We start from the raw sequence: 49,481 nt of genomic DNA, 5'->3' as shown, positions 1-49,481 counted from the left end.
CAAGACCACGACGACGTCGATGCTGCAGGCCATGCTGACGGCGGCGGGGCGGCGCAGCCTGCTGTGCGGCAACATCGGCAGCCCGGTGCTGGACCTGCTCGCCCAGCCCGCCGAGCTGCTGGCCGTCGAGCTGTCCAGCTTCCAGCTGCACTGGGCGCCGTCGCTGCGGCCCGAGGCCGGCGCGGTGCTCAACATCGCCGAAGACCACCTGGACTGGCATTCCACGCTGGCCCACTACACCGCGGCCAAGGCCCGGGTGCTGGGCGGCCGGGTCGCGATCGTCGGGCTGGACGACCGCCGGGCCGCCGCGCTGCTGGACACCGCGGCGGCGCCGGTGCGGGTCGGCTTTCGGCTGGGCGAACCCGCGCCCGGCGAGCTCGGCGTGCGCGCCGGGCAGCTGGTCGACCGCGCCTTCGCCGACGACCTGACGCTGTTGCCGGCCGAGTCGATACCGGTGCCGGGCCCGGTCGGCGTCCTCGACGCCCTGGCCGCGGCGGCGCTGGCCCGCAGCGTCGGGGTGCCCGGCGAGGCGATCGCGGCCGCGATCGCCTCGTTCCGGGTGGGCCGGCATCGCGCCGAGGTGGTGGCCGTCGCCGACGGGATCACCTACGTCGACGACTCCAAGGCCACCAATCCGCACGCCGCCGAGGCGTCCGTGCTGGCCTACCCGCGGGTGGTGTGGGTGGCCGGTGGCCTGCTGAAGGGCGCGTCCGTCGACGCCGAGGTCGCCAGGATCGCATCGCGGCTGGTCGGGGCGGTGCTCATCGGCCGCGATCGCCACAAGGTTGCAGAGGCGTTATCGCGACACGCGCCGGATGTCCCCGTCGTCCAGGTTGTTACAGGCGAGGATGCTGATATGCATGCGACTGCTGTGATTCCTGGGGCAAATGTGACAGAAGTGAGACATTCGGGCGAAGGTCTCGGCAATCGCGTCATGACCGCGGCGGTGGCCGCGGCCCGCGACTTGGCAAAGCCCGGCGACACGGTGCTGCTGGCGCCGGCCGGAGCGTCGTTCGACCAGTTCACCGGTTACGCCGACCGTGGCGACGCCTTCGCGGCCGCCGTGCGCGCGGCGATCCGGTAGGCGGGTATGCGTAACGCGCTGACCCGGCTCCTGCGTCAGGACAAGCGCCGGGGACAGGACGAAACTCCGGCCGCGCAGGGCGAGGCCGAAGAACCGGATGCCGCGACGGACGCCGACGCGCCCGGCGACGCCGCCACCGACAAACCCAAGAACAAGCACAAGGTCACGGCCCCGGACGGCGGCCGTCGCACCTGGTTCGGCAACCGGTTCGGCGCCTGGCTGGGCCGGCCGATGACCTCGTTTCATCTGATCATCGCGGTCGCCGGGTTGCTGACGACGCTCGGGCTGATCATGGTGCTGTCCGCGTCCGGGGTGCGGTCCTACGGCGCCGACGGGTCGGCCTGGGTGATCTTCGGCAAGCAGGTTTTGTGGACGGTCATCGGGGTCGTCGGGGCGTATGTGGCGATGCGGATGTCGGTGCGCTTCCTGCGCAGCGTCGCGTTCACCGGCTATCTCGTCACCATCATCTTGCTGGTGCTGGTGCTCGTGCCGGGAATCGGCAACCTGGCCAACGGTTCTCGCAAGTGGTTCGTGGTCGCAGGCTTTTCCATGCAGCCGTCCGAGCTGGCGAAGATCGCGTTTGCGATCTGGGGCGCGCACCTGCTGGCGGCCCGCCGGCTGGAGCGGGCGTCGTTGCGGGAGATGCTGATCCCGTTGGTGCCCGCGGCGGTCATCGCGCTGGCGCTGATCGTGGCCCAGCCCGACCTCGGCCAGACGGTGTCGCTGGGCATCATCCTGCTGGCCCTGCTGTGGTACGTCGGGCTGCCGCTGCGGGTCTTCGTCACGTCGCTGGCCGCCGTCTTTGTCGCCGGCGCGATCCTGGCGATGTCCGCCGGCTATCGCTCCGAGCGGGTGCGGTCCTGGATCAACCCCGAAACCGACCCGCAGGACACCGGCTATCAGGCCCGGCAGGCGAAGTTCGCGCTGGCCCACGGCGGCGTCTTCGGCGACGGCCTGGGCCAGGGCGTCGCGAAGTGGAACTACCTGCCCAACGCGCACAACGACTTCATTTTCGCCATCATCGGCGAGGAACTCGGCTTCGTCGGGGCGTTCGCGCTGCTGGCGCTGTTCGGGCTGTTCGCCTATACGGGAATGCGGATCGCGCGCCGCTCGGCCGACCCGTTCCTGCGGCTGCTGACCGCCACCACGACCATGTGGATCATCGGCCAGGCGTTCATCAACATCGGCTATGTGATCGGGATACTGCCCGTCACCGGCATTCAGCTGCCGCTCATATCCGCCGGTGGAACATCCACGGCCGCAACGCTTTTCATGATCGGCATCATGGCCAACGCGGCGCGGCACGAACCGGAGGCGGTCGCCGCGCTGCGCGCCGGCCGCGACGACAAGATGAACCGGCTGCTGCGCTTGCCGCTGCCTCAGCCGTATGTGCCCAGCCGCATCGAGGCGTTCCGCGACCGCAAGCGGACCCGTCCGCAGCCGGGCCCCGCGGGCCGCAAGCCCGCCCCGGCGCCCGCGCGCAAGGCCTCCCGCAACGCCGAGCCGCCGCTGCGGCCGGCGTTCCCGCGCACGGCCGCCCGCCCTGCCCGCGGCGCAGGGCATCATGGATCTGGCCAGCGCACCAGTCGGGGCGCCGGCCAGCGTCAACCGCGGCGCGCTCGCGCATTGGAAGGTCAGCGTTACGGGTGAACCACACGGTCAGGAGGGCGACCGGCGGGCGGGGGGAAAATTCCTCGCCCGCCGGCGCCGCTTTGTCGGTGGTGCTGGCCGGCGGTGGCACCGCGGGGCATGTCGAGCCCGCGATGGCCGTCGCCGACGCGCTGTCCGCGCTGGATCCCCAGGTCCGGATCACCGCGCTGGGCACGGCGCGCGGCCTGGAGACCAGGCTGGTGCCCCAGCGCGGCTACCACCTGGAGCTGATCACGCCGGTGCCGCTGCCGCGCAAGCCGACGGGCGACCTGGCGCGGCTGCCGACGCGGGTGTGGCGCGCCGTCCGGGAGACCCGCGCGGTGCTCGACGCCGTCGACGCCGACGTCGTGGTCGGCTTCGGCGGCTACGTGGCGCTGCCGGCCTACCTCGCCGCCCGCGGCGTGCCCGGGCTGCGGCGCCGCATCCCGGTGGTGATCCACGAGGCCAACGCCCGCGCCGGGCTGGCCAATCGCGTCGGCGTGCGCGGCGCCGACCGGGTGCTGTCCGCGGTGCCAGACTCCGGCCTGCGCCGCGCCGAGGTGGTGGGCGTGCCGGTCCGCGCGGCGATCACCGCGTTGGATCGCGCGGCGCTGCGGGCGGAGGCGCGCGAGCACTTCGGCTTCGCCGACGACGCGCGGGTGCTGCTGGTGTTCGGCGGATCCCAGGGCGCGGTCTCGCTCAACCGGGCGGTCTCCGGCGCCGCCGCGGAGCTGGCCGCGGCGGGCGTATCGGTGCTGCACGCGCACGGCCCGAAGAACACCCTCGAGCTGCGCACGCCCGAGCCGGGCGATCCGCCCTACGTGGCGGTGCCGTACCTGGACCGGATGGACCTGGCCTACTCCGCCGCCGACCTGGTGATCTGCCGGTCCGGGGCGATGACCGTCGCCGAGGTGTCGGCGGTGGGCCTGCCGGCCATCTACGTGCCGCTGCCGATCGGCAACGGCGAGCAGCGGCTCAACGCGCTGCCGGTGGTCGACGCCGGCGGCGGCCTGGTGGTCGCCGACGCGGACCTCACGCCGGCCCTGGTCGCCCGGGAGGTGACCGGGCTGCTCACCGACCCGCCGCGGTTGGCGGCGATGACCGCGGCGGCCGCCCGGGTGGGGCATCCGGATGCGGCGCTGCGGGTGGCCCGGGCCGCGCTGGACGTCGCGCGGCAAGCCCGCCGCGCGCCGGGAGGCCGGCGGTGAGCACGCCGCAGTCGCCGCCGCAGTTGCCGCCCGAGCTGCAGCGGGTGCACATGGTGGGCATCGGGGGCGCGGGAATGTCCGGCGTCGCCCGCATCCTGCTGGACCGGGGCGGGCTGGTATCCGGGTCCGACGCCAAGGAATCGCGCGGCATCCACGCGCTGCGGGCCCGCGGCGCGCTGATCCGGATCGGCCACGACGCGTCGTCGCTGGATCTGCTGCCCGGCGGCGCCACCGCGGTGATCACCACCCACGCCGCCATCCCGAAGACCAACCCCGAGCTCGTCGAGGCCCGGCGCCGCGGCATTCCGGTGGTGCTGCGGCCGGCGGTGCTGGCCAGGCTGATGGACGGGCGCACCACGCTGATGGTCACCGGCACCCACGGCAAGACCACGACAACCTCGATGCTGATCGTGGTCCTGCAGCACTGCGGGCTCGACCCGTCGTTCGCGGTCGGCGGGGACCTCGGCGAGGCCGGCACCAACGCCCACCACGGCAGCGGCGACTTCTTCGTCGCCGAGGCCGACGAGAGCGACGGCTCGCTGCTGGAGTACACGCCCAACGTCGCGGTGGTCACCAACATCGAGACCGACCACCTGGACTTCTACGGCAGCGCCGACGCCTACGTCGGGGTGTTCGACGCCTTCGTGGAGCGGCTCGCCCCCGGGGGAGCGCTGGTGGTGTGCACCGACGACCCCGGGGCGGCGGCGCTGGCCGAGCGCACCGCCGAGCTGGGGATTCGGGTGCTGCGCTACGGGTCTCAAGGGTCGCCAGGGCAGCCGGACCGCGACCTGGCCGGCACGCTGCTGTCGTGGGAACAGCAGGGCACCGGGGCCGTCGCGCACATCCAGTTGGCCGGCGAACCGCACCCGCGCGTGATGCGGCTGCTGGTGCCGGGCAGGCACATGGCGCTCAACGCGCTGGGCGCGCTGCTGGCGGCGATCGAGATCGGCGCCCCCGCCGACGACGTGCTCGACGGGCTGGCCGGCTTCGAGGGCGTGCGCCGCCGGTTCGAACTGGTCGGCACTTCCGGGGTCGGCGCGGGATCGGTGCGGGTGTTCGACGACTACGCCCACCATCCGACGGAGATCAGCGCGACGCTGGCGGCGGTCCGGACCGTCCTCGAGCAGAGCGGCGACGGTCGCTCGCTGGTGGTGTTTCAGCCCCACTTGTATTCGCGGACAAAGGCTTTCGCCGCGGAGTTCGGTCGCGCGCTGGATGCCGCCGACGAGGTGTTCGTCCTCGACGTCTACGGGGCACGCGAACAACCGCTCGCCGGTGTCAGCGGGGCCAGCGTCGCCGAGCACGTCAGCGCGCCGGTGCGCTACCTCGCCGACTTCTCGGCGGTGGCCCGGGAGGTCGCCGAGGCCGCCGGCCCGGGCGACGTCATCGTCACGATGGGCGCCGGCGACGTGACCCTGCTCGGGCCGGAGATCGTCACCGCGCTGCGGGCGCGGGCCAACCGCGCCACGCCCGGGCATCCGGAGGAGTTGCGATGAGCGACCCCAACGACGCCCCGCCGGCCGACCTGGACGCCGAACCCGCCGGCCCCGCCGACAGCGCCATCACCGAACCGCTGCCGGCGCAAGACGGTCAATCCCGGCCGGACGAACCCGAATTCGAGGGGCCGCGCCGGCGTGCCCGCCGCGAACGGGCCGAGCGCCGCGCCGCGCAGGCCCGCGCCCGCGCGATCGAGGAGGCCCGCCGGGAGGCCAAGCGCCGGGCCAGCGGGCGCCTCGTCAACCAGCCCAAACCCGTTGCGCGGGGCGTCGTTCGGGGCCTGAAGATGCTGTTGGCGACGGTGGTGATAGCGATCGTCGGCGTCGGGCTCGGGCTGATCCTCTATTTCACGCCCGCCATGTCGGCGCGCAACATCGTCGTCACCGGGCTTTCGGTGGTGACCCGCGAGGAGGTCCTGGACGCCGCGCGGGTGCGGCCGGGGACGCCGCTGCTGCAGATCAACACCAACCAGGTCGCCGACCGGGTCGCGGCGATCCGCCGGGTGGCCAGCGCGCGGGTGCAGCGCCAGTACCCGTCGGCGCTGCGGATCACCATCGTCGAGCGAGTTCCCGTGGCGGTGAAGGATTTTCCGGACGGCCCGCACCTGTTCGACCGCGACGGCGTGGACTTCGCGACCGGCCCGCCACCGCCGGCGCTGCCCTACCTCGACGTCGCCGACCCCGGGCCCGCCGACCCGGCGACCAAGGCCGCGCTGCAGGTGCTGCTGGCGCTGCGCCCCGAGGTCGCGGGCCAGGTCGGCCGGATCGCGGCGCCCTCGGTGGCCTCGATCACCCTGACGCTGGGCGACGGGCGAGTGGTGATCTGGGGGACCACCGACCGCACCGACGAGAAGGCCGAGAAGCTGGCCGCGCTGCTGACCCAGCCCGGAAAGACCTACGACGTGTCCAGCCCCGACCTGCCGACGGTCAAATAGGGCGCCAGAAAAATTTGCGCGCCGCGCATCGGCGCGCCTGCGAGATTAGGGCCCGTCGTACCCATACCGTTCTGGTTGCGCGGAACTACTTGACATAACTCTAACTCTCTGGTTGAGGTTGAGAGTTTGCCAGGCAGGACCGCCCCCACCACCGGGGAACGAGCCCACCAGGGAGGAAGACGAATGATGACCCCCCCGCACAACTACCTGGCCGTCATCAAGGTCGTGGGTATCGGTGGCGGCGGCGTCAACGCCGTCAACCGGATGATCGAACAGGGCCTCAAGGGCGTGGAATTCATCGCGATCAACACCGACGCGCAGGCGCTGTTGATGAGCGATGCCGATGTCAAGCTCGACGTCGGCCGCGACTCCACCCGCGGGCTGGGCGCCGGCGCGGATCCCGAGGTGGGGCGCAGGGCCGCCGAGGACGCCAAGGACGAGATCGAGGAGCTGCTGCGCGGGGCGGACATGGTGTTCGTCACCGCCGGCGAGGGCGGCGGCACCGGCACCGGCGGGGCGCCCGTCGTCGCCAGCATCGCCCGCAAGCTGGGCGCGCTGACCGTCGGCGTGGTCACCCGGCCGTTCTCGTTCGAGGGCAAACGGCGCGGCAACCAGGCCGAAAGCGGCATCAACGCGCTGCGGGAGTGCTGCGACACCCTCATCGTGATCCCCAACGACCGGCTGCTGCAGATGGGCGACGCCGCGGTGTCCCTGATGGACGCGTTCCGCAGCGCCGACGAGGTGCTGCTCAACGGCGTACAGGGCATCACCGACCTGATCACCACGCCGGGGCTGATCAACGTCGACTTCGCCGACGTCAAGGGCATCATGTCCGGTGCGGGAACGGCGCTGATGGGCATCGGATCGGCCCGGGGCGAAGGCCGTTCGCTCAAGGCCGCCGAGATCGCCATCAACTCGCCGCTGCTGGAGGCGTCGATGGAGGGCGCGCAGGGCGTGCTGATGTCGATCGCCGGCGGCAGCGACCTGGGCCTGTTCGAGATCAACGAGGCGGCCTCGCTGGTGCAGGACGCCGCCCACCAGGACGCCAACATCATCTTCGGCACGGTCATCGACGACTCGCTGGGCGACGAGGTGCGCGTCACCGTCATCGCGGCCGGCTTCGACGCGGCCGGCCCCGGCCGCAAGCCCCTCCTCGGCGGCGCCGCGGGGGAGAAGGGCGGCGCGCACCGGATCGAGTCGGCCAAGTCCGGCAAGCTCAGCTCGACGCTGTTCGAGCCCGTCGACGCCGTCAGCGTGCCGGTGCATACCAACGGCTCGACGCTGAGCATCGGCGGCGATGACGACGACGTCGACGTGCCGCCCTTCATGCGCCGCTGAGGGTCTCGATTTGCTTGCCAGTCCGCGACAAACTGGCCGCGGCCGAACGTCGCTGGCGCCTGGCGGGCAACGGCATCCGGATACTGGACTGCGTGAGCGTTCGCATCCGGCGGGTGACCACCACCCGCGCGGGTGGTGTCTCGGTGGCGCCGTTCGACACCTTCAACCTCGGCGACCATGTCGGTGACGACCCGGCGGCGGTGGCCGCCAACCGCAAGCGACTGGCCGCCGCCATCGGACTCGATGCCGACCGGGTGGTGTGGATGAACCAGGTGCACGGGGATCGGGTCGAGGTGGTCGACGGGCCGCAGAGAGCCGCCGTCGGCGGCGGGGTGGGCACGGACGCGTTGGTGACCGGCACGCGCCGGCTGGCGCTGGCGGTGGTGACCGCCGACTGCGTGCCGGTGTTGCTCGCCGACGCGCGCGCCGGCGTCGTCGCCGCGGTGCACGCCGGTCGCGTCGGCGCCCAGCGGGGGGTGGTTACCCGCGCGGTGGAGACCATGCGGCGCCTCGGCGCGCACCCGGGCGACACCTCGGCCCTGCTCGGTCCGGCGGTCAGCGGCCGCAACTACGAGGTGCCCGCGGGGATGGCCGACGAGGTCGAGGCCGCGCTGCCGGGCAGCCGCACCACGACCGCGGCCGGAACCCCCGGGCTCGACCTTCGGGCCGGAATCGCTTGCCAGCTGCGGGATTTGGGTGTCACGTCGATCGACATCGATCCGCGCTGCACGGTGGACGACCCGACCCTGTTCAGCCATCGCCGGGGCGCACCGACCGGGCGGCTGGCGTCGCTGGTCTGGATGGACTGACCGCCATGGCGGTGGACGTGCCAGTCGAGGGGAGTCGGGGAAACCGCGAATCGGAATTGACTCATGCGTTGGCGGCGGTGCGTTCGCGACTTGCCGCGGCCGCGGAAGCGGTGGGTCGCAATGTCGGCGAAATTGAACTTCTTCCGATTACCAAATTCTTTCCAGCAACCGATGTTGCGATTTTGTCTCGATTGGGTTGTCGCTCAGTCGGCGAATCGCGGGAACAGGAAGCCGCGGCAAAGGTGGCCGAACTCGCGCGGTTGTCACAGGCGTCCCCACGCGCGGATTGGCGGGAAGTGAACTGGCACATGGTCGGCCAGATTCAGCGGAAGAAGGCCCGCGCGCTGGCCCGCTGGGCGCACACCGCCCACTCGGTGGACAGCGTGCGGCTGGTGAGCGCCCTGGACCGGGCGGTGGCGGCCGCCCTGGCCGCGGGAGAGCGCGCGAACCCGCTGCGCGTCTACGTTCAGGTCAGCCTCGACGGCGACCCGTCCCGCGGCGGCGTCGACGTGGCAAAGCCCGGGGCCGTCGAGGAGGTTTGCGCCAAGGTTGCGGACGCGAAATCCCTGCAGCTGCTCGGGTTGATGGGCATTCCGCCGCTGGACTGGGACCCCGACGACGCCTTTGACCGGCTGCGATCGGAGCACCGCCGGGTGCTCGAATCGCACCCCGACGCGGTCGGACTGTCGGCCGGCATGTCCGCGGATCTGGAAATTGCCGTCAAACATGGTTCGACGTGTGTGCGTGTCGGTACCGCGCTATTGGGTCCGCGGAGGCTACCGTCACCGTGAGTAGTCACTGTAGTCACATCTTCATCACGGACACCAATACTCCCAGGGGCTAGAAGGGGTCACACGCAATGAGCACACTGCACAAAGTCAAGGCCTACTTCGGTATGGCCCCGATGGACGACTACGACGACGAGTACTACGACGACCGCGCCCCGTCCCGCGGCTTCCCGCGCCCCCGCTTCGACGACGGCTACGGCCGTTTGGAAGGCCGCTACGACGGGCGCGACTACGACGACCCGCGCGGCGAGGCGGACTACCCGCCGCCCGGCGGGTATCGCGGCGGCTACGGCGACGAGCCGCGCTACAGCCCGGTCCACCCCCGTGATTTCGAGCGGCCCGAGATGAGCAGGCCGCGGCTTGGGTCGTGGCTGCGCAGCTCCACCCGCGGCGCGCTGGCGATGGACCCCCGCCGCATGGCGATGATGTTCGAAGAGGGCCACCCGCTGTCGAAGATCACCACGCTGCGTCCCAAGGACTACAGCGAGGCCCGCACCATCGGCGAGCGGTTCCGGGACGGCACCCCGGTCATCATGGACCTGGTGTCGATGGACAACGCCGACGCCAAGCGGCTGGTCGACTTCGCGGCCGGCCTGGCCTTCGCGCTGCGGGGCTCGTTCGACAAGGTCGCGACCAAGGTGTTCCTGCTGTCGCCCGCCGACGTCGACGTGACCCCCGAGGAGCGTCGCCGGATCGCCGAAACCGGCTTCTACGCTTACCAATAGCGTCGTTTGGCCTCGCTTGGCCCGCCGGGATGGCGGGCCGGGCGCCGACCCCCACGCTGCGATGCGGCCCACACTTGATGTGTGGCCGCGCGCGCAGTCGGTACGCTGGCGATTGCCGCGCTAGCGTGCGGCGATTGACTCTTCGGTTAGGTTCCTCGGTAAGGTCGGGCTCTCGTTGGTGCTGTTCTTTCAGATCCTTGGGTTTGCGCTGTTCATCTTCTGGCTGCTGCTCATCGCGCGGGTCGTCGTCGAGTTCATCCGCTCGTTCAGCCGCGACTGGCGTCCCACCGGCATCACCGTGGTGATCCTGGAGATCATCATGTCGATCACCGATCCGCCGGTGAAGCTGCTGCGCAGGCTGATCCCGCAGCTCACCATCGGGGCGGTGCGCTTCGATCTGTCCATCATGGTGCTGCTGCTGGTCGCGTTCATCGGCATGCAACTGGCGTTCAGTGCGGCGGCGTGAGCCTCGGCGACGGTTCGGCCACGGTTCGGCGTCGGTTTGATGCGCGCAATTCAAAAACTTTAAGGATTGGGATTTTGTAGCTCTTAGTGTTTGAAATTGGTTCTTATTTATTGGCCTAATCGGCAACCGCCGGTTCTGGTGTGACAGGATGGACGGCAGTTGCACAACGGCTACCACTCCGTTCTACACTTTCCAGAACGTTTGACAGGAACTTGAGGGGACAACAATGCCGCTTACACCAGCCGACGTTCACAATGTGGCGTTCAGTAAGCCGCCAATCGGCAAGCGCGGTTACAACGAGGACGAGGTCGACGCCTTCCTCGACCTGGTGGAGAACGAGCTGACGCGGCTCATCGAAGAGAACTCCGATCTGCGCCAGCGGATCGAGGAGCTCGACCGGGAACTGGCCGCCGCAGGCGGTGCCGGCCCCTCCGTCGCTGCTCAGGCCACTCAGGCGATTCCTGTCCCCGAACCCGAGCCCGCCAAGCCGGCGCCCGCGGCAGCGTCGGCGGGAACCAACGAGGAGCAGGCCATCAAGGCCGCTCGGGTGCTGAGCCTGGCCCAGGACACCGCGGACCGGCTCACCAGCACCGCCAAGGCCGAGTCGGACAAGATGCTGGCCGACGCCCGCGCCAACGCCGACCAGATCCTCAGCGAGGCCCGCAGCACCGCCGAGTCCACGGTCGCCGAGGCCCGGCAGCGCGCCGACGCCATGCTGGCCGACGCCCAGACCCGCTCCGAGGCGCAGTTGCGCCAGGCCCAGGAGAAGGCCGACGCCCTGCAGGCCGACGCGGAGCGCAAGCACTCCGAGATCATGGGCACCATCAACCAGCAGCGCACGGTGCTGGAAGGCCGGCTCGAGCAGCTGCGCACGTTCGAACGCGAATACCGCACCCGACTCAAGACCTACCTGGAATCCCAGCTCGAGGAGCTCGGCCAGCGCGGGTCGGCGGCGCCCGTCGACTCCAGCGCGGACGCCGGGGGGTTCGACCAGTTCAATCGGGGTAGTAACTAGCCCATCAACCGCGCCGGGCGGTCTCGCCCGTTGCCGAAGGATTACCGATGCTGATCATTGCGCTGGTACTGGCCCTGATCGGGCTCGTTGCGCTGGTGTTCGCCGTGGTCACCAGCAACGAGCTGGTGGCCTGGGTGTGCATCGCCGCCAGCGTCGTGGGCGTGGTGCTGCTGATCATCGACGCGTTGCGAGAGCGCCAGCACCGTGACGCGGGCGAGGAAGCCAGCGCCGAAGCCGAGACCGCCGAGACCGGCGAGTACGTCGACTACCCGGAGGAAGCCGCCGACGAGTCGGCGGAGGATGCCGTCACCAAGGCGAACGACGAATCGGCCCAGTAGGAGTCAGCCCGTCGGCGTCGCGAGCAGCTCGCGCACCTCGTCGTCGCTGACCTGATGAAAGTCGCTGTAGACCTGCCCGACGGCCTCGAACGCGGGCGGCATCGTCGCGCACACCACGTCGTCGGCCTCGCGCGCCAGCTCCTGGCAGACCGACTCCGGCCCCACCGGGACCGCGACGACGATCGATCGCGGCTTGGCGGCCCGTATCGCCCGGACCGCCGCCATCATGCTGGCGCCGGTGGCGATGCCGTCGTCCACCAGGATCACGATCTTGCCCTCCGGATCGGCCAGCGGGCGTCCACCCCGGTACGCCTGCTCGCGGCGGGTGAGCTCGGCCGTCTCGCTGTCGATCACCTCGCGCACCTGCTCGTCGGTGATGTGCAGGCTGGAAATCACGTTGTCGTTCATCACCACGCCGCCGCCGCTGGCCAACGCGCCCATCGCCAGCTCGGACCAGCGCGGCACCCCGAGCTTGCGGACCAGGAACACGTCCAGCTCGGCCCCCAGCGCCGAAGCGATCTCCCAGGCGACCGGGACGCCGCCGCGCGCCAGCCCCAGGACCAGCACGTTGTCCTTGCCGCGGTAGGCCGTCAGCTCCGCGGCGAGCGCGCGGCCGGCTTCGCGGCGGTCGCGGAAAATCCGCGTCGTTGTCCGCCGGAGAAAGCCACCAGGTGGGTTCATCGTCTGCACTCCCGGCTGTCGGCCTGCACCCAGCCTACGTGTGCCCGCAAGCTCGAAGAAGTGGTCGCTGGATCGCGTTGTGCGCGAACGAGACCGGGTGCCCGCGACACGGGCTAGGGGTCGAGGTGGGCGGGGGCGACTTGGCACCCGGCGGCTTGGGCTCCGGCGTGCAGGCGCCGGTCCCAAACGGCGACGATCAGGCCGGAGTCACCGACTGCCAACGCGCTGGCCAGATGGACTGCGTCGGCTCCGGGTAAGGCATGGGCTCGGGCGAGGTGGCCGGCGTGCCGTTCAACCGTCGCCGTGAGTTCGACTGGGCGGGTCGCGGCCCAGAAGTCCTCCCAGTCACGCTCGGCTTCGGTGAGCTGGGATTCAGTTAGATCGTGATTGCGGGCTGCCGCGGCGAGCGCGGCGCGGACTTCGGGGTAGGCAAGGCGGCTGGACAACGCGGCGTCGCAGCCGTCCCATAGCGCGGATGCCAGCGAGCTCCCTGTCTCGGTGGTGAGAAGTTTGACGAAGGCGCTGGCGTCGAAGTAGACGAGCGGCACCGGTCAGCGCCGCTGGTCGCTGATCCGGTCAGACACCGGCCGCCGCGGTCGGGGCCGGGACCGTCCCGCAGCGACGGGCCGCTGCGCGGTGGCCTTGCCAATCACGCCTTGGGCTGTGAGACGCTCCAAGGTGCCTGCGCTGTCCAGCGCAGTGAGTCGCGCGACCGGAATCCCGCGGTCGGTGATGACGACGTCACCACCGGCCCGGGCTCGATCGAGCCAATCGCTGAGGTGTGCGCGCAACTCGGTCACGGATACTTCCACATCCTGAAATGTACATTCACTGAATCGCGATTTGTACATGTCAGTACTGAGTGTGGCAATGACGACCTGAGAGATTGACCTGCGCAAGCTGGAGGCGACGGGGCCGGTACACCGATTCGTCCGCGGTGCTGGCGACGCCCGAGCCGGTCGATGTCATTGTGGCTGGTCGCCTTTCGTCCAAGCTGCATCCGAAGGTGTTGCAGCGGAAGGTGTTTGCCGTCGCCGGTGATGAACGCGTTGAAATAGGGCGCCCAGCTACCCCCTCGTTACGGCCGTGCGCAGTCAAGCCGCCGGTGTCATCCATAGCGCGCTTACCGGTAGGGCGAGCAATTTTGATCCAAACGGAAGCGCCTGCGGACCAGTGTGTAGGACGATGCCAGCCCGGAAGTTGTCGCCGACCCGCTGGGCGAGGTGCCGTAGGCCGCGGAAGTCGTCGGGTCCGACGGTGGAAGCTGCCTTGACCTCGATTCCCACGACATCGCCACGTCGATTCTCGAGCACGGCGTCGACCTCCACCTGATCTCTGGTCCGGTAATGGAAGAGCGCGACCTCCTCTTCGGACCAGGTCAGCTGGCGTGCCAGTTCCATCAGGACGAATCCCTCGAGGAGCGGTCCGAACTGACCAGTTGGCCGCAGGATACTGCGAGTGTCCGCGCCGATTTGGTGTGCGGCGATACCTGAATCGACGAACGCGAGCTTGGGAGTTGTGGTAGCTCGGGTACTGATGTTGCGCGACCATGCAGGTACTCGCTTGACGAGAAAGACCTCTTCGAGCAGTGCGAGATACTTTCTTACGGTAGTGGCTCCGAGGCCGAGTTCGTTGCTCAACGCGGCGATGGACACTAACTGCCCCGATCGAGCGGCCAGCATTTGGACAAGCGCGCGCAACTCGGTTGTTCGTTCGATCTCTGACAATTGCTGTACGTCGCGCGCGATGAGGTCGCCGACGTAGGAGTCGAAGAAGCTGCGTCGGCGGCGGTCGGTGGTTCGTGCGACTGCCTCCGGAAAGCCCCCTCGGACAACCCGTTCGGCGTATTCCGCCCGTGAAACCGTGGAACTGTGACGCAGCTGATCACCCTGGGTGAACACGGCGTCGATGAATCCGTCAGGGGCCCGGTCGATCTCGCCTTGGGAAAACGGCCAGAGCTCGATAGTCTCCATTCGACCCACCAGAGTGTCGGGTAGGGATCGCATGCCGAGCACGCGTGCCGATCCGGTCAGCAGGAAGCGTCCGGGGGTGGGGTCGGCATCCACCCGCGCCTTAATCGCTAGCAGCAGACCGGGTGCTCGTTGAACCTCGTCGATTACCATCGAACCGGGCTGATCGACAAAGCCGTCCGGGTCCTCAAGGGCCGCGTTCCGAGCCAAGGCGGTATCGAGGTCACGCCATTCGGCGTTGCGGTCCTTCGCGACAAGGCGAACCAGGGTGCTCTTGCCGCTTTGGCGTGCACCATTGACGAGCACCACTCGGGTGTCCTCCAGCGCCGCGCACACTGCGGCCTGGGCATGTCTGGGCAATGCCGGGCCCAATATGGTCTGCACCTACGCTCCCCGCTGTCGTGTCCCTGCCGCGCGTGGATCTGCCGCTATCTTACGCGTGGATCTGCCGCTATCTTACGCGTGGATCTGCCGCAGAGTAGCGCGCGGATCTGCCGCAGAGTAGCGCGTGGATCTGCCGGCTGCCGATCGTCGATTGAGTGCGCACTTGGACGACAGCTCGGCCGGCTCAAGCCGGCCAACGGTTAGTCGATCAAACTAGAGTGTCCGAGGGGGGACTTGAACCCCCACGCCCATTAGTAGGGCACTAGCACCTCAAGCTAGCGCGTCTGCCATTCCGCCACTCGGACAAGACCAAACCGCATGGGCTGGCAGCTAAGGCTATCGGATTCGTCGACGCGCGCCCAACCCAGCTCCGGGCCTCGCGCCGCGCCCGTGGGCCGGGGCAGTGGTAGGAAAGGGGGTTGTGACCGGTGACGCCAGCGACGCCAGCGACGATGTCGTCGAAGTCGTGAGCAGGTTGATCCGGTTCGACACCACCAACACCGGCGACCCGGAGACCACGCGGGGCGAGGCGGAATGCGCGCGGTGGGTCGCCGAGCAGCTCGCGGATGCCGGCTACCAGACCGAATACCTCGAATCCGGGGCGCCCGGCCGGGGCAACGTGTTCACCCGCCTCGAGGGCGCCGACCGCTCCCGTGGCGCGCTGCTGATCCACGGGCATCTCGACGTGGTGCCGGCCGAACCGGCCGAATGGAGCGTGCACCCGTTCTCGGGGGCGGTCGAGGACGGCTATGTCTGGGGCCGCGGCGCGGTCGACATGAAGGACATGGTCGGCATGATGATCGTGGTCGCCCGCCACCTGAAGCGGGCCGGCATCGTGCCGCCGCGCGACCTGGTGTTCGCGTTCGTCGCCGACGAAGAGCACGGCGGTCAGTACGGCGCGCGGTGGCTGGTCGACAACCGGCCCGACCTGTTCGACGGCGTCACCGAGGCGATCGGCGAGGTCGGCGGGTTTTCCCTGACGGTGCCGCGGGCCGGCGGCGGTGATCGGCGCCTGTACCTGATCGAGACGGCCGAGAAGGGCATCCAATGGATGCGGCTCACCGCCCGGGGCAAGGCGGGACACGGCTCGATGGTGAACGACCAGAACGCGGTCACCACCCTGGCCGAGGCGGTCGCGCGGGTGGGCCGCCACCGGTTTCCGCTCGTGCTCACCGAGCCGGTGGTCGAGTTCCTGACCGCGCTCGCCGAGGAAACCGGCCTCACGTTCGACACCGATTCGCCCGACCTGGAAGGAACGGTGGAAAAGCTCGGCCCGATGGCCCGCATGCTCAATGCGGTGCTGCGCGACACCGCCAACCCGACGATGCTCAAGGCCGGGTACAAGGCCAACGTCGTCCCGGCGACGGCCGAAGCGGTCGTCGACTGTCGCGTGCTGCCCGGCCGGCAGGCGGCGTTCGAGGCGGAAATCGACGAGTTGATCGGCCCCGACGTGACCCGCGAGTGGATCAGGGACCTGCCGGCGTATCAGACCGGCTTCGACGGGGACCTGGTCGACGCCATGAACGCGGCGGTGCTGGCCGTCGATCCGGACGGCCGGACGGTGCCCTACATGCTGTCGGGTGGCACCGACGCGAAATCCTTCGCGCGCTTGGGCATTCGCTGTTTCGGCTTCAGCCCGCTGCGCCTGCCGCCGGATTTAGACTTCTCTTCGTTGTTCCACGGCGTCGACGAGCGGGTACCCATCGACGCGTTGCGGTTCGGCACCGACGTGCTGGCCCGCTTCCTGACACATTGCTAGAAGTCACGAATAGCTAGAAGTCACGAGAGGATCGTCCATGAGCTCGCCGACCGACCCGTACGACGCCCTGCCCAAGCTGCCGCTGTTCACCCTGAAGTCGAATTCGATCACCAACGGCCAGCCCCTCGGCACGCCGCAGATCAGCGGGATCATGGGCGCCGGGGGACAAGACGTCAGCCCGCAGCTGAGCTGGTCGGGGTTCCCCGACGAGACCCGCAGCTTCGCGGTCACCGTCTACGACCCCGACGCCCCGACGCTGTCCGGGTTCTGGCACTGGGCGGTGGCCAACCTGCCCGCCGACGTCACCGAGCTGCCCGAGGACGCGGGTAACGGCGGCGAACTGCCCGGCGGCGCGCTGCAATTGGTCAACGACGCGGGAATGCGTCGCTACGTCGGTGCGGCGCCGCCTCCCGGCCACGGGGCGCACCGCTACTACGTTGCCGTGCACGCCGTCGACGTCGACAAGCTCGACCTCCGCGAGGACGCCAGCCCGGCCTTCCTGGGGTTCAACCTGTTCCAGCACGCCATCGCGCGGGCCTACATCTACGGCACCTACGAACAGGCATAAGGATCCACCGCCCGGGAGCCCAATATCGCTACCGGCCGATAGGCCGAAGTGAAGTCAACGAAGCCGGTTGACTTCACTTAGCGCAGCCGTGCCGACACGTGCTGGCGAAGGTCGACCACTCCTACGACGAAGAAGGGGCGGCTTGAGACCTAGCCCGGCGACCCGTCGGGTTTGGCCGCCGCCGAGCCGACCGCATCGGCGAGCGAGGCGAACCCGCCGTCGTGCAGCCGTCGGGCGATGCCGTCGTGAATGTGCTTGGGCCACAAGCCCCCGCCGTAGATGAAGCCGGTATAGCCCTGCAGCAGCGACGCGCCCGCGGTGATCCGCTCCCACGCGTCGTCGGCGGTCTCGATGCCGCCGACGCTGATCAGCGCCAGGCGGTCGCCGACGCGCGCGTAGAGCCGGCACAGCACCTCGACCGCGCGGCGCGCGAGCGGCGGGCCCGAGATGCCGCCGGGGCCCAGCTCGTCGACGCCCGGGGTGAGCAGGCCGTCGCGCGACACCGTGGTGTTGGTGGCCACGATGCCGGCCAGGCCCAATTCGACTGCCAGGTCGGCGATCTCATCGATGTCGGAATCGGAGACGTCGGGTGCGATCTTCACCAGCACCGGGGTCGACGTCTCGGCGAGGACGCCCGCCAGGATGGGCCGCAGCGACACGACGGCCTGCAGGTCGCGCAGCCCCGGCGTGTTCGGTGAGCTGACATTGACCACCAGATACGACGCCAGCGGGCCGACCAGCCGGGCGCTCGTCCGGTAGTCCTCGACGGCGACGGCGGCCGGGGTCGCCCTGGTCTTGCCGATGTTGACCCCGATCGGCACCTCGGGGCGGTGCCGGGCCAGCCGCATCGCCAGCGGCCCGGCGCCGAGGTTGTTGAACCCCATCCGGTTCAGCAGCGCCCGGTCGGCGGGCAGCCGGAACAGGCGCGGGGCCGGGTTGCCGGGCTGCGGGTGGGCGGTGACGGTGCCGACCTCGGCGTACCCGAAGCCCATCGCACCCCAGGTCTGCAGACCCCGGCCGTCCTTGTCGAACCCGGCGGCCAGGCCGAGCGGGCCGGGAAAGCGAACCCCGAACACCGTGCTGGCCAGCACCGGGTCGGTCGGCCCCAGCAGCCGGCGCAGCAAGTGCCGCATCAAGCCGACTGCCGTGCCGGCGCGCAGTGCGGCGAAGACCAGCGTGTGGATGCGCTCGGGGGGGAACAGGAACAACAGCCGGCGGGTGAGCCGGTACATCACAGTTCCGGCTGGTCGGGCCGCCGGCCCGCGGAGCCGGCGCCGTCCAGACGAGACTTCTTGCGGCGCAACAGAACTCGCCTACTGCCGTCGGTATAGAGCCGCACCCGGGTCAGCTCCCAGCCGCGATATTCGGCCTCGATGGACAACCGGGTGGACGCGCTGAGCCGGGTCACCTCGGGCGGCAGACGTAACGGTATCCACTCGTACTCGTCGGACATCTCCGTGTCCCAGCCCGCCGGCAGCCGGCCCCACCGTTGCGCGCGCGTCACGCGGCCCCCGCGCGCTCGATGATCTGCACGCCCGCACCCGACCCCGATACCACGTACAGGGTGTCCGACGCTTCGTCAAAGGCCAGCGAGTTGGGTTGCTGCACGGTGGGGTATCGCACCCTTTCGACGGGGATTCCGGTTGACAGATCGTAACCAATGACCATGTTGGACGCGGTTTGGGACACCCAGGCCAGCGCACCCGATCCGGCCAGGCCGTAGGGGGACTGCCGCACCGGGTAGGCCTGACGCAGGATCAGCGGGTCGACACCGTAGACCAGCAGTTCGCCGCCGCGAGTGTCGGCGACCAGGACGCGGCCCAGCCGATCGGCGGCGAGGGTCGTCGCGCCCTGGCCGGCCCGCAGCGCCTGTTCGGGATGGCCGTCGGCGCCGATCGTGGTCACCGAGGTCTGCCCCCGGTCGAGAACCACCGTCGTATTGCCCTGTGTCACAAGGGAATCGACGCGAGCGAAAATCTTGTCCCGGCCCTCGACCGTCGCGGTGTCCCCGCCGCCCGGGGCGGCCAGGATGTAGACGGCGCCGTCGGCGCTGCCCAACACCAGCTTGCCGTCGGCGCGGCGCGCGATCGCGGTGAATTCGGCCCGCTGCGCCGCGGCGACGTTCACCCGTGCGGTGCGCCCGGCGGTCAGATCGACCACGAAGTAGCCGCCGCGGGTCGCCAGGTAGACGGTGCCGTGGCCGTCGCCGGTCAGGGCGGTCGCCGGGCCCGGCAGCGCGATCGCGCGCGGCGGGAGCTGTGCCGCGCCGATCACCGTGACGACGGCGGGCGCCGCCGGATCGCCGCCGGGGGCCAGCACCGCCAGCAGGTGAGTGTCGCCGTCGACGACGGCGGCCTGGGCCTGACCGGCCAGCGCCCGCACCACACCGGCCGGATTCGTCGACGCCGGCGGCGACGCGGCGGCCCGGGCCGGCTCGATCGTCGGCGGGTTTCCGGATGAAAGCGGGTTCGACGAGCAACCGGCGACCAGTACCAGCAAAAGCGTGAGGCCAAAAAAATAGTGCTGACCTGATCGTTTCAAGCAGCTACGCCGTGACAGCAACAATCAACCTTCGGAGGGTGTAGGGAGCCCAAATTTTAGGAAACGGTTTCGCATCCAATATGGCCATGTTGCACACATCGCGTCGTTCTGGAGAGGTATGGTCGCGATATGACCGTCATCGTCGACCGGCATACCGCAGACAAAACGTTTGCTGTCGAAGACATTTCGACAGGAATTTTTGCCAGCGGGTACGGACAAGTTGGTGATGGGCGCAGTTTCTCCTTCCATATCGAGCACCGTTCGCTCGTCGTAGAAGTTTACCGGCCGCGGCTTTCCGGGCCGGTTCCGCTGGCCGAGGACGTGGTCGCGAGGGCGGTCCGCAGCCTGTTCGACATCGACCTCACCGACGAGCGGAGCCTGACCGCGGCGGTGCGCGACTCGGTCGCGCACGCGGTGCCGGTCGCGCGCTAGTCGCATCCGGTCGCGGTCAAGCGCACCGGGTACGGTCGTCCTGACATGACCGTCATCCTGTTACGCCATGGCCGTTCCACCTCGAACACCGCCGGCATTCTGGCGGGCCGGTCCGAGGGCGTCGACCTCGACGACAAGGGCCGCGAGCAAGCCGCCGGGCTGATCGACCGCCTCGGCGACCTGCCGATCCGGGCGGTGCTGACGTCGCCGCTGCTGCGCTGCCGGCGCACCGTCGAGCCGCTGGCCGAATCGTTGTGCCTCGAGCCGCTCGTCGAGGAGCGGCTCGCCGAGGTGGACTACGGGGAATGGACGGGCCGCAAAATCGGCGACCTGACGAAGGAGACGTTGTGGGGGGTGGTTCAGGCCCACCCCAGCGCGGCGGTGTTCCCCGGCGGTGAGGGGCTGGCCCAGGTGCAGGCGCGGGCGGTGGCCGCCGTTCGCGAGCACGACAAGCGGCTTGCCGATCAGCACGGCGGCGATGCGCTGTGGGTGGCGTGCACCCACGGCGACGTCATCAAGGCGGTGATCGCCGACGCCTACGGCATGCACCTGGACGGGTTCCAGCGCGTCACCGCCGACCCGGGTTCGGTGAGCGTGGTGTGTTACACGCCGCTGCGCCCGTTCGTCTTGCACGTCAACCACACTGGGGCGCGGTTGGCCGCCGCGTTGCGCGCCGCGCCGCCCCAGAAGGATCAATCCCAGCACGATGAGTCCCAGGGCGATGGTGCCGGCGAAGTGCCGTCGAGCGACGCGGTGGTCGGCGGCTCCACCGACTAGTTCGGTTGCGACTGCCGAATCGGGATCGCATCGCGGCGGCAACTGCCGGTATTTTAGAAGTGCCATGGCCCGCGCAATTCACGTCTTCCGCACGCCCGACCGCTTCGTGGCCGGGACCGTTGGCCAGCCCGGAAACCGCACCTTCTACATCCAGGCGGTGGGCGATTCGCGGGTCGTGTCGGTGGTGTTGGAGAAGCAACAGGTGGCGGTGCTCGCCGAGCGCATCGGAGCGCTGCTGCTGGAGGTGAATCGCCGGTTCGGCACGCCGGTTCCGCCGGAGCCCGCCGAGGTCGACGACCTCAACCCGCTGATCACTCCCGTCGATGCCGAATTTCGGGTCGGGACCATGGGCTTGGGCTGGGATTCGGAGGCGCAGACCGTGGTGGTCGAGCTGCTTGCCGTCACCGACGCCGAGTTCGACGCCTCGGTGGTGCTCGACGACACCGAAGAGGGGCCCGACGCCGTCCGGGTGTTCCTGACGCCGGAGTCGGCGCGGCAGTTCGCGACCCGCTCCAATCGGGTGATCTCGGCGGGACGTCCGCCGTGCCCGCTGTGCGACGAGCCGTTGGACCCGGACGGCCACATCTGCGCGCGCACCAACGGCTATAAGCGCAGCGCGCTGCTCGGGCCTGACGATGAACCCGCGGAATAGCGAGCATGACGAACGTGAGGCGTTGCGGGACGGCGAGCTGACGGTCCTCGGACGCATCCGCTCGGCCAGCAACGCCACCTTCCTGTGCGAGTCGACGCTGGGTGAGCGCAGCGTGCACTGCGTCTACAAGCCGATCGCCGGTGAGGCGCCGCTCTGGGATTTCCCGGACGGGACGCTGGCCGGCCGCGAACTCGCCGCGTACCTGATAGCCACGCAACTGGGCTGGAACATCGTGCCCTACACCATCATTCGGCACGGGCCGGCGGGCCCGGGCATGCTGCAGCTGTGGGTCGAGCAGGCCGGCGACGCGGTGGACTCGCCCCCCGCGCCCCGGCACGACCTGGTCGACTTGTTCCCCGCCGACAGACTCGAGCCGGGTTACCTGCCGGTGCTGCGCGCCTACGACTACGCCGGCGACGAGGTCATCCTGATGCACGCCGACGACATCCGGTTGTGGCGGATGGCGGTGTTCGACGTGCTGATCAACAACGCGGACCGCAAGGGCGGCCACGTCCTGCGCGACCTCGAGGGCCACGTCTACGGGGTGGACCACGGCGTGTGCCTGCACGTCGAGAACAAGCTGCGCACCGTGTTGTGGGGCTGGGCGGGCAAGCCGCTGGACCAGGAGACGCTGGAGGCGGTGGCCGGGCTCGACGAGGCCCTGTGCGGCTCGTTCGGCGACGAGCTGAGCGAACAGATCACCCGGACCGAGATCGCGGCGCTGCGCAGGCGCATCCACGCGCTGCTGGAAAACCCGGTGATGCCCGAACCGAACCGGCATCGCCCCATTCCCTGGCCGGCGTTCTGAGGCGGGCGCCGCCGTCGGCATACTGAGTCGGTGACCCTGACGGATGCCGCACTGGCCGCCGAGCTGGCCGCGGACGCGGGGGAGCTGCTGCTGAAAGTGCGCGAGGAGATCGGCTTCGGTCATCCCTGGGCGCTCGGCGACGCGGGCGACAGCCTGGCCAACGCGCTGATCCTGCGGCGGCTGCGGGACGAGCGGCCCGACGACGCGGTGCTCAGCGAGGAAGCGCACGACGACCTGGCCCGGCTGAACCGCGACCGGGTGTGGATCGTCGACCCGTTGGACGGCACTCGCGAGTTCTCCACGCCGGGGCGCGACGACTGGGCGGTGCACATCGCGCTGTGGCAGCGCCCCACCGATGACCCCGCCGACGGTCACCGCGAAATCACCGACGCGGCAGTGGCTTTGCCCGCCCGCGGAAACATGGTGTACCGCAGCGACACCGTGACCGACGACGGCGCGCGCACCGGCATTCCGCATACCTTCCGGATCGCCGTCAGCGCCACCCGGCCGCCCGCCGTCGTGCACCGCATGCACCAGATGCTGGCCATCCAGCCCGTCGCGATCGGCTCGGCGGGCGCCAAGGCGATGGCGCTGATCGACGGCGACGTCGACGCCTACCTGCATGCCGGCGGCCAATGGGAATGGGACTCGGCGGCCCCGGCCGGGGTCGTGATGGCCGCCGGCATGCACGCGTCGCGGCTGGACGGCTCGCCGCTGCGCTACAACCAGCTCGACCCGTACCTGCCCGACTTCGTGATGTGTCGCGCCGAGGTGGCCCCGATCCTGCTCGGCGCCATCCGCGATTCGTGGCGTTAGCAGGCCGTTATGCGGGCTGCATCGTCGCCGGGCTTAGCTGGATTGCCCGGCTCCTCCTCAGCCCGCTCCGCGGGCTGCATCGTCGCCGGGCTTAGGCTCGAGGGCATGCAGTCGTGGACTTCCGCACAGGTTCCGGTGTTGCCGGGACGCGGCCCGGAACTACGGCTCTACGACACCTCTGACCGGCAGGTCCGCCCGGCGGCGACCGGGGCGACCGCGTCCATGTACGTCTGCGGGATCACGCCGTACGACGCCACCCATCTGGGCCACGCGGCCACCTACCTGGCGTTCGACCTGATCCATCGCGTCTGGCTGGACCTCGGCCACGACGTGCACTACGTGCAGAACGTCACCGACGTCGACGACCCGCTGTTCGAGCGCGCCGAGCGTGACGGCGTGGATTGGCGCGAGCTCGGCGACCGGGAGGTCGCCCGGTTCCGCGAGGACATGGCGGCGCTGCAAATTCTGCCACCACGCGAATACGTCGCGGCGACCGAGGCGATTCCGGAGGTGGTCGAGCTCGTCGAGAAGATGGTCGCCTCCGGGGCGGCGTACGTCGTCGACTCGGAGACGGGTTCGGAGTTCCCGGACATCTACTACCGCGCCGACGCCACGCCGCAGTTCGGCTACGAGTCCGGCTACGACCGCGAAACCATGCTCCGGCTGTTCGCCGAGCGCGGTGGCGACCCGGAACGGCCGGGCAAGACCGACGAACTGGATGCGCTGCTGTGGCGGGCCGCGCGCCCCGGGGAACCCAGTTGGCCCGCGCCCTTCGGCGCCGGCCGGCCGGGCTGGCATGTCGAATGCGCGGCCATCGCGCTCAGCCGGATCGGCAGCGGCCTGGACATCCAGGGCGGCGGCAGCGACCTGATCTTTCCGCATCACGAATTCACCGCCGCGCACGCCGAATGTGTCAGGGGCGAAAGGCGTTTCGCGCGGCACTACGTGCACGCCGGGATGATCGGCTGGGACGGGGAGAAGATGTCCAAGAGCCGCGGCAACCTGGTGCTGGTGTCGGCGCTGCGCGCGCAGGGCGTCGAGCCGTCGGCCGTTCGGCTCAGCCTGCTGGCCGGGCACTACCGTGCCGATCGGTTCTGGAGCCGGCAGGTGCTCGACGACGCGACCGCGCGGCTGCATCGGTGGCGCGCCGCGACCGCGCTGCCCGCCGGGCCGGATGCCGCCGACGCCGTCGCCCGGGTTCGTCGCTACCTGGCCGATGACCTAGACACCCCCAAAGCGATTGCCGCCCTTGATGGTTGGGCCACCGACGCGCTGGAATACGGCGGGCACGACGCGGACGCGCCGCGGTTGGTGGCGACCGCGATCGACGCGCTGCTCGGGGTGCGCCTGTAGGAATCGAAAGTCACCAAACGGCAACTCCTCGGTGTCGATTCGCACAACAATCTGGGTGAACGGCGTGTCGTAGGTCACCATCGACGGAGCAACGCGTACGGCGCGTCAACCGCAAAGGTGATTGCTTGATGCTCGGTCGTTTTCGCCGTGTCGCCGGCGGGGTGGGCGCCGTCACGATGCTCACCCTTGCGCTGAACACGGTGCCCGCGTTGGCCGACCCGTTTCAGAACCCGAACGCGATGGTCGCTCCCGGTCCCAACCTGCTGGTCAATCCCGGCGCCGAGTTCGGCGACCCGTCATTGTCGGCATACAGTTCGGTGTCGATCCCGGGCTGGGCCGTGACGGGCACGCCGACCGTGATCAGGTACGGCACCCTGCGCCGTCTGCCGGTGCCCCTGGGGAGCCCGGGGCCGACTCTGCCGGCGGCCTTTGGGTTTACCCGATCGGAGAACGGCCCCCCGGACGGCGGCGCGCAGTTCTTCGGCGGCGGAAACGTGGCCACGGCCACGCTCACCCAAACCGTCGATCTGTCCGGCGCGGCCGCCCAGATCGACTCCGGCACGGTGCCTTACACGCTCAGCGGCTGGCTCGGCGGATTCCTGGAGGACCCGTCCGCCGCATCGGTCACCGTCACCTTCTTGGCGGCCGATCAGCAGTCGGCGCTGGGCGCCGGCAGGATCGGACCGGTCACGGTGTTGCAGCGCCGGTTGAGGACCGCGCTCCTGCCGCGCCAGACCACCGGGACGATTCCTGAGGGCAGCCGCAGCGCACGCGTGGTCGTGACCCTCAAGGACAGCAACCCGGTGATCGGCAACTACAACAACGCCTACGCCGACAACATCTCGTTCAACGTCGGCGCCCCGCTGCCGCCCCCGCCGCCCCCCACGCCACCGGCGTCGAAAGTCGGTCCCCTGGACCACGTTTTCATGATCTATCTGGAGAACCACGGCGCGAAGGACATCGTCGGCAGCCGGAACGCGCCATACATCAACGGGCTGATCGACAACAACGGATACGGCGCAAACTACTACGCACAGGCCCACCCCAGCCTGCCGAACTACTACCCGATTCTGGGCGGATCCGACTTCGGCTTCAACTACAACTGCGAGCTGGACTGCTTCGACCAACCCAACCTGGTCGACAACATCGAGCGGGCGGGCAAGGGGTGGGCCTCCTACGAGCAATCCATGCCCGAGCCGTGCTTCACGCGCTCCGCCGGGCCCTACAGCCCCGGCGAACTACCGTTTCTCGCGTTCCACGACATCGTCTCGAACACCGCTCGCTGCCGGTCACACGTGCTCCCGCTGGAGCGGATGGCCACGGATCTCGCCTCCACCGCCACCACCCCGAACTACGTGTGGTGGGCCGCGGACGAAAACCACAACATGGAAGGCCCCATCAACCTCCAGTTCATCCTCAGCCTGCTCACGAATCATCAATACAACATCAAGGCCGGTGACCAGTTCCTCGCGAGCACGTTGCCCACGATCCTGAACTCACCCGCGTTCCAGACGCAGCGCTCCGCCGTTTTCATCACGTGGGACGAGGATTACAACAACCTGTCACTGGGCATCGGCAACAACGGGAACCACATTCCGATGATCGTCATCACGTCACCGAATTCCGGTATGCGGCAAGGCCACTTCGTCGCCGTCAACTACAACAACCACTACAGCCTGCTGCGCACCATAGAAGATGCCTTCGGACTTCCCCGGCTCACCAACAACGACAAGTTCGCCCAACCGATGAACGAGTGCTGGCCATAAGCACTTCCGCGCAGGGTACCTTGTCGGCCATGACATCACTGCAGGGCAAGGTCGTCTTCATCACGGGCGGCGCCAGGGGAATCGGGGCCGAGGTCGCCCGCCGGCTGCACGACAGGGGCGCCAACCTCGTGCTGACCGATCTCGACAGGGCCGCGCTGGACTCGCTGGCCGCCGGCCTCGGCGGCGACGAGCGGGTGCTGACGGCGGTGGCCGACGTGCGCGACCTGTCCGCCCTGCAGAAAACGGTCGCCGCGGCCGTCGAACGCTTCGGCGGCATCGACGTCGTCGTGGCCAACGCCGGCATCGCCAGCTACGGCTCGGTGCTGCAGGTGGATCCCGAGGCGGCCAAGCGGGTGCTGGACGTCAACCTGCTCGGCGTCTTTTACACCGTGCGCGCGGCGCTGCCCGCGCTGATCGACCGGCGCGGCTATGTGCTGATCGTCTCGTCGCTGGCCGCGTTCACCGCCGCGCCGGGAATGGCGCCGTACGACATGTCGAAGGCCGGCAACGAGCACCTCGCCCACGCGCTGCGCCTCGAGGTCGGCCGGCTGGGCGTCGACGTCGGCGTGGCGCACATGTCGTGGATCGACACCGCGCTGGTCCGCGACAGCAAGGCCGACATGCCCGCGTTCGCCGACCTGCTCGCCGAGCTGCCCTGGCCGCTGAACAAGACCACCTCGGTGGACAAGTGCGCGACGGCCTTCGTCAAAGGCATCGCGGGCCGCAAGAAGCGCGTGTACTGCCCGCGCTGGGTGGGTGTGTTCCGCTGGGTCAAGCCGGTGCTGTCCACGCGGATCGGCGAACTTCCCGTCCGCAAGGCGAGCGCCCTGATGCCCCGGATGGACGCCGAGGTCGCGGCACTGGGCCGCTCCATGAGCGCCTACAACGAGGAATTGGGTGATACCTAGCGCGCCGCTGGGAGTCAGCGCCCGAATCCCGGGCGGCGGCGGCGCAGATAGCGCTCGAACTCGGCGGCCAGCGCGTCGCCGTCGATCTTGCCCAGCGCCTCGTTCATGTCCACCTCGGCGTCGCCCCGCTGCTCCAGCGACGCCACGTATTCGGACAGGTCCTCGTCCTCGGCGGTCATCTCGGTGACCGCCTGCTCCCACTCCTCGGCCTGCGCCGGCAGGTCGGCCAGCGGGACCTCGATGTCCAGCACGTCCTCGACGCGGCGCAGCAGCGCCACCGTCGCCTTCGGGTTCGGCGGCTGCGACACGTAGTGCGGCACGGCCGCCCAGAACGTCACCGCCGGGATGCCCGCGGCCACGCAGGCGTCCTGGAACACGCCCGCGATCCCGGTCGGTCCCTCGTAGCGGGTTTCCTCCAACCCGAAGCGCTTCGCCGACTCGGGGGAGTAGGCCGCTCCCGAGACCGGCACCGGCCGGGTGTGCGGAGTGTCGGCCAGCAGCGCCCCGAGGATCACGACGGTGTCCACGTTGAGCTTGTCGGCGATGGCCACCAATTCGGCGCAGAAGGTGCGCCAGCGCATGTTCGGCTCCACGCCGTGCATCAGGACGACGTCGCGTTCGCTGCCCGGCGGCCGGCAGTGGGTGATCCGCATCGCGGGCCACACCAGCTCGCGGGTGACCCCGTCGACCTGCCGGATGACCGGCCGATTCACCTGGTAGTCGTAGTAGGCCTCGTCGTCGATCTCCACGATCGGGTCGGCTTCCCAGATGGCATCCAGGTGCTCCAGCGCGTCGCTGGCCGCGTCGCCGGCGTCGTTCCAGCCCTCGAACGCCGCCACGACGATCGTGTTGTGCAGTTCGGGCAGCGAACCGCCATCCGGCCGAGTCACAGAATCAGCCTACGGCGTGCCGTCACCCCGGGGGCGGTTGCATAGCACCACTATTCTTGTGGGGTGACTGCCACGAACGACCTCACGCTTGACGACGAAATACGTTCGGCTGCGATTTCGTTAACGTTGGTTACTATCGCGTCGCCGGCAGGATCCACGAGCTGTCGATAGCGGCGATGAGTTGGGCGTCCAGACGTCGATCGGGTGACGACGTAGACTTCTCTGGTCGAGAGGCGTTGCAACGGATATTTTGGGGGTCCGGGTCTCCCCCGGGTATCCGCCACGCTCGGCAGAGTCAAGGACGCCTTCCGCTACGGAAGGAACGTACGTGAACGCCGTTGAGCCAAACACCTTCGCGCCGAACATCCGCCCCGACTGCACCGACGAGCTGACGGCAGCTCTGCGCCGGCGGATCATGGTGATCGACGGCGCGATGGGCACGGCGATCCAGCGGGACCGGCCGGACGAGGCCGGCTACCGCGGCGACCGGTTCACGGAGTGGCCGACCGCCCTTCAGGGCAACAACGACCTGCTCACCCTGACGCAGCCGCAGATCATCGAGGGGATCCACCGCGAGTACCTCGAGGCGGGCGCCGACATCCTGGAGACCAACACGTTCAACGCGAACGCGATCTCGCTCTCCGATTACGACATGGCGGATCTGAGCTACGAGTTGAACTACGCGGGCGCCGCCCTGGCCCGCAAGGCCGCCGACGAATTCAGCACCCCCGAGAAGCCCCGCTACGTCGCCGGCGCGATCGGGCCGACGACGCGGACCGCGTCGATCTCGCCGGACGTCAACGACCCCGGGGCCCGCAACGTCTCATACGGCCAGCTGGTCGCCGCCTACCTGGAATCCGCCAACGGCCTGGTCGACGGTGGTGCCGACCTGCTCATCATCGAGACGATCTTCGACTCGCTGAACGCCAAGGCGGCGGTGTTCGCCGTCGAGACGCTGTTCGAGGAGCGCGGACGCCGCTGGCCGGTCATCATCTCGGGCACCATCACGGATGCCTCCGGGCGGACGTTGTCCGGTCAGGTCACCGAGGCGTTCTGGAACGCGATCAGGCACGCGAAGCCGATCGCGGTCGGCCTCAACTGCGCCCTGGGCGCGCCGGAGATGAGGCCCTACATTGCCGAGATGGCGCGGATCGCCGACACTTTCGTCTCCTGCTACCCGAATGCCGGTCTGCCCAACGCCTTTGGCGAGTACGACGAGACCCCCGAGCGCCAGGCCGGCTACATCGCCGACTTCGCCGAGGCCGGCCTGGTCAACATCGTCGGTGGCTGCTGCGGAACCGCGCCGCCGCACATCGCCGAGATCGCCAAGGTCGTCGAGGGCAAGCCGCCGCGCGAGGTGCCGAAGATCCCGGTCGCAACGCGTCTCTCGGGCCTGGAGCCGCTCAACATCACCGACGACTCCCTGTTCGTGAACATCGGTGAGCGCACCAACATCACCGGTTCCGCCCGGTTCCGCAACCTGATCAAGGCCGAGGACTACGACACCGCGCTGTCGGTCGCCCTGCAGCAGGTCGAGGTCGGTGCGCAAATCATCGACATCAACATGGACGAGGGCATGATCGACGGCGTCGCCGCGATGGACCGGTTCACCAAGCTGATCGCGGCCGAGCCGGACATCAGCCGCGTCCCGGTGATGATCGACTCGTCCAAGTGGGAGGTCATCGAGGCGGGCCTGAAGAACGTGCAGGGCAAGCCGATCGTCAACTCGATCTCCATGAAGGAGGGCGAGGAGAAGTTCGTCCGCGAGGCCCGGCTGTGCCGCAAGTACGGCGCGGCCGTCGTGGTGATGGCATTCGACGAGCAGGGGCAGGCCGACAACCTCGAGCGCCGCAAGGAGATCTGCGCGCGCGCCTACCGGATCCTGACCGAAGAGGTCGGCTTCCCGCCCGAGGACATCATCTTCGACCCGAACTGCTTCGCGCTGGCGACCGGCATCGAGGAGCATGCGACCTACGGGATCGACTTCATCGAGGCCTGCGCCTGGATCAAGGAAAACCTGCCGGGGGTGCACATCTCGGGCGGCATCTCCAACGTGTCGTTCTCGTTCCGGGGCAACAACCCGGTTCGCGAGGCGATCCACTCGGTGTTCCTGTTCCACGCCATCAAGGCCGGCCTGGACATGGGCATCGTCAACGCCGGCGCGCTGGTGCCCTACGACTCGATCGACCCCGAGCTGCGGGACCGCATCGAGGACGTCGTGCTGAATCGTCGCCCGGATGCGGCCGAACGGCTGCTGGAGATCGCCGAGCGGTTCAACAAGTCGGAGAAGGCCGACGACGCGGCGGCGGCCGAGTGGCGCGGCCTGCCGGTCCGCGAGCGGATCACGCACGCCCTGGTCAAGGGCATCGACGCCCACGTCGACGAGGACACCGAGGAGTTGCGGGCCGAGATCGCCGCCGCGGGCGGTCGCCCGATCGAGGTGATCGAGGGTCCGCTGATGGACGGCATGAACGTCGTCGGCGACCTCTTCGGCTCCGGCAAGATGTTCCTGCCCCAGGTCGTGAAGTCGGCCCGGGTGATGAAGAAGGCCGTGGCCTACCTGCTGCCGTTCATCGAAGCGGAGAAGGAGGAGAACGGCACGGCCGATTCCAAGGACACCAACGGCACGATCGTGATGGCGACCGTGAAGGGCGACGTCCACGACATCGGCAAGAACATCGTCGGGGTTGTGTTGCAGTGCAACAACTTCGAGGTGATCGACCTCGGCGTGATGGTGCCCGCCGAGAAGATCCTGGCCGCGGCGCAGGAGCACGACGCGGACATCATCGGGCTGTCCGGGCTGATCACCCCGTCGCTGGACGAGATGGTCAGCTTCGCCGCCGAGATGGAACGCCAGGGCCTGGAGATTCCCCTGCTGATCGGTGGCGCCACCACCTCGCGCGCCCACACCGCCGTGAAGGTGGCGCCCCGTCGCAACGGTCCGGTGGTCTGGGTGAAGGACGCCTCCCGCTCGGTGCCGGTCGCCGCGGCGCTGCTCGACGACAAGCAGCGGCCGGCCCTGCTGGAGGCCACCGAAAAGGACTACGCATCCCTGCGCGAACGGCACGCCCAGAAGAGCGAGCGGCCGATGCTGACCCTCGAGAAGGCCCGCGCGAACCGGACACCGATCGACTGGGACGGCTACACGCCGCCGGCGCCCGCCCAGGGCCTCGGTGTGCGGGAGTTTCACGACTACGACCTCGCCGAGCTGCGCGAGTACATCGACTGGCAGCCGTTCTTCAACGCCTGGGAGATGAAGGGCCGCTTCCCCGACATCCTCAACAACCCGTCCACCGGCGAGGCTGCCCGCAAGCTGTACGACGACGCCCAGGAGATGCTCGACACCCTGATCAAGGAGAAGTGGCTGAGGGCCAACGGGGTGATCGGGTTCTTCCCGGCGAACACGGTCGGCCCCGGCTTCGAAGACATCGAGGTCTACACCGACGAGACCCGCACCGAGGTGCGGACCACGCTGCACAACCTGCGCCAGCAGGGTGAGCACCGGGAAGGCATCCCCAACCGCTCGCTGGGGGATTACATCGCCCCCAAAGAAACGGGTCACCGGGACTACGTCGGCGCCTTCGCCGTCACCGCGGGGCTCGGCAGCCAGGAGAAGATCGCGGAGTTCAAGGCGGCGCTCGACGATTACAGCGCGATCCTGCTGGAATCGGTCGCCGACCGGCTGGCGGAGGCGTTCGCCGAACGGATGCACCAACGGGTCCGCAAGGAGTTCTGGGGATATCAGCCCGACGAGCAGCTTGACAACGACGCGCTCATCGACGAGAAGTACCGGGGAATCCGTCCCGCCCCCGGGTATCCGGCCTGCCCGGAGCACACCGAGAAGGCGACGCTGTGGAAGTTGATGGACGTCCGGGAGCGGACCGGCATCGAGCTGACCGAGTCGATGGCGATGTGGCCCGGTGCGGCCGTCAGCGGCTGGTATTTCTCGCACCCGCAGTCGCAGTACTTCGTGATCGGCCGGCTGGCGCAGGACCAGGTCGCCGACTACGCGAGGCGCAAGGGCTGGACCCTGGCCGAAGCCGAGCGCTGGCTGTCCTCCAACCTCGGCTACAACCCGGAGGACTGAGCCGCTTCCACCCGCGAGCGACCGCAAATGTACAGCGACACGCCGTGTATCGCGTACAAATGGGGACGCTCGCGGCCGAAACCAGAGTGACTTTGCTGGCGGACCCGTGAAACAATCGCTGGCCGTGAAGACCTTCGAGGATCTGTTCGCCGAACTCGGCGATCGTGCCCGCACCCGGCCCGCCGGCAGCGCGACCGTTGCCGCGTTGGACGGCGGGATACACGGGCTGGGCAAAAAGATCCTCGAGGAGGCCGGCGAGGTGTGGCTGGCGGCCGAACACGAACCCGACGACGCGCTGGCCGGGGAGATCAGCCAGTTGCTGTACTGGACGCAGGTGCTGATGATCGCGCGCGGGCTGTCCCTCGACGACGTCTACCGGAAGCTGTGAGCGTGTTACGGGTCGCGGTTCCCAACAAGGGCGCGCTCAGCGAGCCGGCCGTCGAGATCCTCGCCGAGGCCGGCTACCGGCGCCGCACCGACCCCAAGGACCTGACCGTCATCGACCCCGTCAACCAGGTCGAGTTCTTCTTTCTGCGCCCCAAAGACATTGCCGTTTATGTCGGTTCGGGGGAGCTGGACTTCGGGATCACCGGCCGCGACCTGGTGCTCGATTCCGACGCGCCGGTCACCGAGCGCCTCGCGCTGGGCTTCGGCTCGTCCAGCTTCCGCTACGCCGCCCCCGCCGGACGCAACTGGACGACGGCGGATCTGGCGGGCAAGCGCATCGCCACCGCATACCCGAACCTGGTCCGAAAAGACTTGGCCAAGAACGGGATTGAGGCCACCGTCATCAGACTCGACGGGGCCGTCGAGATCTCGGTGCAACTCGGCGTTGCCGACGCCATCGCCGACGTGGTGGGCTCCGGCCGCACCCTGGGCCTGCACGATCTGGTGGCCTTCGGCGAGCCGCTGTGTGATTCGGAGGCGGTGCTGATCGAGCGCATCAGTTACGGCGGCCATCCCCAGAGCAGGAAAACAGCGGCGCGCGACCAGATGGTGGCGCGGGTGCAGGGCGTCGTGTTCGGTCAGCAATACCTGATGCTCGACTACGACTGCCCGCGTGCGGTGCTGGACAAGGCCACCGCGATCACACCGGGATTGGAGTCGCCGACGATCGCCCCGCTGGCCGACCCTGACTGGGTGGCGATCCGGGCGCTGGTGCCGCGCCGCGGTGTCAACGAGATCATGGACGAGCTCGCAACCATCGGGGCCAAGGCGATCCTGGCCTCCGATATCAGATTCTGCCGATTCTGATCGCCCTGTCGGCGGGTCAGGCCCCGCTGTGTTAGCGTCCGGTCGCCGGGCTGTTCGTCCACCGGGAGGGTCTCTGTGACACACGCACTCATACTTCTGATGGCGCTGTTGATCGGTGTGGTCGCCGGGTTGCGTTCCCTGACCGCGCCCGCCGTGGTGGCGTGGGCCGGCTTCCTCGGCTGGATCGACCTGCACGGTACCTGGGCGTCCTGGGTGGCCAACATCGTCACGGTCGTCGTCCTGACCGTTCTGGCCGTCGCCGAACTGGTCGGTGACAAGCTCCCCAAGACCCCGGCCCGCACCGCGCCGCCGGCGTTCGCAGGGCGGATCGTCCTTGGCGGGTTTGCCGGCGCGGTGATCGGCGCCTGGCCGCATTGGACGTTCAGCTCGCTGGGCGCCGGCGTGATCGGCGCGGTGCTCGGCACCCTGGGCGGCTATCACGGCCGGCGACTGCTGGTGCGCGGCGGACGCGACTTGCCGGTGGCGCTGCTCGAGGATGCGATTGCGATCGGCGGCGGGTTCGCAATCCTCGCGACGACGAGTCACGTGCTGATCACGTATATCCTGACGGCGGTTAGGTGACAACGCATTTCGATGCGATCATCGTGGGCGCCGGCCAGGCCGGGCCGCCGCTGGCGGGACGGCTGACGGCCGCCGGGCAGCGCGTCGCGATCGTCGAACGCAAGCTGATCGGCGGCACCTGCGTCAACAACGGATGCATCCCGACCAAGACGCTGGTGGCCAGCGCGCACGCCGCGCAGCTGGCCCGTCGCGGCGCGGAATACGGCGTCGGGACCGGGCCGGTCACCGTGGACATGGCCAAAGTCAAGGCGCGCAAGGACGACATCATGCTCGCCGACCGCAAGGGCGTCGAGGACTGGCTACAGGGCATGAACGGCTGCACCATTTTTCGCGGTCACGCCCGTTTCGAAGACCCGCACACCGTGCGCGTCGACGACGACGTGCTGCACGCCGACCGGATCTTCCTCAACGTCGGTGGCCGCGCGGTGGTGCCGGACATTCCGGGGCTGTCCGACGTCGAGTTCCTCACCAACGTGTCGATCCTCGAACTCGACACGCTGCCAGCCCATCTCGTCATCGTCGGCGGCAGCTACATCGCGCTCGAGTTCGCGCAGATGTACCGCCGGTTCGGGGCCCCGGTCACCGTCGTCGAACGGGGCCCGCGGCTGGCGTCCCGGGAGGACGAGGATGTCTCGGCCTCAATCAGGCAGATCCTGGAGGCCGAGGGGATCGACGTGATCCTCGGCGCCGACGATGTGCGAATCGCCAAGAACGGCAACGGATTCGAACTCACTCCCCGCGCCGGCGCGGCGCCCGTCCATGGCAGTCACCTGCTGCTGGCGGTGGGGCGCCGGCCCAACACCGACGACCTGGGCCTGGACGCGGCCGGCGTGCACACCGACGCCCGCGACTACATCGTGGTGGACGACCAGCTCAAGACCAACGTCGAGCACATCTGGGCGATGGGCGACTGCAACGGCAAGGGCGCGTTCACCCACACGTCGTACAACGATTTCGAGATCGTGGCCGCCAACCTCCTCGACAGCGACTCGCGCCGGGTGAGCGACCGCGTCCCCACCTATGCGCTCTACATCGATCCCCCGCTCGGGCGGGCGGGTATGACGGTCGGCCAGGTCCGCGCGTCGGGCCGCAGGGCGCTGGTGGGCAAGCGGCCCATGAACAGGGTCGGCCGGGCGGTGGAAAAGGGTGAGACACAAGGGTTTATGAAGGTCGTGGTGGACGCCGACACCCGCGAGATCCTGGGAGCGGCGATCCTGGGCGTCGGCGGCGACGAGGCGATCCACGCCATCCTGGACGTCATGTCCGCCAAGGCGCCCTACACCGCGCTGTCGCGCACCATGCACATCCATCCCACGGTCAGCGAGCTCATTCCCACGATGCTGCAGGAGATGGCACCGCTCGACTAACCGAACATGCCGTTCGACCCCGCGAGGCGCCGCGGTGCCTTAGTCTTGGATGCTCGGTTGGGAACGCAAGGGGACAAACATGATTCGACTGCCGTCAGCACCCTCGACGCTCGCACCGGCCGCGCTGGCCGGCGGGCTGATCGTTTCGCTCGCGCTCGCCGGTTGCTCCGGCAAGCAGACGGCCACCGGCTCGTCCACCCCGTCCACCGCGGCGAACCCGCCCGCAGCGGTCAAGGTGACGCTCGACGGGCAAGCCCAGGACGTCAAGGGCCCCGTCACGTGCGACACCTCGGGCGGCTTCGTCAAGATCGCCATCGGCGAAAAGGTGGGCGGAACCGACCTCACCCCGTATGACGCGACCATGACCGATACCGACCCGCCCGATGTCCGTTCGGTCGGCCTCGGCGAACACGACGGCCACGGCCTCGCCTATTTGAAGGGGCTCTACAACGACACCGCAACGGCGACCAAGAGCGGCAAGTCCTACAAGATCACCGGGACCGCCAGCGGCGGGCTAGGCAACAAGCCCAAGCAGTTCGAGATGGACGTCACCTGTCCCTGACGGTCGGTCACGCGGCCGGTTCGGCGGTCTGTTGCGGCCACCCGGGGTAGGGCGGCGGCGTCCCGCCGAAGACCGGGCAGTGCGCCTGATGCGGGCACCACTCGCACAACCGCGACGGGCTGGGACGGAAATCGCCCGTCGGCGCCGCGGACTGGATGGCCCGCCAGATCGCCATCAGCGTCTTCTCGAAGCGCAGCAGCTCGTCGTGCTCCGGCGCGTAGTCCAACACCTGCCCGTCGGCCAGGTAGATCAGCCGCAGCCGGGAGGGCAGCACCCCGCGCGAACGCAGCAATGCCACCGCGTAGAACTTCATCTGGAACATCGCCTTGAACTCGGCCAGTGCGCGCGCGGCCGGCGGTGACTTGCCCGTCTTGTAGTCGACCACGCGAAGCTCGCCGGTGACGGCGACGTCGATCCGATCGATGAAGCCGCGCAGCAGCGTGCCGTCGGCGAGCTCGACCTCCACGCGCTGTTCGCAGCATTGCGGGTCGAATCGCGTCGGGTCCTCCAGCCGGTAATAGCCGGACAGTAACGCGCGGGCCTCCTCGAGCAGCTGGGTTCGCTGTTCGGGGTCGAGCCCGGCGGCCAGCTCGGGGTCGGCGGCGGTCACGCGTTCCCACGCGGGCTCCACGAGCGAGTGCGCGGTGCCCACGACGCGCGAGGCTGCGGGCAGGCCGTAGAGCTGCTCCAGCGCGGCGTGCACCACCGACCCCCGCAGCTGGGCCAGCGACGGCGCCTCGGGCAGGCGGTCGACGGCCCGGAAGCGGTACAGCAGCGGGCACTGCTTGAAATCGGCCGCGCGCGACGGCGACAGAGCCGGTCTTGCAGCCGGTCCTGCCGCCGCTTCTGTCATGCCCGCAGCCTAGGACCGGGCGCCGACAACCCCGAGCACCGGTTGCGGCGAGTCGGCTGGCACGCTGGATACCGTGTCCGCAACCGGCCCCTTCACCGTGGGCGAGCGCGTCCAGCTCACCGACGCCAAGGGCCGTCATTACACGATGGAGCTCACCGAGGGCGGCGAGTTCCACACCCACCGCGGCGCGATCGCGCACGACGACGTGATCGGGCTGGAGCAGGGCAGCGTCGTCAAGTCCAGCAACGGCGCCCCGTTCCTGGTGATGCGCCCGCTGTTGGTCGACTACGTGATGTCGATGCCCCGCGGGCCGCAGGTCATCTACCCCAAGGACGCCGCCCAGATCGTGCACGAGGGCGACATCTTCCCGGGCGCCCGCGTCCTGGAGGCCGGCGCCGGATCGGGCGCGTTGACCTGCTCGCTGCTGCGCGCCGTCGGGCCGGAGGGCCGGGTGGTCTCCTACGAGCAGCGCGCCGACCACGCCGAGCACGCCCGCCGCAACGTGTCGGTGTTCTTCGGCCGGGCGCCCGACAACTGGCAGCTGATCGTCAGCGATGTCGCCGACTCCGAGCTGCCCGACGCGTCCGTCGACCGGGTCGTGCTGGACATGCTCGCGCCGTGGGAGGTGCTCGACGCGGTGTCGAGGCTGACGGTCGCCGGCGGTGTGCTGATCGTCTACGTGGCCACCGTCACCCAGCTGTCGCGCGCGGTGGAGGCGCTGCGGGCCCAGCAGTGCTGGACCGAACCGCGGGCCTGGGAAACGCTGCAGCGCGGCTGGAACGTGGTCGGCCTGGCCGTTCGGCCGCAGCACTCGATGCGCGGGCACACCGCGTTCCTGATCGCGGCGCGCCGGTTGGCGCCCGGGGCCGTCGCGCCGGCGCCGTTGGGCCGCAAGCGCGAGGGCCGCGACGGCTAGTCAGTCGTCGCTGCGGCGCAGGGCGCGGCGCACCGACAGCAGCTCGAATTCGGGGTGCGCGGCCACCAGCCGTTCGGCCCTGTCGAGGATGTCGACGGCATGGCCGCGGTTACCGGACACGACGGCCACGCCGATGCCCGCGCGCCGATACAGATCCTGAGAACCGACCTCGGCGGCGGACACGCTGAACTTGCGCTGCAGTTCGGCGACGACGGGACGGATCACCGACCGCTTCTGCTTGAGCGATCGCACGTCGCCCAGCAGCACGTCGAATTCGAGCCAGCCGATCCACATGCGCGCGTCAGCCCGGCGGGGGTTGTTCGGGCGGAGGCGGCGGAGGTGGTGGCGGCTCCGGAGGAGGCGGAGGAGGCGGAGGAGGCGGAGGAGGCGGTGGCTCGGGGGGCGGCGGTGGCGGTGGCTCCGGCGGCGGAGGTGGCGGGGCCGGAGCCGCGGGCGGCGCGGGCGCGGGGGCCGGCACCGGGGCGGGTGCGGGCGCCGGGGATGGAGGCGGGGCGGGCGCCGGGGGCGGCGGGGGAGCCGGAGGGGGGCCGGGCGGCGGACCCGGGGGCGGCGGCGGAGCGGACGGCGAATTGCCCAGGGCCAACAGCATTTCCGCGGTCCGCCGGGACAACTGCCAGCCGCCCTGGAAGGGGGCGAACTCCATCGGGAAGGTGAACTTCCCGTTGTTGCCCCGCGGGGTGTTGATGCTGACCGTCGCCATCACGTTGGACGGATTCTTGTCCGACCACGCGATGTTGTTCGCCGCGAACGTCATCGGCAGGTAGCCGTTGTCGCGCAACGCGTTGGTGAACTTGTCCAGCGTGGCCGCGCTGTCGGGGGTCGCCCCTTCGACGAGGCTCACCTTGTTGCCGCCCGGGACGTTTGGGTCGGCGAGCCGGTTCAGCACCTCGGTGAGGGCCTCGGGTGGCGGCAGCGGGGCGGTCGGGGGAGCCAGGATGACGGGGCTCGACGCGGCGGGCACCGGCGCCGACGGGCTCGACGACGCGACCTTGGGTTCCTTGTGCGAACATCCCGAGAGCCCGATGGCCGCCACGGCGGTCGCGGCGCCCAGCGCGACGGGAACGGAGAGGTGTCGGTGCATCCGGTCGGGTCGGCCGGGCTATTCGGCCACGCCTGATTCTTGCCGCGGGGTCGTAGTCGATGTCGGGCCAACGGGTGCAATGCAAGTCACACCCGTCGTCGGCGCGGCGCTTTTCGCGACGGCCGACACGCCTGTGGCGAGGGCTTTTACAAGCACAGTTGTCCTCTCGGTGGTCCCGAATCGACGCTGAGGTTACCAGCGGGAGCAATGACGCGAATTTTCACGGCATTTGACTCCGCACATCTGGCGGCAATCGCCGGTAGCGTTGAACTATCCACCGCGTATTTCGGGGCGGGAAAGGAGCGCACAATGGGTGACTCAGAGCGTTCTGAAGCATTCGGCACACCTCGCGAAAGCGACGTGTCCAGCGACGATGCTGCCGAATTGGAAGAGTTGCGCCGTGAGGCCGCGATGCTGCGCGAGCAACTGGACCACGCGGTGGCGTCGCACGGCGCCGGCCGCTCCGCCCGCGATGTGCATCAGCTCGAAGCCCGCATCGACTCGCTGGCGGCCCGCAATTCCAAATTAATGGAAACTCTTAAAGAAGCCCGCCAGCAACTGCTCGCATTGCGCGAGGAAGTCGACCGGCTCGGGCAGCCGCCCAGCGGCTACGGCGTTCTGCTGGGAGCGCACGACGACGAGACCGTCGACGTGTTCACGTCGGGCCGCAAGATGCGCCTCACATGCTCGCCGAACATCGACGTCACCTCTCTGCGGAAGGGGCAGACCGTCCGGCTCAACGAGGCGTTGACGGTCGTCGAGGCGGGCGCGTTCGAATCGGTCGGCGAGATCTCCACATTGCGCGAGGTCCTGTCCGACGGTCACCGGGCGCTCGTCGTCGGGCACGCCGACGAGGAGCGCATCGTGTGGCTGGCCGAGCCGTTGGTCGCCGAGGACCTGCCCGACGGCGTCCCGGACGCCCTCAACGACGACACCAAGCCCCGCAAGCTGCGCCCGGGCGACTCGCTGCTGGTCGACACCAAGGCCGGCTATGCCTTTGAGCGCATCCCCAAGGCCGAGGTCGAGGACCTGGTGCTGGAAGAGGTGCCCGACGTCAGCTACCAGGACATCGGCGGCCTGACCCGCCAGATCGAGCAGATCCGCGACGCCGTGGAGTTGCCGTTCCTGCACAAGGAGCTCTACCGCGAGTACGCGCTGCGCCCGCCCAAGGGCGTGCTGCTCTACGGCCCTCCGGGCTGCGGCAAGACGCTGATCGCCAAGGCGGTGGCCAACTCGCTAGCCAAGAAGATGGCCGAGGTGCGCGGCGACGACGCCCGCGAGGCCAAGTCGTACTTCCTCAACATCAAGGGCCCCGAGCTGCTGAACAAGTTCGTCGGCGAGACCGAGCGCCACATCCGGCTGATCTTCCAGCGGGCGCGGGAGAAGGCGTCCGAGGGAACGCCGGTGATCGTGTTCTTCGACGAGATGGACTCGATCTTCCGCACCCGGGGCACCGGGGTCTCCTCCGATGTTGAGACCACCGTCGTCCCGCAGCTGCTGTCCGAGATCGACGGGGTTGAGGGGCTCGAGAACGTCATCGTGATCGGCGCCTCCAACCGCGAGGACATGATCGACCCCGCGATTCTGCGGCCCGGCCGCCTGGACGTGAAGATCAAGATCGAGCGGCCGGATGCCGAAGCGGCACAAGATATCTACTCGAAGTACCTGACCGAGGCGCTGCCGCTGCATGCCGACGACCTCGCCGAGTTCGACGGCGACCGCACGGCCTGCATCAAGGCGATGATCGAAAAGGTCGTCGAGCGGATGTACGCCGAGATCGACGACAACCGGTTCCTGGAGGTCACCTACGCCAACGGCGACAAGGAAGTCATGTACTTCAAGGACTTCAACTCCGGGGCGATGATCCAAAACGTCGTCGACCGGGCGAAGAAGAACGCCATCAAGTCGGTGCTGGAGACCGGCCAACCGGGTCTGCGCATCCAGCATCTGCTCGACTCGATCGTCGACGAGTTCGCCGAGAACGAGGACCTGCCCAACACCACCAATCCCGATGACTGGGCGCGGATTTCGGGCAAGAAGGGCGAGCGGATCGTCTACATCCGCACCCTGGTCACGGGCAAGAGCTCGAGCGCGTCGCGGGCCATCGACACCGAATCCAACCTGGGCCAGTACCTGTAGGCCTTTCGTCGCGAACGTGCGCGTTTGTACGCCGCCACGCCGTAAACGCCGTACAACTGTGCACGCTCACGGTGAGGGCGGCGATCAGACCTCGAGCGAGTAGCTGTTGGTCAGGTCGTCCTGCGTGACGTGGGCGGGCCGAGTGGTGGTGTCGACCCGCAGCGTTTCGGTGAGCACGCGCGGCTCGTACCGCCACCCGTCGGGCAGGTTCAGCCGGGCGGCGAGGCCGGGCAGGTCGGCCCGGGACAGCGTGGGATCGGCGACCTGGCTCCACGTCTGCATCACCCAGCGCCGCCCGTCGGGGTCGATCAGTTCGTAGACCTCTTCGCCGGCGTCGAACACGAAGACCGTGTTGCGGCTCACCTCGTTGACGGTGTAGGGCGCCGGGTTCATCGACGACAGCGCGACCGTCGCCTGCTTGATCATCTCGATGCCGCCGAACGTCTTTCGCTCCTGCGGGCCTTCCGCCTCCTTCTCGATGGCGTTCATCAGCCAGTAGCGCGGGCCGTTGAGCAGGGCGGCGGCCGCGCCGGTTTCGGCGGCGATGGCCTGCGGGTCGAGCTTGGACCACAGCTCGGCCGGGCAGTCGTTGAGCGGGAAGCTGTTGTAGACCGTGGCCCGCGGACCGGACTCGCCGACCTCCACCAGAAGCACTTCGCCGTAACGCTTCCCGGACAGGTCGGTCACACGGTGAAGCTAATCAGTGCCGCGACCGCCGTCAACATCGCCGGGCTGCATGTCGGGTCGGCCGAGAGCAGGGCAATTCCGCACCTCGCCTAGGCTTTGGGGCATGCAACGGATTATCGGGACGGAGGTCGAGTACGGCATCTCGTCGCCGTCGGACCCGACCGCCAACCCGATCCTCACCTCGACGCAGGCGGTGTTGGCCTATGCGGCCGCCGCCGGCATTCAGCGCGCCAAACGCACGCGCTGGGACTACGAGGTGGAATCGCCGCTGCGGGACGCGCGCGGCTTCGACCTGAGTCGCTCGGCCGGACCGCCGCCGGTGGTCGACGCCGACGAGGTCGGCGCCGCCAACATGATCCTGACCAACGGGGCGCGGCTCTACGTCGACCACGCGCACCCGGAGTACTCCGCACCCGAGTGCACCGACCCGCTGGACGCCGTGATCTGGGACAAGGCGGGCGAGCGGGTGATGGAGGCCGCGGCGCGGCACGTCGCCAGCGTGCCCGGGGCGGCGAAGCTGCAGCTCTACAAGAACAACGTCGACGGCAAGGGCGCCTCGTACGGGTCGCACGAGAACTACCTGATGTCGCGGCAGACCCCGTTCTCGGCGATCATCGCCGGGCTCACCCCGTTCCTGGTGTCGCGGCAGGTCATCACCGGCTCCGGCCGGGTCGGCATCGGGCCCTCCGGTGACGAGCCGGGCTTTCAGCTGTCCCAGCGCTCCGACTACATCGAGGTCGAGGTCGGCCTGGAGACCACGCTCAAACGCGGCATCATCAACACCCGCGACGAGCCGCACGCCGACGCCGACCGGTACCGCCGGCTGCACGTCATCATCGGCGACGCCAACCTCGCCGAGACGTCGACCTACCTGAAGCTGGGCACCACCGCGCTGGTGCTGGACCTGATCGAGGAGGGCCCCGAACACGGGATAGACCTGACCGACCTGGCGCTGGCCCGGCCGGTGCACGCCGTCCACGCGATCAGCCGCGACCCGTCGCTGCGGACCGCGGTGGCCCTGGTCGACGGTCGCGAGCTGACCGGCCTTGCGCTGCAACGCATCTACCTCGACCGGGTGGCCAAGCTGGTCGACAGCCGCGACCCCGACGCCCGCGCGGCCGACATCGTGGAAACCTGGGCGCACGTGCTCGACCAGCTCGAGCGCGACCCGATGGACTGCGCCGAGCTGCTGGACTGGCCGGCCAAGCTGCGGCTGCTCGAGGGGTTCCGGCAGCGGGAGAACCTGAGCTGGTCGGCGCCGCGGCTGCACCTCGTCGACCTGCAATATTCCGATGTCCGGCTGGACAAGGGGCTGTACAACCGGCTGGTGGCGCGCGGCTCGATGAAGCGCCTGGTCACCGAGCCCCAGGTGCTGAACGCGGTCGACAACCCGCCCACGGACACCCGGGCCTACTTCCGCGGCGAATGCCTGCGCAGGTTCGGCGCCGATATCGCCGCGGCCAGCTGGGATTCGGTGATTTTCGACCTGGGCGGCGATTCGCTGGTGCGCATCCCGACGCTGGAGCCGCTGCGGGGCAGTAAAGCGCACGTCGGGGCGCTGCTGGACTCCGTGGACAGCGCGGTGGAACTGGTGGAACAACTCACCAGCTAGGCCCGTTGGTCGGGGAAACGTCGGAGTCGAACGGTACTGTAGAGAAACAGGCCCAGACCTAGCAGGAGGCGGCGATGGCTCAGGAGCAGACCAAGCGTGGCGGTGGTGGCGGTGACGACGACGATGTCACCGGTACCACGGCCGCCGGCCAGGAACGCCGCGAGAAGCTGACCGAGGAGACCGACGATCTGCTCGACGAGATTGACGACGTCCTTGAGGAGAACGCGGAGGACTTCGTCCGCGCGTACGTCCAAAAGGGCGGACAGTGACCTGGCCGTTCTCTGATCGTCTACCCATCAGCTCGGCATTTTCCGGAACCTCTGCGATAAACCAGTCCTCGTTCGCTGACCTGCTGCGCCGCCAGGCGCCCGAATTGCTGCCGGCGGTGCTCGGCGGCGCGGGTCAAGCGGCCGGCGGTCAACCGGCCGGCGGTGGGCAGCTCCCGCACGGCACCACCATCGTCGCGCTGAAATACCCCGGCGGTGTCCTCATCGCCGGCGACCGGCGCTCCACGCAGGGCAACATGATCGCCGGACGCGACGTGAAGAAGGTGTACATCACCGACGACTACACCGCCACCGGCATCGCCGGCACCGCAGCGGTCGCCGTCGAGTTCGCCCGCCTCTACGCCGTGGAACTCGAGCATTACGAGAAGCTCGAAGGCGTGCCGCTGACCTTCGCCGGCAAGGTCAACCGGCTCGCGATCATGGTGCGCGGCAACCTGGCGGCCGCCATGCAGGGGCTGGTCGCGCTGCCGCTGCTGGCGGGCTACGACATCGACGCGGCCGACGCCGAAAGCGCGGGCCGCATCGTCTCTTTCGACGCCGCCGGCGGCTGGAACATCGAGGAAGAGGGCTACCAGGCGGTGGGGTCGGGATCGATCTTCGCCAAGTCGTCGATGAAGAAGTTGTACTCGCAGGTCACCGACGGCGACTCCGGGCTGCGGGTCGCCGTCGAGGCCCTCTACGACGCCGCCGACGACGACTCGGCGACCGGCGGCCCGGACCTGGTCCGCGGCATCTACCCGACGGCGGTCACCATAGGCGCCGAGGGGGCCGTCGAGGTGCCCGAGAGCCGCATCGCCGAACTGGCGCGGGAAGTCATCGAAAGCCGCTCGCGCGCAGACACTTTCGGCCCCGATGCCGAGCCTCGGGGTGACAAGTGAGCTTCCCGTACTTCATCTCGCCCGAGCAGGCGATGCGCGAGCGCAGCGAGCTCGCGCGCAAGGGCATCGCCCGGGGCAAGAGCGTGGTCACGCTGGCCTACTCCGGCGGTGTGCTGTTTGTCGCGGAGAACCCGTCGCGGTCGCTGCAGAAGATCAGCGAGCTCTACGACCGCGTCGGCTTCGCCGCCGCTGGCCGGATCAACGAGTTCGAGAACCTGCGCCGCGGCGGCATCCAATTCGCCGACACCCGAGGCTATGCCTACGACCGCCGCGACGTCACCGCGCGCCAGCTGGCCAACGTCTACGCGCAGACGCTCGGTGCCATCTTCACCGAGCAGGCCAAACCATACGAGGTTGAGGTGTGCGTGGCCGGCGTCGCGCACTACGGCGAAACCAAACCGCCTGAGCTGTACCGGATTACCTACGACGGGTCGATCACCGACGAGCCGCACTTCGTGGTGATGGGCGGCACCACCGAGCCGATTGCCAACGCGCTCAAGGAGTCCTACGCCGAGAACGCCGACCTGCACGACGCGTTGCACATCGCGGTGGACGCGCTGCGGGCCGGCAGCGCCGACGGCTCGAACGGCGACCAGCCCACCCTCGAGGTGGCCAGCCTGGAGGTGGCCATCCTGGATGCCAACCGGCCGCGGCGCGCGTTTCGCCGGCTCGGCCGCTCCGCCCTGGAGGGCCTGCTCGACGGGGCCGGGTCGAAGGGCGATTCCTAACCCGACAACATCCGCAGGCGCGGCATGCTCACGGTCGCGGTCTGACAACCAGTACCCTCAATTGTGTGCAGCGGCGGATCATGGGCATCGAGACCGAGTTCGGTGTCACCTGCACATTCCACGGGCACCGGCGGCTGTCCCCGGACGAGGTGGCCCGCTACCTCTTCCGCCGGGTGGTGTCGTGGGGCCGCAGCTCCAACGTGTTCCTGCGGAACGGCGCGCGGCTGTACCTCGACGTGGGCAGTCATCCCGAGTACGCCACCGCCGAATGCGACAGCCTGGTCCAGCTGGTCACCCACGACCGGGCCGGCGAATGGGTGCTCGAAGACCTGCTGGTGGACGCCGAGCAGCGGCTGGCCGACGAGGGCATCGGCGGCGACATCTACCTGTTCAAGAACAACACCGACTCGGCGGGCAACTCCTACGGCTGCCACGAGAACTACCTGATCGTGCGGGCCGGCGAGTTCTCCCGGATCTCCGACGTGCTGCTGCCGTTCCTGGTCACCCGCCAGCTGATCTGCGGGGCGGGCAAGGTGCTGCAGACGCCCAAGGCCGCCACGTTCTGCCTTTCCCAGCGGGCCGAGCACATCTGGGAGGGCGTCTCCAGCGCCACCACGCGCAGCCGCCCGATCATCAACACCCGCGACGAGCCGCACGCCGACGCCGAGAAGTACCGGCGGTTGCACGTCATCGTCGGGGACTCCAACATGTGCGAGACCACCACCATGCTCAAGGTGGGCACCGCGGCGCTGGTGCTGGAGATGATCGAGGCCGGCGTGCCGTTCCGCGACTTCTCGCTGGACAACCCCATCCGCGCGATCCGCGAGGTCAGCCACGACATCACCGGCCGGCGGCCGGTGCGGCTGGCGGGCGGGCGCCAGGCCAGCGCGCTGGACATCCAGCGGGAGTACTACAGCCGCGCCGTCGAGCATTTGCAGGTCCGCGAGCCCAACGCGCAGATCGAGCAGGTCGTCGACCTGTGGGGCCGTCAGCTCGACGCCGTCGAGAGCCAGGACTTCGCCAAGGTGGACACCGAGATCGACTGGGTGATCAAGCGCAAGCTGTTCCAGCGCTACCAGGACCGCTACGACATGGAGCTGTCCGACCCGAAGATCGCCCAGCTGGACCTGGCCTACCACGACATCAAGCGCGGCCGGGGCGTCTTCGACCTGCTGCAGCGCAAGGGCCTGGCCGCGCGCGTCACCACCGACGAGGACATCGCCGAGGCCGTCGAACAGCCGCCGCAGACCACCCGCGCCCGGCTGCGCGGCGAGTTCATCAGCGCCGCCCAGGCCGCCGGCCGTGACTTCACCGTCGACTGGGTGCACCTCAAGCTCAACGACCAGGCCCAGCGCACCGTGCTGTGCAAGGATCCGTTCCGGGCCGTCGACGAGCGGGTCAAGCGGCTCATCGCCAGCATGTAGGGCTGGGAGACGGCGCTCGGCCAACCGATCTAATCTGGTGCGAATGGCGACCTCGAAAGTCGAACGGCTGGTAAACCTCGTCATCGCCCTGCTGTCCACCCGTGGCTACATCACCGCCGAAAAGATCAGGTCCAGCGTGGCGGGCTACTCCGAAAGCCCCAGCGCGGAGGCCTTCTCCCGGATGTTCGAACGCGACAAGAACGAGCTGCGCGACCTCGGCATCCCCCTCGAGGTCGGCAGGGTTTCGGCGCTGGACCCCACCGAGGGTTACCGCATCAACCGCGACGCGTACGCGCTGCCGCCGGTCGAGCTCACCCCGGACGAGGCGGCCGCGGTGGCCGTCGCCACCCGGCTGTGGGAGTCGCCGGAGCTGATCACCGCCACCCAGGGCGCGTTGCTCAAGCTGCGCGCCGCCGGGGTGGACGTCGATCCCGTGGATGCCGACGCCCCGGTGGCCATCGCCTCCGCGGGAGCGGTGCCAGGCCTGCGCGGGTCCGAGGATGTGCTGGGAATCCTGTTGTCGGCCATCGATTCCCGGCAGGCGGTGCAGTTCCCGCACCGGCCGTCGCGGGCCGAGCCCTACACCACCCGGACCGTCGAGCCGTGGGGCGTGGTCACCGAGAAGGGCCGCTGGTATCTCGTCGGGCACGACCGCGACCGCGACGCCACCCGCACCTTCCGGCTCTCGCGGATCGGCGCCGAGGTCGTTCCGATCGGCCCGCCCGGCGCGGTCACCGTGCCCGACGACGCCGACCTGCGCAAGATCGTGGCCCAGACGGTCTCCGAGACGCCGACGGGCGGGCAGGCCCGGGTGTGGGTCGCCGACGGGCGGGCCACCGCGCTGCGCCGCGCCGGACGGCCCACCGGCGCGCGGCAGCTCGGCGGCCGCGACGGCGAGGTGCTCGAGTTCGACATCGTGTACAGCGACCGGCTGGCGCGCGACATCGCCGGCTACGGGGCCGATGCCCTCGTGCTCGAGCCGCCGTCGCTGCGCGACGACGTGCTGACCCGGCTGCGCGCCCACGCGGAGGAGCGGCGCTCATGACCCCCGTGTCCACCCGCCTGGTCCGGCTGCTCAACATGGTGCCGTATTTCCAGGCCAACCCGCGGGTCACCCGCGCGAAGGCCGCCGCCGACCTGGGCGTGTCCGCCAAGCAGCTGGAGGAGGACCTGAACCAGCTGTGGATGTGCGGGCTGCCCGGCTACTACCCCGGCGACCTGATCGATTTCCAGTTCTCCGGGGACAAGATCGAGGTGACGTTCTCGGCGGGCATCGACCGGCCGCTCAAGCTCACTTCGCCCGAGGCCACCGGCCTGCTGGTGGCGCTGCGGGCGCTGGCCGACATTCCCGGCGTGGTCGACCCGGCGGCGGCGCGCAGCGCGATCGCCAAGATCGAGGCCGCCGCCGGCGCCGCCGGGCACGACGACCACGGGCCGCCGGCGGCCGTCGACGAGCAGGCGCCGGTCGAGAGCCGGGCCGCCGCCGCGGTGCGCGCGGCGGTGCAGAACAAGCACGCGCTGGCCATCGACTACTACGCCGCGTCACACGACACGCTGACCAGCCGGATCGTCGACCCCATCCGGGTGCTGCTGATCGGCGGCCACAGCTACCTCGAGGCGTGGTCGCGCGAGGCCGAGGGGGTTCGGCTGTTCCGCTTCGACCGGATCGTGGAGGCCACCGAGCTGGGCGAGCCCGCCGCCGCGCCCGAGTCGGCCCTGCACGCGCCGCCGGACACGTCGCTGTTCGACGGCGACCCGTCGCTGCCGTCGGCCACGCTGCGGGTGGCGCCGTCGGCGTCGTGGATGCTCGAGTACTACCCGATGCGGGACGTGCGCGAGCTGCCGGACGGATCGTGTGAGGCGGTCATGACGTACGCCTCCGAGGACTGGATGACGCGCCTGGTGCTGGGATTCGGGGCGGCCGTGCAGGTGCTCGCGCCGGCGTCGCTTGCGCAGCGGGTCCGGGATTCCGCGACGGCCGCGCTGGAGTCCTACCAGGTCGCGGCCCAGGGCTGACGGCCCGGCGCGGGGAAACCGGCAGTTGTCTCCGCTGCGGTAGCATCGGGTGGACGTCTGGAGGTAATCAAAGTGGGAAGTCTTAGTCCGTGGCACTGGGCGATCCTCGCTGTTGTAGTGATCCTGCTCTTCGGTGCCAAGAAGCTCCCCGATGCGGCGCGCTCGCTGGGTAAGTCGATGCGCATCTTCAAGTCCGAGATGCGCGAAATGCAGACGGAGACCAAGGCGCAAGCGCCTTCCATCGAGACACCGCAGCCCGTGCAGTCGCAGCGGGTCGACCCGCCTGCGGCGAACGAGCAGGGGCACACCGAAGCGCGCCCGGCGTAGCCCGGGTCAATCGCGGTTAGCCGTCGCGGTGCCCGAGCGCCACTGACCGAGCGTCGTGAAATTCTTCAAGACTTCAGCGCGCACCGCTGCCCTGCTGAAGCGGCTCAACCCTCGCTACCGGCGCAGCCGGACCAACCCCGACGCGACCATGTCGCTGGTCGATCACCTGACCGAGCTGCGCGCCCGGCTGTTGATCGCCCTGGCCGCGATCCTGCTCACCACGATCTTCGGGTTCGTCTGGTACTCGCATTCGATCTTCGGGCTGGAGAGCCTCGGCGAGTGGCTGCGCCATCCCTACTGTTCGCTGCCGCAGTCGGCGCGGGCCGAGATCACCCCGGGCGGGCAGTGCCGGTTGCTGGCCACCGCGCCGTTCGACCAGTTCATGCTGCGGCTCAAGGTCGGGATGACGGCCGGCATCGTGCTGGCCTGCCCGGTGTGGCTCTACGAGCTCTGGGCGTTCATCACGCCGGGGCTCTACCAGCGGGAGCGGCGCTTCGCGATCGCGTTCGTGGTGCCGGCCGCGG

General features: G+C 69.3%; 48 protein-coding genes, 1 tRNA gene and 3 pseudogenes (1 of these 52 cut by a window edge). 39 read left to right on the top strand and 13 right to left on the bottom strand.

What is annotated here, in order from left to right:
• The 12 genes from murD to AC5Y6X_RS19050 form a co-directional block, all read left to right on the top strand.
• Positions 1-1,084, top strand: a 1,084-nt coding sequence (murD, locus tag AC5Y6X_RS19105) for a UDP-N-acetylmuramoyl-L-alanine--D-glutamate ligase (protein ID WP_499988378.1), incomplete at its 5' end; no start/stop codon positions are given.
• Positions 1,085-1,090: 6 nt separating this feature from the next.
• Positions 1,091-2,734: a putative lipid II flippase FtsW gene (ftsW, locus tag AC5Y6X_RS19100; protein WP_499988376.1), complete on the top strand. Its 1,644-nt coding sequence runs from the start codon at positions 1,091-1,093 to the stop codon at positions 2,732-2,734.
• Entirely contained in the window at positions 2,731-3,921 is a 1,191-nt protein-coding gene (murG, locus tag AC5Y6X_RS19095) for an undecaprenyldiphospho-muramoylpentapeptide beta-N-acetylglucosaminyltransferase (protein WP_499988375.1), read from the top strand. Before ftsW ends, murG begins: the two co-directional genes overlap by 4 nt.
• A 50-nt stretch (positions 3,922-3,971) precedes the next feature.
• Positions 3,972-5,417, top strand: a complete 1,446-nt coding sequence (murC, locus tag AC5Y6X_RS19090; RefSeq protein WP_499988441.1) for a UDP-N-acetylmuramate--L-alanine ligase — start codon at positions 3,972-3,974, stop codon at positions 5,415-5,417.
• Positions 5,414-6,352, top strand: coding sequence for a cell division protein FtsQ/DivIB (locus AC5Y6X_RS19085; RefSeq protein ID WP_499988374.1), 939 nt, complete (start codon positions 5,414-5,416; stop codon positions 6,350-6,352). Before murC ends, AC5Y6X_RS19085 begins: the two co-directional genes overlap by 4 nt.
• Before the next feature lie 186 nt (positions 6,353-6,538).
• Positions 6,539-7,690, top strand: coding sequence for a cell division protein FtsZ (gene ftsZ / locus AC5Y6X_RS19080; protein WP_324679196.1), 1,152 nt, complete (start codon positions 6,539-6,541; stop codon positions 7,688-7,690).
• A gap of 92 nt (positions 7,691-7,782) precedes the next feature.
• Positions 7,783-8,499, top strand: coding sequence for a peptidoglycan editing factor PgeF (gene pgeF, locus AC5Y6X_RS19075; protein WP_499988440.1), 717 nt, complete (start codon positions 7,783-7,785; stop codon positions 8,497-8,499).
• A gap of 5 nt (positions 8,500-8,504) precedes the next feature.
• Positions 8,505-9,290 (top strand): YggS family pyridoxal phosphate-dependent enzyme, encoded by a 786-nt coding sequence (locus AC5Y6X_RS19070; protein WP_499988372.1) that lies wholly within the window; start codon positions 8,505-8,507, stop codon positions 9,288-9,290.
• Positions 9,291-9,358: 68 nt separating this feature from the next.
• Positions 9,359-10,012 (top strand): cell division protein SepF, encoded by a 654-nt coding sequence (locus AC5Y6X_RS19065; RefSeq protein ID WP_499988371.1) that lies wholly within the window; start codon positions 9,359-9,361, stop codon positions 10,010-10,012.
• Positions 10,013-10,187: 175 nt separating this feature from the next.
• A complete protein-coding gene (locus tag AC5Y6X_RS19060) occupies positions 10,188-10,478 on the top strand; it encodes a YggT family protein (RefSeq protein WP_324678710.1) in 291 nt (96 codons plus the stop codon).
• Between the two features lie 226 nt (positions 10,479-10,704).
• Positions 10,705-11,493 carry a DivIVA-like cell division protein Wag31 gene (gene wag31 / locus AC5Y6X_RS19055; RefSeq protein WP_499988369.1) on the top strand — a complete coding sequence of 263 codons (789 nt, stop codon included), beginning with the start codon at positions 10,705-10,707 and terminating at the stop codon, positions 11,491-11,493.
• Positions 11,494-11,540: 47 nt separating this feature from the next.
• Positions 11,541-11,831, top strand: coding sequence for a hypothetical protein (locus AC5Y6X_RS19050; RefSeq protein WP_499988368.1), 291 nt, complete (start codon positions 11,541-11,543; stop codon positions 11,829-11,831).
• A 3-nt stretch (positions 11,832-11,834) separates the two neighbouring features.
• On the opposite strand, the pseudogene AC5Y6X_RS19045 reads toward AC5Y6X_RS19050, so the two are convergent.
• From AC5Y6X_RS19045 to AC5Y6X_RS19025, 5 genes and pseudogenes are all read right to left on the bottom strand, one after another.
• A pseudogene (locus tag AC5Y6X_RS19045) lies at positions 11,835-12,521 on the bottom strand (phosphoribosyltransferase); the annotation flags it as partial.
• A 104-nt stretch (positions 12,522-12,625) separates the two neighbouring features.
• Positions 12,626-13,060 carry a type II toxin-antitoxin system VapC family toxin gene (locus AC5Y6X_RS19040; protein WP_499988367.1) on the bottom strand — a complete coding sequence of 145 codons (435 nt, stop codon included), beginning with the start codon at positions 13,058-13,060 and terminating at the stop codon, positions 12,626-12,628.
• Positions 13,061-13,063: 3 nt separating this feature from the next.
• Positions 13,064-13,512 (bottom strand): annotated as a pseudogene (locus tag AC5Y6X_RS19035) (type II toxin-antitoxin system Phd/YefM family antitoxin).
• Positions 13,513-13,606: 94 nt separating this feature from the next.
• Positions 13,607-14,866, bottom strand: coding sequence for an ATP-binding protein (locus AC5Y6X_RS19030; RefSeq protein WP_499988366.1), 1,260 nt, complete (start codon positions 14,864-14,866; stop codon positions 13,607-13,609).
• Between the two features lie 219 nt (positions 14,867-15,085).
• Positions 15,086-15,171: transfer RNA gene (locus AC5Y6X_RS19025), tRNA-Leu, on the bottom strand.
• 116 nt (positions 15,172-15,287) lie between these two features.
• Here AC5Y6X_RS19025 and AC5Y6X_RS19020 point away from each other — a divergent pair.
• Positions 15,288-16,625, top strand: coding sequence for a M20/M25/M40 family metallo-hydrolase (locus AC5Y6X_RS19020; protein WP_499988364.1), 1,338 nt, complete (start codon positions 15,288-15,290; stop codon positions 16,623-16,625).
• A gap of 37 nt (positions 16,626-16,662) precedes the next feature.
• Complete coding sequence (locus AC5Y6X_RS19015; protein WP_499988362.1) at positions 16,663-17,193, top strand: YbhB/YbcL family Raf kinase inhibitor-like protein; 531 nt, start codon at positions 16,663-16,665, stop codon at positions 17,191-17,193.
• A gap of 149 nt (positions 17,194-17,342) precedes the next feature.
• On the opposite strand, the gene AC5Y6X_RS19010 is transcribed toward AC5Y6X_RS19015, so the two are convergent.
• Genes AC5Y6X_RS19010 through AC5Y6X_RS19000 form a run of 3 tightly spaced genes read right to left on the bottom strand, consistent with a single transcriptional unit; the run spans position 17,343 to position 19,755 of the window.
• On the bottom strand, positions 17,343-18,425 hold the full coding sequence (locus tag AC5Y6X_RS19010; protein WP_499988360.1) for a quinone-dependent dihydroorotate dehydrogenase: 1,083 nt from the start codon (positions 18,423-18,425) through the stop codon (positions 17,343-17,345).
• Positions 18,425-18,646 carry a DUF5703 family protein gene (locus tag AC5Y6X_RS19005; protein WP_499988439.1) on the bottom strand — a complete coding sequence of 74 codons (222 nt, stop codon included), beginning with the start codon at positions 18,644-18,646 and terminating at the stop codon, positions 18,425-18,427. Before AC5Y6X_RS19005 ends, AC5Y6X_RS19010 begins: the two co-directional genes overlap by 1 nt.
• A gap of 47 nt (positions 18,647-18,693) precedes the next feature.
• The gene (locus AC5Y6X_RS19000; protein WP_499988358.1) at positions 18,694-19,755 is read right to left on the bottom strand and encodes an SMP-30/gluconolactonase/LRE family protein; all 1,062 of its coding nucleotides are present in this window, start codon (positions 19,753-19,755) and stop codon (positions 18,694-18,696) included.
• A gap of 108 nt (positions 19,756-19,863) precedes the next feature.
• On the opposite strand from AC5Y6X_RS19000, the gene AC5Y6X_RS18995 reads away from it, so the two are divergent.
• From AC5Y6X_RS18995 to AC5Y6X_RS18960, 8 genes are all read left to right on the top strand, one after another.
• Positions 19,864-20,166, top strand: a complete 303-nt coding sequence (locus tag AC5Y6X_RS18995; RefSeq protein ID WP_499988357.1) for a hypothetical protein — start codon at positions 19,864-19,866, stop codon at positions 20,164-20,166.
• Positions 20,167-20,211: 45 nt separating this feature from the next.
• Entirely contained in the window at positions 20,212-20,943 is a 732-nt protein-coding gene (locus tag AC5Y6X_RS18990; protein WP_499988355.1) for a histidine phosphatase family protein, read from the top strand.
• 64 nt (positions 20,944-21,007) lie between these two features.
• Positions 21,008-21,595 (top strand): DUF3090 domain-containing protein, encoded by a 588-nt coding sequence (locus AC5Y6X_RS18985; RefSeq protein ID WP_499988354.1) that lies wholly within the window; start codon positions 21,008-21,010, stop codon positions 21,593-21,595.
• Entirely contained in the window at positions 21,579-22,403 is an 825-nt protein-coding gene (locus AC5Y6X_RS18980) for an SCO1664 family protein (RefSeq protein WP_499988353.1), read from the top strand. Before AC5Y6X_RS18985 ends, AC5Y6X_RS18980 begins: the two co-directional genes overlap by 17 nt.
• 30 nt (positions 22,404-22,433) lie before the next feature.
• A complete protein-coding gene (locus tag AC5Y6X_RS18975) occupies positions 22,434-23,219 on the top strand; it encodes a 3'(2'),5'-bisphosphate nucleotidase CysQ (protein ID WP_499988351.1) in 786 nt (261 codons plus the stop codon).
• A 105-nt stretch (positions 23,220-23,324) separates the two neighbouring features.
• Entirely contained in the window at positions 23,325-24,572 is a 1,248-nt protein-coding gene (gene mshC, locus AC5Y6X_RS18970; RefSeq protein ID WP_499988349.1) for a cysteine--1-D-myo-inosityl 2-amino-2-deoxy-alpha-D-glucopyranoside ligase, read from the top strand.
• A 128-nt stretch (positions 24,573-24,700) separates the two neighbouring features.
• Entirely contained in the window at positions 24,701-26,338 is a 1,638-nt protein-coding gene (locus AC5Y6X_RS18965; RefSeq protein WP_499988347.1) for an alkaline phosphatase family protein, read from the top strand.
• 29 nt (positions 26,339-26,367) lie between these two features.
• A complete protein-coding gene (locus AC5Y6X_RS18960; RefSeq protein WP_499988345.1) occupies positions 26,368-27,246 on the top strand; it encodes an SDR family oxidoreductase in 879 nt (292 codons plus the stop codon).
• Between the two features lie 14 nt (positions 27,247-27,260).
• Here the strand turns inward: AC5Y6X_RS18960 and AC5Y6X_RS18955 are convergent, their stop codons facing one another.
• On the bottom strand, positions 27,261-28,136 hold the full coding sequence (locus tag AC5Y6X_RS18955) for a PAC2 family protein (protein WP_499988343.1): 876 nt from the start codon (positions 28,134-28,136) through the stop codon (positions 27,261-27,263).
• 415 nt (positions 28,137-28,551) lie between these two features.
• Between AC5Y6X_RS18955 and metH the strand changes: the two genes are divergently transcribed.
• The 6 genes from metH (at position 28,552) to AC5Y6X_RS18925 (ending at position 35,988) form a co-directional block, all read left to right on the top strand.
• A complete protein-coding gene (gene metH / locus AC5Y6X_RS18950) occupies positions 28,552-32,223 on the top strand; it encodes a methionine synthase (RefSeq protein ID WP_499988437.1) in 3,672 nt (1,223 codons plus the stop codon).
• Between the two features lie 106 nt (positions 32,224-32,329).
• Entirely contained in the window at positions 32,330-32,611 is a 282-nt protein-coding gene (locus AC5Y6X_RS18945) for a phosphoribosyl-ATP diphosphatase (protein WP_324678677.1), read from the top strand.
• A gap of 2 nt (positions 32,612-32,613) precedes the next feature.
• The gene (gene hisG, locus AC5Y6X_RS18940) at positions 32,614-33,477 is read left to right on the top strand and encodes an ATP phosphoribosyltransferase (protein WP_499988341.1); all 864 of its coding nucleotides are present in this window, start codon (positions 32,614-32,616) and stop codon (positions 33,475-33,477) included.
• A 75-nt stretch (positions 33,478-33,552) separates the two neighbouring features.
• Positions 33,553-34,059 (top strand): DUF4126 domain-containing protein, encoded by a 507-nt coding sequence (locus tag AC5Y6X_RS18935; protein ID WP_499988339.1) that lies wholly within the window; start codon positions 33,553-33,555, stop codon positions 34,057-34,059.
• Positions 34,056-35,426 carry an FAD-containing oxidoreductase gene (locus AC5Y6X_RS18930; protein ID WP_499988338.1) on the top strand — a complete coding sequence of 457 codons (1,371 nt, stop codon included), beginning with the start codon at positions 34,056-34,058 and terminating at the stop codon, positions 35,424-35,426. Before AC5Y6X_RS18935 ends, AC5Y6X_RS18930 begins: the two co-directional genes overlap by 4 nt.
• Before the next feature lie 79 nt (positions 35,427-35,505).
• Positions 35,506-35,988, top strand: coding sequence for a lipoprotein LpqH (locus tag AC5Y6X_RS18925; protein ID WP_499988337.1), 483 nt, complete (start codon positions 35,506-35,508; stop codon positions 35,986-35,988).
• Between the two features lie 7 nt (positions 35,989-35,995).
• On the opposite strand, the gene AC5Y6X_RS18920 is transcribed toward AC5Y6X_RS18925, so the two are convergent.
• On the bottom strand, positions 35,996-36,841 hold the full coding sequence (locus AC5Y6X_RS18920; protein ID WP_499988336.1) for a RecB family exonuclease: 846 nt from the start codon (positions 36,839-36,841) through the stop codon (positions 35,996-35,998).
• Between the two features lie 73 nt (positions 36,842-36,914).
• Here AC5Y6X_RS18920 and trmI point away from each other — a divergent pair, with 73 nt between their 5' ends.
• Entirely contained in the window at positions 36,915-37,757 is an 843-nt protein-coding gene (gene trmI / locus AC5Y6X_RS18915; RefSeq protein ID WP_499988335.1) for a tRNA (adenine(58)-N(1))-methyltransferase TrmI, read from the top strand.
• Here the strand turns inward: trmI and AC5Y6X_RS18910 are convergent, their stop codons facing one another.
• Complete coding sequence (locus tag AC5Y6X_RS18910; protein ID WP_499988333.1) at positions 37,758-38,051, bottom strand: DUF503 domain-containing protein; 294 nt, start codon at positions 38,049-38,051, stop codon at positions 37,758-37,760.
• Between the two features lie 235 nt (positions 38,052-38,286).
• Positions 38,287-38,859: pseudogene (gene lppK, locus AC5Y6X_RS18905) on the bottom strand (lipoprotein LppK); the annotation flags it as partial.
• A gap of 309 nt (positions 38,860-39,168) precedes the next feature.
• Here lppK and arc point away from each other — a divergent pair.
• A complete protein-coding gene (arc, locus tag AC5Y6X_RS18900; RefSeq protein WP_324678662.1) occupies positions 39,169-40,998 on the top strand; it encodes a proteasome ATPase in 1,830 nt (609 codons plus the stop codon).
• Positions 40,999-41,082: 84 nt separating this feature from the next.
• Here arc and AC5Y6X_RS18895 read toward each other — a convergent pair whose 3' ends face one another.
• Positions 41,083-41,685, bottom strand: coding sequence for a hypothetical protein (locus tag AC5Y6X_RS18895; RefSeq protein ID WP_499988331.1), 603 nt, complete (start codon positions 41,683-41,685; stop codon positions 41,083-41,085).
• 103 nt (positions 41,686-41,788) lie between these two features.
• Here AC5Y6X_RS18895 and dop point away from each other — a divergent pair, with 103 nt between their 5' ends.
• From dop to tatC, 9 genes are all read left to right on the top strand, one after another.
• Positions 41,789-43,297: a pup deamidase/depupylase gene (gene dop / locus AC5Y6X_RS18890; protein WP_499988329.1), complete on the top strand. Its 1,509-nt coding sequence runs from the start codon at positions 41,789-41,791 to the stop codon at positions 43,295-43,297.
• Positions 43,298-43,371: 74 nt separating this feature from the next.
• On the top strand, positions 43,372-43,566 hold the full coding sequence (locus tag AC5Y6X_RS18885) for a ubiquitin-like protein Pup (RefSeq protein ID WP_324677370.1): 195 nt from the start codon (positions 43,372-43,374) through the stop codon (positions 43,564-43,566).
• Positions 43,563-44,462 carry a proteasome subunit beta gene (gene prcB, locus AC5Y6X_RS18880; RefSeq protein ID WP_499988327.1) on the top strand — a complete coding sequence of 300 codons (900 nt, stop codon included), beginning with the start codon at positions 43,563-43,565 and terminating at the stop codon, positions 44,460-44,462. The genes AC5Y6X_RS18885 and prcB overlap by 4 nt, the downstream gene beginning before the upstream one ends.
• Positions 44,459-45,190, top strand: a complete 732-nt coding sequence (prcA, locus tag AC5Y6X_RS18875) for a proteasome subunit alpha (RefSeq protein WP_499988325.1) — start codon at positions 44,459-44,461, stop codon at positions 45,188-45,190. The genes prcB and prcA overlap by 4 nt, the downstream gene beginning before the upstream one ends.
• A 65-nt stretch (positions 45,191-45,255) precedes the next feature.
• Positions 45,256-46,614 carry a Pup--protein ligase gene (gene pafA, locus AC5Y6X_RS18870; RefSeq protein WP_324677365.1) on the top strand — a complete coding sequence of 453 codons (1,359 nt, stop codon included), beginning with the start codon at positions 45,256-45,258 and terminating at the stop codon, positions 46,612-46,614.
• Positions 46,615-46,657: 43 nt separating this feature from the next.
• A complete protein-coding gene (locus AC5Y6X_RS18865) occupies positions 46,658-47,659 on the top strand; it encodes a helix-turn-helix transcriptional regulator (RefSeq protein WP_499988323.1) in 1,002 nt (333 codons plus the stop codon).
• The gene (locus AC5Y6X_RS18860; protein ID WP_499988321.1) at positions 47,656-48,630 is read left to right on the top strand and encodes a helix-turn-helix transcriptional regulator; all 975 of its coding nucleotides are present in this window, start codon (positions 47,656-47,658) and stop codon (positions 48,628-48,630) included. Before AC5Y6X_RS18865 ends, AC5Y6X_RS18860 begins: the two co-directional genes overlap by 4 nt.
• 72 nt (positions 48,631-48,702) lie before the next feature.
• Complete coding sequence (tatA, locus tag AC5Y6X_RS18855) at positions 48,703-48,957, top strand: Sec-independent protein translocase subunit TatA (RefSeq protein ID WP_324677359.1); 255 nt, start codon at positions 48,703-48,705, stop codon at positions 48,955-48,957.
• 55 nt (positions 48,958-49,012) lie between these two features.
• Positions 49,013-49,481: the 5' portion of a twin-arginine translocase subunit TatC gene (tatC, locus tag AC5Y6X_RS18850; protein WP_499988319.1), read on the top strand. 488 nt of this gene lie beyond the right edge of the window; only the first 469 of its 957 coding nucleotides appear in the window; it begins with the start codon at positions 49,013-49,015; its stop codon lies beyond the right edge, outside the window.

Source organism: Mycobacterium sp. NGS26, assembly GCF_059813025.1.
This window is presented reverse-complemented; position numbering and strand designations above follow the sequence as displayed.

Coding starts and splice junctions, on each gene's coding strand:
- ftsW (WP_499988376.1), top strand. CDS start 1,091: ATGCGTAACGCGCTGACCCGGCTCCTGCGTCAGGACAAGCGCCGGGGA.
- murC (WP_499988441.1), top strand. CDS start 3,972: ATGGTGGGCATCGGGGGCGCGGGAATGTCCGGCGTCGCCCGCATCCTG.
- AC5Y6X_RS19085 (WP_499988374.1), top strand. CDS start 5,414: ATGAGCGACCCCAACGACGCCCCGCCGGCCGACCTGGACGCCGAACCC.
- ftsZ (WP_324679196.1), top strand. CDS start 6,539: ATGACCCCCCCGCACAACTACCTGGCCGTCATCAAGGTCGTGGGTATC.
- AC5Y6X_RS19070 (WP_499988372.1), top strand. CDS start 8,505: ATGGCGGTGGACGTGCCAGTCGAGGGGAGTCGGGGAAACCGCGAATCG.
- AC5Y6X_RS19065 (WP_499988371.1), top strand. CDS start 9,359: ATGAGCACACTGCACAAAGTCAAGGCCTACTTCGGTATGGCCCCGATG.
- wag31 (WP_499988369.1), top strand. CDS start 10,705: ATGCCGCTTACACCAGCCGACGTTCACAATGTGGCGTTCAGTAAGCCG.
- AC5Y6X_RS19050 (WP_499988368.1), top strand. CDS start 11,541: ATGCTGATCATTGCGCTGGTACTGGCCCTGATCGGGCTCGTTGCGCTG.
- AC5Y6X_RS19015 (WP_499988362.1), top strand. CDS start 16,663: ATGAGCTCGCCGACCGACCCGTACGACGCCCTGCCCAAGCTGCCGCTG.
- AC5Y6X_RS19010 (WP_499988360.1), bottom strand. CDS start 18,425: ATGTACCGGCTCACCCGCCGGCTGTTGTTCCTGTTCCCCCCCGAGCGC.
- AC5Y6X_RS19005 (WP_499988439.1), bottom strand. CDS start 18,646: ATGTCCGACGAGTACGAGTGGATACCGTTACGTCTGCCGCCCGAGGTG.
- AC5Y6X_RS18995 (WP_499988357.1), top strand. CDS start 19,864: ATGACCGTCATCGTCGACCGGCATACCGCAGACAAAACGTTTGCTGTC.
- AC5Y6X_RS18990 (WP_499988355.1), top strand. CDS start 20,212: ATGACCGTCATCCTGTTACGCCATGGCCGTTCCACCTCGAACACCGCC.
- AC5Y6X_RS18985 (WP_499988354.1), top strand. CDS start 21,008: ATGGCCCGCGCAATTCACGTCTTCCGCACGCCCGACCGCTTCGTGGCC.
- AC5Y6X_RS18980 (WP_499988353.1), top strand. CDS start 21,579: ATGAACCCGCGGAATAGCGAGCATGACGAACGTGAGGCGTTGCGGGAC.
- mshC (WP_499988349.1), top strand. CDS start 23,325: ATGCAGTCGTGGACTTCCGCACAGGTTCCGGTGTTGCCGGGACGCGGC.
- AC5Y6X_RS18965 (WP_499988347.1), top strand. CDS start 24,701: ATGCTCGGTCGTTTTCGCCGTGTCGCCGGCGGGGTGGGCGCCGTCACG.
- AC5Y6X_RS18960 (WP_499988345.1), top strand. CDS start 26,368: ATGACATCACTGCAGGGCAAGGTCGTCTTCATCACGGGCGGCGCCAGG.
- metH (WP_499988437.1), top strand. CDS start 28,552: ATGGTGATCGACGGCGCGATGGGCACGGCGATCCAGCGGGACCGGCCG.
- AC5Y6X_RS18925 (WP_499988337.1), top strand. CDS start 35,506: ATGATTCGACTGCCGTCAGCACCCTCGACGCTCGCACCGGCCGCGCTG.
- AC5Y6X_RS18920 (WP_499988336.1), bottom strand. CDS start 36,841: ATGACAGAAGCGGCGGCAGGACCGGCTGCAAGACCGGCTCTGTCGCCG.
- AC5Y6X_RS18910 (WP_499988333.1), bottom strand. CDS start 38,051: ATGTGGATCGGCTGGCTCGAATTCGACGTGCTGCTGGGCGACGTGCGA.
- arc (WP_324678662.1), top strand. CDS start 39,169: ATGGGTGACTCAGAGCGTTCTGAAGCATTCGGCACACCTCGCGAAAGC.
- dop (WP_499988329.1), top strand. CDS start 41,789: ATGCAACGGATTATCGGGACGGAGGTCGAGTACGGCATCTCGTCGCCG.
- AC5Y6X_RS18885 (WP_324677370.1), top strand. CDS start 43,372: ATGGCTCAGGAGCAGACCAAGCGTGGCGGTGGTGGCGGTGACGACGAC.
- AC5Y6X_RS18865 (WP_499988323.1), top strand. CDS start 46,658: ATGGCGACCTCGAAAGTCGAACGGCTGGTAAACCTCGTCATCGCCCTG.
- AC5Y6X_RS18860 (WP_499988321.1), top strand. CDS start 47,656: ATGACCCCCGTGTCCACCCGCCTGGTCCGGCTGCTCAACATGGTGCCG.